Source organism: Flammeovirgaceae bacterium, assembly GCA_015180985.1.
GTDB lineage: Bacteria > Bacteroidota > Bacteroidia > Cytophagales > Cyclobacteriaceae > UBA2336.
In genome coordinates, this window is the sequence record CP054185.1 from 3,197,082 (window position 1) to 3,254,752 (window position 57,671).

Annotated in this window: 52 protein-coding genes (2 of these 52 cut by a window edge); 19 read left to right on the forward strand and 33 right to left on the reverse strand. The window is 46.7% G+C overall.

Annotated elements, in window-relative coordinates; all coding sequences use genetic code 11:
- The 4 genes in view from HRU69_14630 to HRU69_14645 are tightly spaced (at most 19 nt apart) and all read left to right on the forward strand, a layout consistent with a single transcriptional unit that may run on beyond the window.
- Window positions 1-86, forward strand: the 3' portion of a protein-coding gene (locus HRU69_14630; GenBank protein QOI98641.1) for a putative metal-dependent hydrolase. The gene continues 442 nt to the left of window position 1, outside the view; the window shows 86 of its 528 coding nt (coding positions 443-528); the start codon falls outside the window, past its left edge; it ends in the stop codon at window positions 84-86.
- Between the two features lie 18 nt (window positions 87-104).
- Window positions 105-461: a four helix bundle protein gene (locus HRU69_14635; GenBank protein QOI98642.1), complete on the forward strand. Its 357-nt coding sequence runs from the start codon at window positions 105-107 to the stop codon at window positions 459-461.
- Window positions 462-480: 19 nt separating this feature from the next.
- Complete coding sequence (locus HRU69_14640) at window positions 481-1,419, forward strand: alpha/beta fold hydrolase (GenBank protein ID QOI98643.1); 939 nt, start codon at window positions 481-483, stop codon at window positions 1,417-1,419.
- A complete protein-coding gene (locus tag HRU69_14645) occupies window positions 1,412-2,107 on the forward strand; it encodes an SOS response-associated peptidase (GenBank protein ID QOI98644.1) in 696 nt (231 codons plus the stop codon). The genes HRU69_14640 and HRU69_14645 overlap by 8 nt, the downstream gene beginning before the upstream one ends.
- A gap of 5 nt (window positions 2,108-2,112) precedes the next feature.
- Here the strand turns inward: HRU69_14645 and HRU69_14650 are convergent, their stop codons facing one another.
- The 4 genes from HRU69_14650 to HRU69_14665 form a co-directional block, all read right to left on the reverse strand.
- Window positions 2,113-3,042 carry a hypothetical protein gene (locus tag HRU69_14650; protein QOI98645.1) on the reverse strand — a complete coding sequence of 310 codons (930 nt, stop codon included), beginning with the start codon at window positions 3,040-3,042 and terminating at the stop codon, window positions 2,113-2,115.
- 126 nt (window positions 3,043-3,168) lie between these two features.
- Window positions 3,169-3,405 (reverse strand): hypothetical protein, encoded by a 237-nt coding sequence (locus HRU69_14655; protein QOI98646.1) that lies wholly within the window; start codon window positions 3,403-3,405, stop codon window positions 3,169-3,171.
- Window positions 3,398-5,398 carry a (E)-4-hydroxy-3-methylbut-2-enyl-diphosphate synthase gene (ispG, locus tag HRU69_14660; protein ID QOI98944.1) on the reverse strand — a complete coding sequence of 667 codons (2,001 nt, stop codon included), beginning with the start codon at window positions 5,396-5,398 and terminating at the stop codon, window positions 3,398-3,400. Before ispG ends, HRU69_14655 begins: the two co-directional genes overlap by 8 nt.
- A 62-nt stretch (window positions 5,399-5,460) precedes the next feature.
- On the reverse strand, window positions 5,461-6,168 hold the full coding sequence (locus HRU69_14665) for an SDR family NAD(P)-dependent oxidoreductase (protein ID QOI98647.1): 708 nt from the start codon (window positions 6,166-6,168) through the stop codon (window positions 5,461-5,463).
- 49 nt (window positions 6,169-6,217) lie between these two features.
- On the opposite strand from HRU69_14665, the gene HRU69_14670 reads away from it, so the two are divergent.
- Both HRU69_14670 and HRU69_14675 read left to right on the forward strand, forming a co-directional pair.
- Window positions 6,218-6,955 (forward strand): ABC transporter permease, encoded by a 738-nt coding sequence (locus HRU69_14670; GenBank protein ID QOI98945.1) that lies wholly within the window; start codon window positions 6,218-6,220, stop codon window positions 6,953-6,955.
- Entirely contained in the window at window positions 6,952-7,710 is a 759-nt protein-coding gene (locus HRU69_14675) for an ATP-binding cassette domain-containing protein (GenBank protein ID QOI98648.1), read from the forward strand. The genes HRU69_14670 and HRU69_14675 overlap by 4 nt, the downstream gene beginning before the upstream one ends.
- Before the next feature lies 1 nt (window position 7,711).
- Here HRU69_14675 and HRU69_14680 read toward each other — a convergent pair whose 3' ends face one another.
- The 21 genes from HRU69_14680 to HRU69_14780 form a co-directional block, all read right to left on the reverse strand.
- A complete protein-coding gene (locus tag HRU69_14680; protein ID QOI98649.1) occupies window positions 7,712-11,326 on the reverse strand; it encodes a HAMP domain-containing histidine kinase in 3,615 nt (1,204 codons plus the stop codon).
- Between the two features lie 137 nt (window positions 11,327-11,463).
- Window positions 11,464-11,835 (reverse strand): DUF983 domain-containing protein, encoded by a 372-nt coding sequence (locus tag HRU69_14685; protein QOI98650.1) that lies wholly within the window; start codon window positions 11,833-11,835, stop codon window positions 11,464-11,466.
- Window positions 11,836-11,856: 21 nt separating this feature from the next.
- Window positions 11,857-13,164 (reverse strand): hypothetical protein, encoded by a 1,308-nt coding sequence (locus tag HRU69_14690; GenBank protein ID QOI98651.1) that lies wholly within the window; start codon window positions 13,162-13,164, stop codon window positions 11,857-11,859.
- 73 nt (window positions 13,165-13,237) lie between these two features.
- A complete protein-coding gene (locus tag HRU69_14695; GenBank protein QOI98652.1) occupies window positions 13,238-13,897 on the reverse strand; it encodes a hypothetical protein in 660 nt (219 codons plus the stop codon).
- Between the two features lie 937 nt (window positions 13,898-14,834).
- Window positions 14,835-15,620, reverse strand: coding sequence for a hypothetical protein (locus HRU69_14700; GenBank protein QOI98653.1), 786 nt, complete (start codon window positions 15,618-15,620; stop codon window positions 14,835-14,837).
- Window positions 15,621-15,875: 255 nt separating this feature from the next.
- Window positions 15,876-16,103 carry a hypothetical protein gene (locus tag HRU69_14705; GenBank protein ID QOI98654.1) on the reverse strand — a complete coding sequence of 76 codons (228 nt, stop codon included), beginning with the start codon at window positions 16,101-16,103 and terminating at the stop codon, window positions 15,876-15,878.
- Window positions 16,100-16,615, reverse strand: a complete 516-nt coding sequence (locus HRU69_14710) for a DUF420 domain-containing protein (protein QOI98655.1) — start codon at window positions 16,613-16,615, stop codon at window positions 16,100-16,102. The genes HRU69_14705 and HRU69_14710 overlap by 4 nt, the downstream gene beginning before the upstream one ends.
- 2 nt (window positions 16,616-16,617) lie before the next feature.
- Window positions 16,618-17,100, reverse strand: a complete 483-nt coding sequence (locus HRU69_14715) for a hypothetical protein (GenBank protein QOI98656.1) — start codon at window positions 17,098-17,100, stop codon at window positions 16,618-16,620.
- Between the two features lie 63 nt (window positions 17,101-17,163).
- Complete coding sequence (locus HRU69_14720) at window positions 17,164-17,499, reverse strand: cytochrome C oxidase subunit IV family protein (GenBank protein ID QOI98657.1); 336 nt, start codon at window positions 17,497-17,499, stop codon at window positions 17,164-17,166.
- A gap of 13 nt (window positions 17,500-17,512) precedes the next feature.
- Complete coding sequence (locus tag HRU69_14725) at window positions 17,513-18,265, reverse strand: cytochrome c oxidase subunit 3 (protein QOI98658.1); 753 nt, start codon at window positions 18,263-18,265, stop codon at window positions 17,513-17,515.
- Window positions 18,266-18,288: 23 nt separating this feature from the next.
- Window positions 18,289-18,882, reverse strand: coding sequence for a cytochrome c oxidase subunit 3 (locus HRU69_14730; protein ID QOI98659.1), 594 nt, complete (start codon window positions 18,880-18,882; stop codon window positions 18,289-18,291).
- Between the two features lie 24 nt (window positions 18,883-18,906).
- Entirely contained in the window at window positions 18,907-19,803 is an 897-nt protein-coding gene (gene cyoE / locus HRU69_14735; GenBank protein QOI98660.1) for a protoheme IX farnesyltransferase, read from the reverse strand.
- Window positions 19,800-20,822 carry a COX15/CtaA family protein gene (locus HRU69_14740; protein ID QOI98661.1) on the reverse strand — a complete coding sequence of 341 codons (1,023 nt, stop codon included), beginning with the start codon at window positions 20,820-20,822 and terminating at the stop codon, window positions 19,800-19,802. Before HRU69_14740 ends, cyoE begins: the two co-directional genes overlap by 4 nt.
- A 74-nt stretch (window positions 20,823-20,896) precedes the next feature.
- On the reverse strand, window positions 20,897-22,777 hold the full coding sequence (locus HRU69_14745; protein ID QOI98662.1) for a cbb3-type cytochrome c oxidase subunit I: 1,881 nt from the start codon (window positions 22,775-22,777) through the stop codon (window positions 20,897-20,899).
- Window positions 22,778-22,791: 14 nt separating this feature from the next.
- Window positions 22,792-23,880, reverse strand: coding sequence for a cytochrome c oxidase subunit II (locus HRU69_14750; protein ID QOI98663.1), 1,089 nt, complete (start codon window positions 23,878-23,880; stop codon window positions 22,792-22,794).
- Window positions 23,881-23,892: 12 nt separating this feature from the next.
- Entirely contained in the window at window positions 23,893-25,251 is a 1,359-nt protein-coding gene (locus HRU69_14755) for a quinol:cytochrome C oxidoreductase (GenBank protein QOI98664.1), read from the reverse strand.
- 19 nt (window positions 25,252-25,270) lie between these two features.
- Window positions 25,271-25,924: a cytochrome c gene (locus HRU69_14760; GenBank protein QOI98665.1), complete on the reverse strand. Its 654-nt coding sequence runs from the start codon at window positions 25,922-25,924 to the stop codon at window positions 25,271-25,273.
- 1 nt (window position 25,925) lies between these two features.
- A complete protein-coding gene (locus HRU69_14765) occupies window positions 25,926-26,456 on the reverse strand; it encodes a DUF3341 domain-containing protein (protein ID QOI98666.1) in 531 nt (176 codons plus the stop codon).
- A 2-nt stretch (window positions 26,457-26,458) separates the two neighbouring features.
- On the reverse strand, window positions 26,459-27,829 hold the full coding sequence (gene nrfD, locus HRU69_14770; GenBank protein QOI98667.1) for a polysulfide reductase NrfD: 1,371 nt from the start codon (window positions 27,827-27,829) through the stop codon (window positions 26,459-26,461).
- Window positions 27,830-27,856: 27 nt separating this feature from the next.
- A complete protein-coding gene (locus HRU69_14775) occupies window positions 27,857-30,946 on the reverse strand; it encodes a TAT-variant-translocated molybdopterin oxidoreductase (GenBank protein QOI98668.1) in 3,090 nt (1,029 codons plus the stop codon).
- 41 nt (window positions 30,947-30,987) lie between these two features.
- Window positions 30,988-32,244 (reverse strand): c-type cytochrome, encoded by a 1,257-nt coding sequence (locus HRU69_14780; GenBank protein QOI98669.1) that lies wholly within the window; start codon window positions 32,242-32,244, stop codon window positions 30,988-30,990.
- 207 nt (window positions 32,245-32,451) lie between these two features.
- Here HRU69_14780 and HRU69_14785 point away from each other — a divergent pair, with 207 nt between their 5' ends.
- The 3 genes from HRU69_14785 (at window position 32,452) to HRU69_14795 (ending at window position 35,519) form a co-directional block, all read left to right on the forward strand.
- Complete coding sequence (locus HRU69_14785; protein ID QOI98670.1) at window positions 32,452-32,640, forward strand: hypothetical protein; 189 nt, start codon at window positions 32,452-32,454, stop codon at window positions 32,638-32,640.
- A 6-nt stretch (window positions 32,641-32,646) separates the two neighbouring features.
- Complete coding sequence (locus tag HRU69_14790) at window positions 32,647-33,021, forward strand: hypothetical protein (GenBank protein ID QOI98671.1); 375 nt, start codon at window positions 32,647-32,649, stop codon at window positions 33,019-33,021.
- A 95-nt stretch (window positions 33,022-33,116) separates the two neighbouring features.
- Window positions 33,117-35,519: an ABC transporter permease gene (locus HRU69_14795; GenBank protein QOI98672.1), complete on the forward strand. Its 2,403-nt coding sequence runs from the start codon at window positions 33,117-33,119 to the stop codon at window positions 35,517-35,519.
- On the opposite strand, the gene HRU69_14800 is transcribed toward HRU69_14795, so the two are convergent.
- Window positions 35,506-36,255, reverse strand: a complete 750-nt coding sequence (locus tag HRU69_14800; protein ID QOI98946.1) for a TIGR02757 family protein — start codon at window positions 36,253-36,255, stop codon at window positions 35,506-35,508. The genes HRU69_14795 and HRU69_14800 overlap by 14 nt on opposite strands.
- Window positions 36,256-36,379: 124 nt before the next feature.
- Between HRU69_14800 and HRU69_14805 the strand changes: the two genes are divergently transcribed.
- The 5 genes from HRU69_14805 (at window position 36,380) to HRU69_14825 (ending at window position 44,617) form a co-directional block, all read left to right on the forward strand.
- Window positions 36,380-38,074, forward strand: a complete 1,695-nt coding sequence (locus tag HRU69_14805; protein QOI98673.1) for a Na/Pi cotransporter family protein — start codon at window positions 36,380-36,382, stop codon at window positions 38,072-38,074.
- Between the two features lie 71 nt (window positions 38,075-38,145).
- The gene (locus tag HRU69_14810) at window positions 38,146-39,840 is read left to right on the forward strand and encodes an NAD(P)H-dependent oxidoreductase subunit E (GenBank protein ID QOI98674.1); all 1,695 of its coding nucleotides are present in this window, start codon (window positions 38,146-38,148) and stop codon (window positions 39,838-39,840) included.
- A 33-nt stretch (window positions 39,841-39,873) separates the two neighbouring features.
- Window positions 39,874-40,254 carry a GxxExxY protein gene (locus HRU69_14815; GenBank protein ID QOI98675.1) on the forward strand — a complete coding sequence of 127 codons (381 nt, stop codon included), beginning with the start codon at window positions 39,874-39,876 and terminating at the stop codon, window positions 40,252-40,254.
- An 80-nt stretch (window positions 40,255-40,334) separates the two neighbouring features.
- Window positions 40,335-43,118, forward strand: a complete 2,784-nt coding sequence (fdhF, locus tag HRU69_14820) for a formate dehydrogenase subunit alpha (protein ID QOI98676.1) — start codon at window positions 40,335-40,337, stop codon at window positions 43,116-43,118.
- Between the two features lie 113 nt (window positions 43,119-43,231).
- On the forward strand, window positions 43,232-44,617 hold the full coding sequence (locus tag HRU69_14825) for a serine hydrolase (protein ID QOI98677.1): 1,386 nt from the start codon (window positions 43,232-43,234) through the stop codon (window positions 44,615-44,617).
- Between the two features lie 44 nt (window positions 44,618-44,661).
- Here the strand turns inward: HRU69_14825 and HRU69_14830 are convergent, their stop codons facing one another.
- The 5 genes from HRU69_14830 to fdhD form a co-directional block, all read right to left on the reverse strand.
- The gene (locus HRU69_14830; protein QOI98678.1) at window positions 44,662-46,095 is read right to left on the reverse strand and encodes a hypothetical protein; all 1,434 of its coding nucleotides are present in this window, start codon (window positions 46,093-46,095) and stop codon (window positions 44,662-44,664) included.
- A 122-nt stretch (window positions 46,096-46,217) separates the two neighbouring features.
- Entirely contained in the window at window positions 46,218-47,858 is a 1,641-nt protein-coding gene (locus HRU69_14835; GenBank protein QOI98679.1) for a DUF885 family protein, read from the reverse strand.
- A 14-nt stretch (window positions 47,859-47,872) separates the two neighbouring features.
- The gene (locus tag HRU69_14840) at window positions 47,873-48,754 is read right to left on the reverse strand and encodes a hypothetical protein (protein QOI98680.1); all 882 of its coding nucleotides are present in this window, start codon (window positions 48,752-48,754) and stop codon (window positions 47,873-47,875) included.
- Window positions 48,755-48,759: 5 nt separating this feature from the next.
- Window positions 48,760-50,061, reverse strand: coding sequence for an amino acid permease (locus HRU69_14845; GenBank protein ID QOI98681.1), 1,302 nt, complete (start codon window positions 50,059-50,061; stop codon window positions 48,760-48,762).
- On the reverse strand, window positions 50,058-50,891 hold the full coding sequence (gene fdhD, locus HRU69_14850; protein ID QOI98947.1) for a formate dehydrogenase accessory sulfurtransferase FdhD: 834 nt from the start codon (window positions 50,889-50,891) through the stop codon (window positions 50,058-50,060). Before fdhD ends, HRU69_14845 begins: the two co-directional genes overlap by 4 nt.
- 66 nt (window positions 50,892-50,957) lie before the next feature.
- Between fdhD and HRU69_14855 the strand changes: the two genes are divergently transcribed.
- On the forward strand, window positions 50,958-51,134 hold the full coding sequence (locus HRU69_14855; GenBank protein QOI98682.1) for a hypothetical protein: 177 nt from the start codon (window positions 50,958-50,960) through the stop codon (window positions 51,132-51,134).
- Window positions 51,135-51,155: 21 nt separating this feature from the next.
- Here HRU69_14855 and HRU69_14860 read toward each other — a convergent pair whose 3' ends face one another.
- Complete coding sequence (locus tag HRU69_14860; protein QOI98683.1) at window positions 51,156-52,832, reverse strand: formate--tetrahydrofolate ligase; 1,677 nt, start codon at window positions 52,830-52,832, stop codon at window positions 51,156-51,158.
- A gap of 46 nt (window positions 52,833-52,878) precedes the next feature.
- Here HRU69_14860 and HRU69_14865 point away from each other — a divergent pair, with 46 nt between their 5' ends.
- From HRU69_14865 to HRU69_14880, 4 genes are all read left to right on the forward strand, one after another.
- Entirely contained in the window at window positions 52,879-53,589 is a 711-nt protein-coding gene (locus HRU69_14865; protein QOI98684.1) for a methyltransferase, read from the forward strand.
- Between the two features lie 75 nt (window positions 53,590-53,664).
- Complete coding sequence (locus HRU69_14870; GenBank protein QOI98685.1) at window positions 53,665-55,896, forward strand: carbohydrate binding family 9 domain-containing protein; 2,232 nt, start codon at window positions 53,665-53,667, stop codon at window positions 55,894-55,896.
- 113 nt (window positions 55,897-56,009) lie between these two features.
- Entirely contained in the window at window positions 56,010-56,585 is a 576-nt protein-coding gene (locus tag HRU69_14875) for a YceI family protein (GenBank protein QOI98948.1), read from the forward strand.
- A 40-nt stretch (window positions 56,586-56,625) separates the two neighbouring features.
- The gene (locus HRU69_14880; GenBank protein QOI98686.1) at window positions 56,626-57,072 is read left to right on the forward strand and encodes a MarR family transcriptional regulator; all 447 of its coding nucleotides are present in this window, start codon (window positions 56,626-56,628) and stop codon (window positions 57,070-57,072) included.
- Here HRU69_14880 and HRU69_14885 read toward each other — a convergent pair.
- A protein-coding gene (locus HRU69_14885) for a M3 family oligoendopeptidase (protein ID QOI98687.1) crosses the window boundary here: on the reverse strand, window positions 57,069-57,671 show its final stretch. 1,122 nt of this gene lie beyond the right edge of the window; 603 of the gene's 1,725 nt are visible here — the last part of the coding sequence; its start codon lies beyond the right edge, outside the window; its stop codon occupies window positions 57,069-57,071. The two genes, HRU69_14880 and HRU69_14885, sit on opposite strands and share 4 nt — an antisense overlap.

Here is a 57,671-nt window from a genome sequence, read left to right on the forward strand (position 1 = left end):
GACTGGATCGCCTCATAGCTTTATACGCATGGCATGGCGAACACCATTTGGCGCATCTTGCATTGATTTTAGATCGAAGATTGTAGATTTTAGATTTTAGATTGATGAATTCAGGGATTCTGAAACAGCGCACCAAACGTTTTGCACTTGATGTAACTGAATTTTGCATGGATTTAAAACCTACATTGTCAATTTTAGCTTATTCAAAGCAACTAATACGAAGTTCCAGTTCGGTAGGTGCCAATTACCGGGCTGCCTGTCGTGCAAAATCACGCGCTGACTTTATTAACAAATTGAAAATTGTGGAAGAAGAGGCAGATGAATCGATCTACTTTATTGAGCTAATCATAGAACTTGAGCCGGATTCGAAAACGAAAGGTGAGATGCTACTGAAAGAAGGTAATGAATTACTTGCCATCATCGTAGCTTCAATCAACACATCACGTAAGCAAAAGGGATAACACAATCTAAAATCTACAATTGAATTACTCACCCCCCATCTTCCTCTTTAACGGTCACCTGGAAACCATCTACCCGGCCTTGCTCCGAAAAGTAACCTTGCAGCCTTACCACCGCGAACGGATTACCACACCCGACAATGACTTTCTGGATTTGGACTGGCTGAAACAGGGTTCGGAAAAGCTGGTCATTATTTCACATGGGCTGGAAGGGAATACCCACCGGGCCTACATAAAAGGAATGGCCCGCGCCCTTTTTCTCAATGGCTTTGATGTTTTAGCCTGGAACTACCGCGGCTGCAGCGAAGAAATGAACCGCCAACTTCGGTTTTACCACAGCGGGGCCACCGATGACCTGGCTGTAGTAATCAATCATGCAGTTAAACAACAGTACAAAGCAATAAACCTGGTGGGCTTTAGTCTGGGCGGAAACCTGACCCTGAAATACCTGGGTGAACCCCGCAAGCACCCGGATGTACTCAGGAAAGCCATCGTATTCTCCGTACCGTTAGACCTGCACACCAGTTGCCTGAAGATATCGCAACCTTCCAACTGGATTTATGCCAACCGTTTCCTGGTAAGCCTGAAAGAAAAGGTACAACGCAAAGCCAGGATGATGCCGGAACTGGATAGTAAAGGATTAGGAAAAATAAAAAGCCTGATGGAATTTGATGACGTTATTACGGGGCCGCTCCATGGATTCAGCAATGCACTCGACTACTATGCGCAATGCAGTTCAATAAAATTTGTAAACGGTATCAACCACCCTGTGCTTATTATTAACGCAAAGAATGATCCCTTTTTAAGTAAGGAGTGTTATCCGGTTAATGAATTAGAGCATCATAGTAAGGTTAAATTTATCGCCCCGCAACGCGGAGGGCACGTGGGCTTCGCAGAATTTAATTCAAATGGCTTATATTGGAGCGAACGGCAAGCCATTGCCTTTTTAACACATGATTGAACGCTATAGCATATCCGTACAGGCAGCTGACCTCCGCCAACGATTTGCTGCCGATGTACCCGATTTTTACAAACCCCGTTACAATGCCGGCCCAACCCAGCTCTTGCCGGTAATAACAAATACTTCGCCTCAGGGACTCTCGGTGTTCTATTGGGGCCGGCCGCCCAAAGCCGCAGGCAACAAACCCCTGAGCGAACGCATCATAAATCTGAAACTCGAAAACCTGCTTGACAAACCGGTATTGCAAAAGGCTTTGTTTAAAACCCGGTGCATCATACCGGCCGATGGTTTCTATGCCTGGAGAAAAATTGGCAAGAAATCCATTGTGCCTCACCGGTTTGTAACTGATCAACCGCTTTTCTCCATGGCCGGATTTTGGGAGGAATTTGAAGATGAAGATGGGAGCATGCTCCATACCTTTACCCTCATTACAACGGCAGCCAACAAACTGGTAGCAGCCGTTACCGACCGGATGCCGGTTATCCTTACGCCCGAAAGTGAAAAAATCTGGTTAAGCAGAGAGGCCGGTGAAATTGTTTTACTAAGCCAGCTGGCAACCTACCCGGCTGACGCCATGAATCATTATACCGTGTCACCGCGTATTCTTGACAGCCGCATTGATGCGCCCTCCTTGATTATTCCCACACCTCCGGCCGACCAGCACGGAAACTTAACTTTGTTTGATTAGGCGTACTAAAACCCATCGCCCTCCTCCTCTTTTTTGGCAGGAGGCTTCTGTTCAGTTTTTGCTTTAGGGGGTTTTTCTTTTTTGCTGAAGAGACCCTTCTTTTTCTTAACAGGCGCTGTGGTATTTACATCGGCTTGTTGTACACTGTCGGGTCGTGGATTATCCAAATCGGTAAAATCCAGGTTATACTGATCTTCTTCAGAAACCGCTTTGGCGGGTTGTACTTCTTCAGTAGCTGCCTTCTTTTTCTTCTTACCAAAAAGGTTCGAGAAGAATCCGGCTATGCCTTTCTTTTCTTTTGTTGTTTTTCCGGCAGCCTTTTGTGTTTCGGCCACCTGCTCCTGCGCCAGGCGTACATCAGGCAGCACCAATACTTCGCGTAAGTACCACATGTAATTATCCTGTTCGGTGTTGAAGCCGATATTTTTAATATAATAGTTGGGTTTTTCCGGAATATACTTTCCCGCAACCGGATCATATTTCAGACTATCCGGAAAATTGTATTTCAGCACGCGTACTTCGCGATCTTTGCTGATAACGTATACCTCGGGCTCGGCCGATACACTATCAGCCGCTTGCGTATCAACAATAAAGGTGCTGTCAATTACCGAGCGGGCCGCTTTTTCAAGATCATCCTTTGAAATTTCCGCGTCCATGGTTAGTGAATCGGGCACAACCGGCTTTACCGGTTTAGCCGGTACCGTTTTAATCTGATTCAGTTTCTTCTTGTACGATATTGGTTCGGCTACCAGGTATTTGTTTTTACTGGCCGTTAGGATTTTAGGAGTAGAGTCTTCATTGAAGTAGCTGAACTTCTTGCGTAGTTCATTTTTGTCGTAGATGTACGCACTCTGGTAAGCAGGGCAAACCATCTTTTGGGTGCACGACCCCAAAAGCATGGATAAAGCAACTACGACAACAAAAAACCTGGCCATGATAGCGCTAAACAAACAAAATTAAGGAATTTAAGCAGAAGTAATCCCCGGCTGGCCTTAATTGTAACCAATTGATTATCAAATTTTTTAATGTATTAGCCTAACTTATCACTTTTATTGAATACATCAGTACCCAAAGAAATAACGCTTTAAAATTACCAGCAGGCATATGAGGAACATGATTATGGCGATTTTATTAATGGTATGCATGGCCCGGATATTGAAGCCGCCCGGCCGGGAAGGGTCTTTTTTGCGGAAGAAATAACCCAGCACCTCGCCTACCTGGAAAAACTCACGCAGGCGGCTGCGGCTGCTTTGTTCACCTGCCCTCTTCTCCTGAACATTCGGTTCTGTTTCACTCATTAGTTAACTGTTCAATAGTTTCCGGATTAATCCAATTGCCGTCTTCCTTTATCAGGTTAATCAATTCATCAACAGCCTGGGCCGAAGGTACATTTCGTTTTACTACTTCCTTACCCCGATACAACGTGATACGTGCCGGTCCGGAACCAACATAACCATAGTCGGCATCGGCCATTTCACCCGGGCCATTAACGATACAACCCATTATACCGATCTTAACACCTTTCAGGTGATCGGTGCGTTTGCGGATCATAGCCGTGGTACTCTGCAGGTCGAATAACGTGCGGCCACACGATGGACAGGAAATATATTCCGTTTTCGACATACGGTTGCGCGTAGCTTGCAGAATTCCGAAAGCCGTTTTATTACATACATCGGTTTGACGTAAATACAATTCTTTATCGGATGATCCGGCAAGGGATAACATCAGTCCATCGCCAAAGCCGTCTATAAACAATCCGCCTGCATCGGTGGCGCTGTAAATACGAAATTGATCAGGCTCTATTTCAGGATATGCCCGCTGAATAATGATCGGGATATCAATATTCCTTTCTGCCAATTCAAAAAATATTCTCCGCAGTTCAGCCATGGCGTGATTGTTATTTGAATAAATAACGCCTACAGCCGTTTTATCTTCACGAACCTTCTCCAAAAAGATTTCATTCAAGTCACCAATTGAAAAACAGACAAAGTTCATTCGGGCATGTTGTTCTTTTTGATTTAAATATTCCGTTACGGTTAACAACGGAAATTTGTTCTCCTTATCATCAGCGGTACGCCACACTTCATAATCGCGTATTTCCTTCAGGCCGTTAGGCAACATAAAAGAAATTGGATTTTTACCTGTGTACACATAATCAGCCCCCTGGTCGTTCATCTTCCACTTATCCGGCTCCGGCAGGTAGAAGTGGCCAATGCAACGCAAGTCTTTATAATCGGTTACCGGCAGGGCGCTGAGATCAGCCACGACCCGTGGTACATGATGAGGGCCACCCATGTTTTCAACCTCACGGGTTACCCTGCGCGAATAACTGAACGGATCAATCGGGCTATCGGCAATTTCAGGGATCAGTTGGTGATTTGTCCGGCTCACGTACCGATCCACCATTATCTTCGCTACAGGCGCTTCAAATTCCGGCTCCTCGGTTAAGGAAACGCGCACGGTATCGCCCAATCCGTCTTCAAGCAGCGTACCAATACCTACGGCCGACTTAATGCGGCCGTCTTCGCCTTCGCCTGCTTCGGTAACACCCAGGTGCAACGGGTAAGGCTTAAACCCTTCTTCATCAAGTTTATTCACCAGCAACCTATAGGCCTGCACCATTACCTGCGGGTTGCTGGCCTTCATAGACAGCACGATGTTGTAATAATTCAGGTCTTCGCAAATGCGCAGAAACTCCAGGGCCGACTCAACCATGCCCAGCGGAGTATCGCCATAGCGACTCATGATCCGGTCACTCAGCGAGCCGTGGTTGGTGCCAATGCGCATGGCGGTGCCGTATTCTTTACAGATTTTTACCAGCGGGGCAAATTTCTCGCGAATGCGATCCAATTCGGCCTGGTAGGCAGCCTCGGTATAATCAATCGTTTCGAATCGCTTTTTATCGGCATAATTACCCGGATTGATCCGTACTTTTTCTACAATGCGTGCGGCCAGTTCAGCCGCATTGGGTGTGAAATGTATATCCGCAATCAAAGGCACCTGGCAACCTCTGCGCTTTAACTCGTTTTTTATTTCCTGCAGGTTCTGGGCCTCTTTAATACTAGGTGCTGTAATGCGTACATATTCGCAACCTGCGTTAACCATGCGGATAACCTGTTCAACTGAACCTATTGTATCCATCGTATCTACCGTAGTCATTGACTGGATGCGAATGGGATTATCCGCACCGAGCGGTACATCACCAATCTTTACCTCGATGGTCTTTCTGCGGCTATAACGTACCAGGCTGTTGCAATACTGGCGGGTGGCGGCTACGATGGGGTTCACAATCAAAGATTTACTGCAAAGTTAACCGTTATGAGGCTGATTTGTTTTGAACCGGGGCAACTAAATCAGATATCGCCCAATTGGGGCCGGATGAGGATTTCTTCCACCACACTGCGGGTGCTCAGCGACCAGGCCGCGTAAATCATTTCAGCCACATCTTCTACTTTCATAAAGCGCTCATCAGGCAGGTTTACGCCATCCCAACTTGCGGTTTTTGTGGCGCCCGGTAGTACCGCAGTTACACGGATGTTGTCAGCCTTCACTTCTTCGCGCAGGCATTTGGAAAAACCCAATAAGGCAAATTTGGTTATCGCATACGACCCACCATTGGCGTACGCTTTGATGCTGGCAATGGAACAGATGTTAAAAATATGACCCGCTTTATTTTTCTTCATAGCAGGCACAATACCGCGGGTTGTATGATACGCACTATAAAGGTTGGCATTTACCATGCTTTCAAGCGTTCCTTCCGGTTCGGTAGTTATAGAACCCGGCACAAAATAGCCCGCATTGTTAACCAGTACATCTACCGGGCGGTTAAGCCCAAGGACAAAATCCGTAAAAGATTTAACCTGAGCCCTGTCCGATAAATCAGCAACGGTTGTAAACACGTGCTTGTCTTTGTGGGTACTTTCAAGTTGTTGTTTAAGGGATTCCAGTTCGCCTGGCTTTCGTGCACAGGTAGCCGCATCAAAATCATGAGCCATAAATTTCTCGATCACGGCACGCCCGATACCTTTCGTTCCCCCGGTAACCACCACTAACTTTTTCATGTAAAACGGATTCGTATTTTTGGCTATCTTTAGCAAGATAGAGAATTCAATGAAAGAAGTCGGGCGGTACTTTATTTTTTTAGGCAACCTGCTGGTAAACCGCGAATCGTTTAAAACCCATTACAAACTTGTTATTGATGAGTGTGTACTGATCGGACTGGACTCCATATTCCTTTTTGTTTTAGTATCGTCCTTCATGGGGGCGGTATCAACCGTGCAAACGGCCTTTAACCTGGTGGCTCCTTACATACCCCGATACGTAATTTCGCAGGTTGTTCGTGAAATGACTGTACTGGAACTGGCCCCTACCGTTATGGCCATTATTTATGCCGGTAAGGTCGGGTCGAGCATGGCCGGTAACCTGGGTACGATGCGGATAACCGAGCAAATTGATGCCTTGGAAGTAATGGGTATCAACTCGGTAAACTACCTGGTGTTGCCTAAAATCACGGCTTCCATCCTTATGTTCCCTATGCTGGTTATTGTTTCGGGGGTCTGCGCCTTGTTGGGTGGTTATGCAGTCGGGTTACTTACCGGAATACTTTCACCAACGGAATATATTTACGGTATACGGTACGCGTTCAACCCTTTTACCATAACGTTTGCGTTGATAAAATCCATCGCATTCGGATTTCTGGTATCCTCCATCTCGTCATTTAAAGGCTATTATACCACAGGCGGTGCGCTTGAAGTTGGTATTTCAAGCACCAAGGCTGTAACCACCAGTGTTATTGCCATCCTCCTCGCAGACTATTTACTGGCTCAACTCCTTCTTTCCCCGGCATGATAGAAATACAGAACATTACCAAAACGTTTGGCGACCGGAAAGTACTGCACGGCATCAGCGGGGTATTTGAAAAAGGTAAGCCCAATTTGATCATTGGATCCTCCGGCACCGGCAAAAGTGTGCTGTTAAAATGTATTGTTGAACTGGTAATGCCTGATGAAGGAAAGGTTTTTTTCGATAACCGTAATTTCACCGACAGCGACCGCTCAAAGAAAATCGAAATCAGGCGCGAAATCGGCATGCTCTTTCAGGGCGGGGCATTGTTCGACTCAAAGAATGTGGAAGAAAACGTTCGTTTCCCGCTCGATATGCTGGCCAATATGCCCCGCGATGAAAAGCAGGATCGGGTAAACCTGGTGCTGAACCGGGTGGGATTAAAAGGGGCCAACAAAAAAATGCCTTCTGAATTGAGTGGCGGTATGCGCAAGCGCGTGGGTATTGCCCGTGCCATTGTTAACAACCCGCGTTACCTGTTCTGCGATGAACCCAATTCAGGCCTCGACCCACAGACTTCGATTCTTATAGATGAACTTATCCGCGATTTAACAGAAGACTATGACACCACCACCATTGTGGTTACACACGATATGAACTCGGTGCTTGGTATTGGCGAAAACATCATGTTCATTTACCAGGGCCACAAATTGTGGGAAGGCAGCAAAACCGATATCACGCACAGCGGGGTTAAAGAACTCGATGACTTTGTGTTTGCCAATAAGGTGATGATTGCCCTTAAAGAATCCGGCAAAGGCTAAGTCAGTTTTTCGGAAGAACGATATAAAACCGGGTTCCCCTCCCTACTTCCGACTCGAACCATATTTTACCTCCCATCTGCTCAATGCTTTGCCGCACGATGGCTAGCCCTAAGCCTGAACCGGATTGTTTGGTACTGAAGTGAGGAAGAAAAATTTTATCGCGAATGGACACGTCAACGCCTGCTCCGTTATCCGCCACCGTTATACGATAAGAACCATTTTCTTCTTCCAGTTGAACAGTAACAGCAACTTTCTCATCAGGCCTTTCGGCCTGAAGCGCGTTTAAAATCAGGTTGGAAACAGCCCTTCCCAGCAACTGCCTGTCGGCCCGGCCAACCGCCTTCACTAAACGGGTTTCAAAATGCACAGTACCGGTTTGTTGATGTAAAGCACATGTCTCTTTCAGTAGTACAACCAAATCAACCGGTACCAACACCGGTTCAGGCATTTTGGCGAATGTACTGAATGAGGCAGCTATGCCGTCCAGCGTATCAATCTGCGCAAGCAGTAAAGCAATGGAAGCTTTCATTCTATCGGAAAGTTCGTTTTCACGGGTCCGCTCCAGTTGCTGCAGAGTGAGCTTCATGGGTGTAAGCGGATTTTTAATTTCGTGGGCAACCTGCTGGGCAATTTCACGCCAGGTTCGTTCGCGTTGTGTGCGCTCCAGCTGCACTTTGCTTTCACTAAGCTTAATCAACATCTGGTTGTATTCCCGCACCAGTAAACCGATTTCATCTGTTGAAAGCCAGTTGATAGGCTGATTCGATTCCGTTAAAGATACCCGCCCGATTTGCCGGGTTATCATCCTCAAGGGCCGGGTTAGCCAGGACGAGGCCAAAAAAGATACCACCAGCAAAACAAGAAACAGCACCGTAAAGATGATGAGGATATTTGCCAAAATGGTGATCAACATGGCCTCCAGTGCATCCTGCGACTGAAAATACGGTATTGCCACAATGCCCTGCAGTTTCCCCGTTGCCGCATTTAACATACCCGCATAAGCTACATAGTAACGTAACCGGCCGACTTGCTCCTGTAAAACAAATGCGCCTTCTCCGCTGGTAATTCGGTCGTAAGCCTGCGGAGGTATAACCGGAGCGAGCAACTGGTATTCAAAGATCAAGGGCTGCGTGGAGGCCATCAGGTAACCGGCCGGGTTATACAAATTGGCATCGAGGTTTGCCAGTTTTAGCTGCTGGATAAACCGGTTCTCCAGTTCGATAGCTTCTGAACCGGAAGCCTGCGCGGCAAGTGCTTCAACAATGTTTCGTGATTTGGAAAGATACTCGGCATTCAGTTGTTCCTGGGCCGACCGGCTGGTGAGCCCCAGTGTAACCAGGCTTACGGTAATAAGTGGCATAAAAAATGAAAAATTAAGTATTAACTGAATCCGTTCGGTAAAGGAGAACTGCCGTCCGCGCAACAGGTTATTTAAACCGGTGCTCAGTAAAAACAACAGCAACAGGGCCAGGCCGCAAATGAGCAAAAAAGAAAAGTCAGCCAGACGATAGATTAAAGAAGGAACTTTTTTTGAAACGACAGCCACCCTGCCCTCCGAATCTTCAGCCGCAACGTGGCGAAATCCATTAAGAACTAACCCTTCATTAAATAAAGCCGGATTGCCCAAACCATCAAACCGGTTGTAATTATAGGCCCCCGAACCAAACAACACCTGCTGCTTGTGGAAGACGGCATAACTATAATCATGCACGCGGAACGAACGCTGGAAGCGGTTATCCACCAGCAATTCAGGATAAACATTCTCCGGAATGACCTTACGAAGCGACAGGCTAATCGCAACAAAGCCTACAGTGAACTCGCTCCGGCTAATACGGATTAAAGAAATATAGCGGATACCCGTTTCGGCCTGGCCGGAGTTGATGAAGTAAATATTCGGATACTCCGTTTTCGCAGCCCCGGCATCGAACCGGCCAAGCCATGTAGAGAAATTTTCTATCATTGGCTCATCCAACGGATCGCCATTGCCGCTGAACAATTTTATATCAACAACATACTTATTGAAGTATCCGGGAAGGAATACCTGCCGGATTTTCTGCTTCACGGCTTCTTTGCTGCTGAAAGGGCCGCTTAACCGGGCCTGGATAAAAGCATCCGTTTCGATTTTTTTTGATGCTTCATCTAGAAGATACTCGCCAAAATTATCGCGCTCCAATAAAAAATCGGATGCAAACTGCAACTGGTTTCTCACCTGATCTTTAGTGCCAAACCGGGCCACCGCACTAAACGTTACCGCAGCAAAGGCAAGCACCGCGATAAGGAAATATCCGAATGTGGCATACCTTACCTGCAACAGGGAATGATCAAACCGCCAACCGGTAACAACGGCCAGGTAAACAAGTGCCACCAGCAAAGGAGTAAGGTAATATTGCCCGCTTAACTCATTAACAAAAATAAAAACAACTATACCATTAAGCAGGTAACTGAAAAAATGCCAAAGCGGCTTTGAACCTCCAAGAAGGCGGATAAAGACATGTACAAACATGAAAGCGCTTAGCCAGGAAAGCAGCACACATATCAACGCACTCCACCTTAACAAACCGAACGATATAGATTCAGAAACAGCCAATGTAATTGCTGAGTTGTTATAGATAGTTTGAGTGACTACAAACGGATAAAGAAATCCAAACACGATGGCTGTTGCACTGAATGCCTTAATGAGCACACGATAGCCTGGCCTGCCTAATACGGTATGAAGTCCTTCGAACCGTGAATAACTCAAAAACAAATAGAGGCACAGGACAAAAACACAAGCCGAATTAAACAACAGGTCACCCAGGTTTGGGTTAAACCCCGAAGACGCAAAGTATTTCGGATCAAACAGCGGAGAAGAAACATACCGGGCAGGAAACTGTACATAGAGCATCACAAACCGGATGCATAGAAGGCCTGCCGTCAATAACAAAAAACCCTTGCCCGGCTTATTATTGTTGTTACCTGCAAAGCGGATGAGTACTGCACAGTATAAAACTATACCAAGCAGTAAGGCGCCTACTGCAGCCTGGTGACCTGCCCTGAAAACCTGGCCGGCTATGGCAACATTAAAAAGAGGGTATCCTTTTACCGTAACAGGCGCGCCCGTTTGCGAAGACGGATCATACAACTCAACGGTATGCCCGCTAAAAACTGCTTTGTTTTGCCATGGCACCAGGTACTCATTCTGTATCCGGTACTTTTTCTGCAACGGTATTACCGCAGCCAAAATATGGTCATCACCAACTGCATACCGCTTGCATAAAAACTCACCTGCACCAACTTTAAAATAATGAAGTGGCAGCCCATCGGTAAGCACCCGTACGGGCGGCCAGTACAAACTGCTCGTCCAGCGTACAATTTCATTGTCCCTGATTAAGAAAAAATCCTGGTTGGTGAGTTTAGTAGTTATCAAAGCATCCGGATTAGCATTTAATTGTGCGGCAACGGCATTAACTTCATGGTCGGTTGCAACTAAAAGCTGCTCAAGGTTGCGTTGAATGATACTGGCAATTTGTGCTGAATCAGGACCCGGTTGATTGATTAGCACGAGGCCCAGCACAAAACTGACGGAAAGCAGAACAAGCAGTACGCGGTTTATTTTGTCCTTCAGAAATTCACGCATCCTTAAAGTTAAGAAATTAACTTTTGAGTAAGTGTATTGGTGTTGAGGCCCGGGCTTGTTTGCAAGAGGTCCTTCACCTCGCTAAGCGTGGCTCAGGACATCAATGTAATTTAATTGTTTGGGCAAAAGTCTCCACGCTATGCGCCCGGATCATACCGGATGCCGCCAAACAGGTACAAGTAAACAATACGCGAGTACCGGTAGTTAAAAGGGATTAACAACACCATGATGGTGATCACCGTTGTGATGTACACCCAGGGCGATGGATCACCCAACACGTAAAGCAGCACACCCACAGTTACAATAGCAGCCACGGTAAACGCATAACTAACATACATCGCGCCCTGGTAAAAGCCGGGTTCTGGCTCCAGCAGTACCCCGCAATGCGGGCAGGTGTGGTTCATCACCTGAAATTTTAAGAGGTTGGAGGCCGGGTACATAAACAACTTACCCTGCCTGCAGCGGGGGCAGCGGCCGTTAAAAATAGCCATAATAAGAAGTGTACCCATTTTGCTGATTTAAGCCTGAACTTATCGTTGAAAATACGGCTTGCTTTTTAGCAGGGCAAGTTCGCTTAATTGAACACCAACACGGATACTCCACGGACTTACAAAAAATTGGTCAGTTGGCTCAAATAAGAAGTTATATGAGACCATTATAGTCATTTCAATCTTCGGATGAATCAGAACCTGTCGGCCTACACCCAGCAATAGGCTTTGCTCCCAATTTTTTGTACCATCCTCTCCTGAAGCTACTCGGTAAGTTGTATTTCGTGCAAATTCAGTGTAGAGGTAAAAGTTACTGAGTACGTCAAAGCTTACAAAACTTTTATACCCCCACATGTCGGCCGAAAAATCAGGGGTTAACGGATTACTAAATGTTTTCCTGTAATTCAAGCCCATTCCGGCAATCCAGCGGGTGGTAAACCGGTAGCCAATGGCCGGAGAAAAATCAATGGAAACAGGCTTGATACTCAATACCTGAAAGTTTGCCGCAATGTAAAGTCGTTCAGCAAATGATTTACCGGTAAGGGAGGCACGTTTGCGGGCAGTACGCAGGTCGTTGCTGTTGGGCACCACCGCATACTTCTTCATCAGTACATTCAACCTTTTCTGAACACTTTCTATAATCTCAGGATGATCAACGAGGTAATTTGTTGCCAATTCTTCGGCCATCTTCCGTGCCTGGTCTTTTATGTAGGCCGAATCGCCAACCTGTCGTGCCTTATCGGAATACCCCTTCCATGGCTTATCATTCCGGGTAAACACAGTAATTTCATCCAATGCTTTTAATTCTTTCAAGTTTAGAAAACGGCTGTGCACTTCATTGCTCAGGTTTTTCCGGGCAATGGAAATCAGAGAATCTTTTTTAAGGTACGCGCGGTAGTGTTCTCTGTAACTGGTTAGCCGTACAGCAGAAGCCTGGATGGAATCATTAACCCTGCCGCGAACATGTGCTGCTATTTCATTGTTAACCGAATCGGTAACTGCTGCCACCCGGCCGGAGTCAAGCAGCAGCTCGTACTCCGATATCAGCATATTCTGTTTTAATACACCCAACTCATCTTCATTCTCGCGCCAGGCATGCATCAGGCTGTCGGCCTGCAACTGCCATCGTCTTTCAAATGCTTTTCTGTTTTTAAGGCTGTCTTGTGCATAAAGTTTTTTATACTTCTTCAGTTTTTCCTTTGCTGATTCTGCCTTTTCAATTTTTTGAATGTGTTTTGCAGAAAGCACCTGGCTATCCGGTACCACCTGCCCGTGAACCTTTCTATCACCGAAAATAAGAAGAGCGGTTACAGTTATTATTCTAATGCATGCTTTATACGGCTGCAGCATAACTTACAACTTATACGTCAGGCCAAATCCAATATCCAGGATACTTACCGCGGTTTCAATAACCGTATCGCCCTCATTGCTGGCTATGTAGCCTATCCTGCTCCACCAAACCTTCCAATGCACAGTATGTGTGGCTTTGGTGTGCATAAAAGCCCAGGTTCAAAAAAAGATCAAGGCGGCCTGAAAGGCGATACCGGGCCGATGATTTCAGAGTGTAGGTAAATTCAATAACCGGATCGGCAACATACAGCAATTCAAAAAATGAATCTCCATGATATTTATAAAACGTTCTGGGATACGACACGCTGGTTGCACCGCCAAGGACAGCTACCTGTAAGGTAATTTTATCCCTTTCCATCACATCATAAAAGGGGCCGGCCATAAAACTGTACAACTGATAGGGCACGGTGGTTGCGCTGAAACTCGGAATTAATTCCGGTGGAGCAAACAGGCTCAGGGAGTGCGCTGCTTCGCGCGGCAAGCGGCTGTATCTAAGCGCTACCATACCACCCCAGCGGGGTTTAATATAGCGCGCTGCCTCTAATATAACATGGTAACCCGTAACAGCAAGACCGTCCCAGTCTCCCCATTCAACATCCTCACCGCCAAACTTACCTACCGGAAAGGCCGGGCCGACACTTAGGGATAAGCGTGTTTTAAGCGAATCCTGAGCGAAGGCCCAATTGGTGAAGCATATGCAACCAACGACCAGTAAAAGCAATTTTAAGTTCATTTTACTTCCTTTTTAGTTTCCGCAAAGCCTCTCGTATAAGGAGAGATGCTGCGCTATGCCTCACGAAATCCAATACCCCTGCAAGGCCAATACTCCTAGCTCAAAGTTGCATCACAGGACACTCTGCGGTGAAAGAAAGAAGTATTGAACTAGAACATTGAATCAATCTCTCTTCGTATCTGCTCGGCCTCTCCAGGCTTTAAATATAAATTCACGGTGTCATTCTCAAGAATAGTAATTTTACTCAAGTTATAGTAAATTTTATTACGATAAACTTTCTTAGCAAAGAGAACAGCTGCGTTCAACGAATCCGGCACAATGAATTTGTACAATCCAGACTTCACTCTTACTCCAGAAATATGTGAATTAACCCATTACCTAAGCAAGGCCAATAAGATTTCCTGCTATTTTCTTCTGGAGCGTTTTTTAATAGCAGGCAAATTCCAATTCCCTCTGAATTCCTGTGGTGTTTCCACCAAAATATCATTTCCACGAATGCACGCTTCTATTGCGATACGATACTCCACTCTTCTATAAATTCTAATATCCGTTTTCATGCTATCGAACATACTTATAAACTCATATCCTTCAATGCAGGCTTTAATCTCTGACGCGACTGAGTCCAACGGAACACTTGTCCGATGGATTAGATATATAAGCGATCGTATTTTAACTGGTACATATTCATATACAACACCCTTAGTGGTTGTTATCGAAACTATACCATTCTTCAAACTCCAATGGCCGCCTTGCCGGGGAGGTGACTTCCAGTTTTCGGCTATGCTCTTCAGCCACACAACCGAATCGTGATTCAGATAAAAATGATGTGACTCAAATTCTGATATCCGTTTGCTGAAGTATCGCTCTTGTAGAAGGCTGTCATTTGATAGGAGCCCAACAACCATAATTATCGCATATTGACCCAGCATCGCTGAACTTATTTTATGTTATAAGGAATCAAAACTCTCTCGAAATACCGTTCGTCATGTGCTAAAGATCTGCTATTAAAGAGGTAGTAGTCGATCCAGGAATGAGCCCTGCCAGCAATCCTTGAGAAAATTCCATGAAGCGACTCATGAAAAAACGAAGACTCATCATCACGTTTTAACCAAGAAATAAATGAGGCCCCATTCTGATTCAAGCCACCTTCAGCCCTGCTAATCATCCTTGATACAGTACCTGTTCTTGAAGGGTCATGAATCAGTTCTTTTGTATCTATAATGATCTTTCCTCCCCAAAAACTCTCATCTGTTTCTATAAATCTGTGTGACAGAGTCAATCTATCAAATTCGTAATCAGCCCTGCCATAAATTACATCAATAAAGCCACGAGCATAACTGAAGAGTGTAGCAATATTGGGTGCCTGGGCTAGTATATCCCATGAAAATTTGCCGTTCCTTAAGGGAATAACCAAATCGCCAACGGCAATATCTAGTCTGGAAAAAGGCTCTTCTCCCATTATCACATTTGATAGTGTCGATTTCATAGTAGTGGCTAATGCTATATAAGTAATGTTAATAATGCCATCTGTTATTTTTAAACCTCCATGTTTGTAAAGATAGTTGGCAAGCTCAAGTCCAATAACGCCCAAACCATAGCCAATCGCAGATTCAACAGCACCTCGTGCAGTTGCCCGAAGAAACTCACGGGTATTCCAGTCAGCTCCGGCTCTAGCAGCATTCCAAAAGTAATTTCCTGCCCCAATAAATGCCCCGGCTGCCATGTGCCTTCCTAGTGCACCAAGTTGTTTCTGTCGACTACAATGATTACAGAAAGCATTTAGGTAAGGCATGGTATACTGTTGAAGCACAAGTAGTAGTAGTAGTAGTAGTAGTAGTAGTAGTAGTAGTAGTTATGAATATATTAGAAAACCCTACCGAAGAGTTTTCGGTATGTAAGGTCTTCCAAGAACTTTAAGTAATTACAATTGAATAGAAAAAGAAATACCCGGAAACCTACTTTTAATCGCTTTAAAACTTCAGGCAATCCGTCTCCTGCTGTTCTTGTACCACAAATACCCCAGCACCATTACAGCCAGGTATGGCAGGCTGAGCAAATAGAGGATGCCTGTATTGATGCCGGCTGCTATGCCTACATTGCCGTTGCTGATGTTGTTCTCCAGTGTACTGCGGCACATGGCGCACTGGCTAAAGGCGTTAACGGAGTGGATAAGTCCAAAAAAAATCAACAATACCTGGCGTTTCATGGGTAATACGGACGAATCATCAAATATACAATAACACCGGTTACAGCCACATACAGCCAAACCGGAAAGGTATAGCGCGCCAGCTTTTTGTGCGCTTCAAACCGGCCGCTTATGGCCCGCACGTACGTAAAAAGCACCAGCGGAATTACCCCCACCGAAAGCAGAATGTGCGAAATCAGAATAAAAAAGTAAACATAGCGCAGCGTGCCTTCCCCTCCGTAGGGTGTGGATTCGCTGGTCATGTGGTACAGCACGTACATTACCAGGAACGATGCCGAGAGAAGGATGTTTATTTTCATCAACCGTTCATGGGCTTTCCGGTGGCCGTTTTTTATCAGCACCACCGCAGTAACCAGCAACACAGCCGTTATCCCGTTAATGGTGGCGTAGATGGGCGGCAGAAACGAAAAATCGTAGCCGGGAATTTTTACCCGGAACAGCAAGGCCACAGCCAATGGCACCACTATCGAAACTGCTATAATCAGCCTGTGGTAAGGTTCAGCTTTCTGCATGGTTAATACTTTTTAAGAATAATAGCCGCTTCTGTTAACAGCCGGTCAACATCTTCGCGGGTGTTGAAGTAATGTCCGCGGATACGTCTGTCCTGATCAACAAGAACCAACGGCTTTTGTTCAGCGATAAATAAATAACATCGCGCAAGGCTGTCGCGAACAGTCATAACTTTTACCAAAGTAATTTCATTCGCAGCAAACGATTCCTTAACCCGCATTAGTTGCTGATCCTCCCGTATGAAAGCGTAAAGAATAAGCGGGGTTGAGCCAAAGCCACCCAGGGAGTCGAGGATAGCATCCGGAACCCGGTACGGTTCCGGCCCAAAAGGTGGGCAACCTGGGGCTTGCACGGGGGGTCCATCCTGGTAAAGGGGTGCAACTTCAAACTCATTTTTTCCAAACTTTTTTAAAAAGAAAAAAACAAACCCCGGAATAACAAACGCCAGTACCAGCACAATGTATTTCAAAAATTTTCTACTCAGCATTTGCCCGTTTAAACAAAAGAGGCTTAAGTTTCCTTAAGCCTCATCGAAAATATTTTCAACTAATTAAGGTCTTACGTCTGAGATGGACATTCCCTCGTACACAAAGGCTACCAGCATCCACACCACAAACACCATTGGTATAAGAATAGACCAGAGCAGCACTTTTACCTCATAACGCAGGTGCATAAACTCGCCTACAATGTAGGCGGCTTTCACAATCGTCATTAAGATAAACGTCCATACCCGCAGGTCTTTCATTTCGTGCGGTACGCCAAATGCCACACCAAATTCAAGTAGCGTAACCAGCCCGAGAATACCGGCCACCGTCCATAGTTTTTTAATCTTGGCGGTATCCGGAGGAAGAACCGTTACCTGGGGTGCATCTTCAACATGTGCCATAGGTTAAATCAGTTTAAACGAGATAGAAAAATGTAAATACAAATACCCAAACCAGGTCAACGAAGTGCCAGTACAGACCCACCTTCTCCACCATTTCATAGTGCCCACGCCTGTCGTACACCCCGGTTACTGTATTATAAAACACGAGGAAATTCAACAGCACCCCGCTGAACACGTGAAAGCCGTGAAAACCGGTGATGAAAAAGAAGAAGGCCGCAAAATCAGGAGGGCCGTATTGATTCATGCGCAGGTTGGCGCCAAAAAAGGTTGTTCCTTCGGCTACCGCGCTGCCTTCGTGTGTTCCGTGAATGAAGTGTGTCCACTCCCAGGCCTGGCAGCTTAAAAAGGTAAGTCCTCCGATAATGGTCCAGAGCATCCATTTTTCAACAGCTCTTCTATCCATGCGGTGTCCGGCCTCTACGGCAAGCACCATAGTAACCGAACTCATAATGAGGATGAACGTCATCAACCCCACAAATACGAGCGGGGCATTAACGTTGTGAAAGAACGGGATAGAAGCAAAAACCTTTTCGGGTATGGGCCAGTAAGCCTGTGAGAATTTAAAGGCCTCCACAGCACCTTCGTACGCATGGTGCGATGAGCGGACAAGGCCGTAGGTAATCAGTAAAGCAGAAAACGTAAAGGCATCCGAGAGCAGGAAGAACCACATCATCAGTTTGCCGTAGCTGGCGTTCATCGGTGAAACTCCGCCATCCCATACGCTCTTTCCGGGTGCCGGTACCGTTACGGTTGAAGGATTTGCCATGAGGTAAAAGTAAGGTTTTCGGTTTAAGGATTAAGTTTAAGAAATACGAACAAATATAGCCAAAGAATACCCAAAAAATGCCAGTAGGTGCTGCACATTTCCAGCCGGGTAAGATTTTTTGAGTGTACTTTAAATTTATAGGAATCAGCCAGCACTACCCCCAGAAAAACCAGTCCGCTTACCAGGTGCAGGCCATGAACGGCAGTAAGCACATAGATGAAGGAATGTGAAACATTACTGCCTGAAAAATACTGGTTGAGCTTTATCATTTCGCCATAGGCCAAAAGTTGACCGACCAGGAAGCCGATGCCCAGCAGCATGGTAAGTCCGATGCCCAGTTTAACCAGTTTCAGGTTATCGTGCCGGGCGGCCCGGGAAGCCCCTATCAATGCTATACTGCTGGCTAAAATTATGACTGTATTGATCGCCATTTGCTGCGGCATGATGATTTCGGCCCAGCCGGTATCGGCCCGTTTTACCAGGTATGCGCTGGTCCATGCACCGAACAGCATGAGCACACTAACCATGAACAACCACAAGGCAAACTTTTTGGGGTTCATGGAAAGCGGCTGCTTCGCCTCTTCAACAATTTTCAACTCTTTAATATGCGAATCCATATCCATATTCCTAATTTCCCTCCATTACACTTTATCCAACAAGTAGGCTACCTGAACAATAGGTAAATACAAGAACGATCCAAACATGATGCGTCTGGCGCTTTGCCTGCTTCCGTCTTTCATCAATGAAAACGTCTGTGCCAGGAACAACACTCCGCACACCGTTGCTACTATGGCCGAATCAATGCCGGTAATTCCGAACTTGGCCGGCAACAATCCAAGTGGCAACAGAAACAGGGTGTAAATCATAATTTGTATGGCGGTATTCAAATCTTTGCTGCCGCCAAACGGAAGGAGTTTGAATCCGGCTTTTTTATAATCCTCATCGGCAAGCCAGGCAATGGCCCAGAAGTGCGGGAACTGCCAGATGAACTGAATGCTGAAGATAATCAATGCTTCATGCGCTATATTGCCGGTAGCAGCGGTCCACCCCAACAGCGGAGGAAGCGCACCCGGAATGGCTCCTACAAAAACAGCAATTGAGCCTACCCGCTTCAGCGGAGTGTACACAAAACTATACAACACCATGGAAAGAAACGAAAGAAGTGTTGTAATAGGGTTGGTATAAACAAACAGAATTGAAATGCTAATAACAAAACAAACCAATGCAAACACAGCTGCTTCCTTCACGCTTACACGTTCCGTTGGAAGTGGCCGGTTCATCGTGCGCATCATCAGTTTATCGTAATCACGCTCAAGAATCATGTTCACTGCGATGGATGAGCCTGAAAGTAAAAATCCACCGATGAAAACCATCAGCAGTTTAGACCAATCCACTACCGGTGAGGCAAGCATAAAACCGAATGCACATGAAAAAGCAACAAGTAATGAAAGCCTGAATTTGAGCAACTCCCAGAAGGCGTATACTTTGGCCAATATCCAGGCTAATCCTGTAAGGCTGTCAATCGATCGGGCAATCATACACTATAGTTTAACATCACGCGCCTTGGTTTGTTCAGGCAGAGCAACAACTGAAATTGCACTCCAAAACTCACAGTTGCAAGCAACAGGTGAACAGGCTGAAGAAAGGCAGGCACAGAAAACCAGGCCATTCCGGCACCGCTCAAAAATGTTCCCAAAATTAGCAGGAATACCGTAGCTGTAAAACCTTTCAGCGACTCATATTTTCGAGATTTAAATACAAAAACAGCACTGACAATCAGTACAATCCATGAAAACGACCGGTGGATAATAAAGTCAAAGCCAAGTTGCGAAACCCAGAGACTGCGGTCAGCCACGGCAGTTGCTACCCGATCAAGCGCTTCCCGAACCTGGGTGCCCAAAATAATCTGCACCAGTAACAACCCCATTGCAGCGAAAAGCCAGCCGGAAAGACCGGATGGATAACCCACGGGTTTTGAATCCTGGGTGAAAGAGCCCAGGTAAATGAGCAGGCATACAATAAGCAATGCCAGCAGCATGTGAAGCGTGATCGTCCAGGGAGTAAGGTTGGTTGAAACTACAACAGATCCAATCCAACCCTGAAATACAACCAACACCAAGGTGATAACGGCAATGGCGGGAATAATTTTTTTTTCCTTCCTAAACTTCAGCGAAGCAAGCACAACCGCAATAATTAACAGCCCGATGGTTACACCAACCAGTCGGTTTACATATTCGATCCAGGTTTTTACCGGGTTAAAGTCGGCTTCTTCTTTTATTGACTCATCTGCCAGAATTGCTTCAGCGGTATCAGTAAAGCCAAGCGCACTAAGGTATTTTGCAAAGCGCCTGTTTTTCTGGTCGCGGTAATCTGAATAAATCTGCTTGTAATCCGGGGGCAACTCGCTTACCGATGCTGGCGGTACCCAGCTTCCAAAGCATTTGGGCCAGTCGGGGCAGCCCATACCCGACCCCGTACTTCGCACAATGCCACCCACCAGAATCAAAAAATAGACAGCAACCAGTGTACTAAAAACAAGCTTTCGAAATGCGTGCATGTGCTGTTAAAAAGATAACGGTCAATCTTCTTAAATCAATACCGACTAAGAAGATTGACCGACTATGAAAAATTTTAATGCTTTCCTTCTACCACAATAGCGCCATGGCCATTTCCTTCCAGCTTAATCAATTCATTTTCATGCGGTAGGTTCGACTCCGGAGTTTCAGAGAACGGTATGGTTTGCGGAATGAAATCTTCCTTTGAACCGGGCTTGCTGTAGTCGTACGGCCAGCGGTACACAGCCGGAATTTCACCCGGCCAGTTGCCATGCTTGGGAAAGCGCGGTGTAGTCCACTCCAGTGTAGTGGCATTCCATGGGTTAGCCGGAGCCAGGCGACCGCGGAAAATACTGTAGAAGAAGTTGAAGAGGAAAATGAATTGAGCAGCCAGCGTTAACACAGCCGCCACACTTACCAGTGTATTCAAATCCGTAAAGCCTGAAAACGTTTCGAAGTTGGTGAACGAATAATACCTGCGCGGGAACCCGGCAATACCGATGTAGTGCATGGGGAAGAACACCAGGTAAACGCCAATAAAGGTTACCCAGAAATGGATATACCCCAGCCGGTCGTCCATCATGCGGCCAAACATTTTCGGGAACCAGTGATAGATACCCGCCAACATTCCAAAGAAAGAAGCGCTGCCCATTACCAGGTGGAAGTGCGCTACAACAAAGTACGTATCGTGTAACTGAATATCTACAGCCGAATTGCCGAGAAAAATTCCGGTGATACCACCCGTTAAAAAGAAGGAAACCAAACCAATCGAAAACAACATGGCCGGTGTAAACCGGAGGTTGCCTTTCCACAGGGTGGTAACGTAGTTGAAAATTTTTACTGCCGAAGGCACCGCAATAATCAGCGTAAGCAACATAAAGATGGAGCCGAGGAAGGGGTTCATGCCGGTTACGAACATGTGGTGCGCCCATACAATAAACGAAAGAATGGCGATAAACAGCATCGAACCAATCATGGCTTTGTAACCGAAAATCGGTTTGCGTGAATTGGTAGCAATAATCTCCGAGGTGATACCAAGTGCAGGCAATAACACAATATACACTTCGGGGTGACCGAGGAACCAGAATAAATGCTGGAACAGAATCGGACTGCCGCCCATGTTCGGCAGGGCCTCCCCTCCGATATAGATGTCGGACAGGAAGAAACTGGTACCCAGGCTGCGATCAAAAATCAGCAGCAGGGCAGCCGCAAACAATACCGGGAAAGACAACAACCCGATGATGGCCGTAAAAAAGAAGGCCCAGATAGTAAGCGGCAACCGGGTAAACGACATACCCCGTGTACGCATGTTAATAACGGTGGTGATGTAGTTAATGCCTCCAAGCAAGGTGCTTACAATGAACAGCGCCATGGATACCAGCCAGAGTGTCATACCAAGACCTGAGCCCTGAATAGCCTGCGGGAGTGCGCTTAACGGAGGATAGATGGTCCATCCGCCACCTGCGGGACCTGTGCTGATAAACAGGGAGATGAACATGATAACGCTCGACAGGAAAAAGAACCAGTACGAGAGCATGTTCATAAATCCGGAGGCCATGTCGCGGGCACCGATCTGTAATGGGATGAGGAAATTTGAAAACGTACCGCTCAAACCTGCAGTTAATACAAAAAACACCATGATGGTGCCATGCATCGTTACCAGTGCCAGGTAAAATTCCGGATCCAGCTTACCTTCTGGGGTTATCCAGCCGCCCAACACGGGCTTCAGCCAATCAAGGTTCATATCCGGGAAACCGAGTTGCAGGCGGAAGATTACAGACAGCGTTCCTCCGAGCAGCGCCCAGAAAATACCGGTTATTAAAAATTGCTTGGCAATAATCTTATGATCCTGGCTGAAGATATAATTCGTCCAGAAATTGCCTTCATGATGCTCATGCTCATCGCCATGTGCATCGTGGTGAACGTCTTGATGGGTGTGTATATGCGTTGTTGCCATGTTTAAAAAGTCAGTTAGTTAAAACCCCCTGCGGAAAACGCAGCTTTACTTTCCATTGATACTTTATCGATCAGCATACCGGCCTTAATCATGGCCGATTCCCTTAGGTTTGCAGGCACTTTATCCATGTAGCCTGGGTTTTGCTTCAGCCAGGTTTCCTGCTCCTGTTTCCATTTTTCAAAATCTTCCGGAGTATCTACAACCACAGGCATGCGCATAGAGAAATGGCCTTTTCCGCAAATCTCGGTACAGGCAAGTTCATAGTTAAACTCCGGGTTGCCGGTTTCTTCACGCATTTCTTTTGTGGTTTTGGTTGCCACAAACTTAAAGTGCGTAGGCATACCGGGTACGGCATCCATTTTCACACGGAAGTGGGGCAGAAATACGCTGTGGAGTACATCCTTCGCACGGATTTTCAGCAGCACTTCTTTGCCTTTTGGAAGGTGAAGTTCGAGCGATTTAAAGTCATCAAAACTTTTGTTATCGGTTAAATCCAAACCAAATTCGTTACCGAAATTATCAATCAACTTATAGTTAACGGTGCCTAATGTGTTGTCTTTACCCGGGTAGCGCACCGTCCAGGCAAATTGTTGGGCAACCAATTCCACTACCTCTGCTTCGGCCGAAGCTGGGCTGGTAATATCGTTCCATGCGCGCAAACCGGTAAAAATCAATACGGCCAGCACAATGGCAGGTATGATTGTCCAGGTAAGTTCCAGGTAGTGATTGTCCGGATAAAAGGTTGCTTTGCGCCCCTCTTTATATTGATAGGCATACACAAACACAATCATTACGATGAAGATAATTACAAATGCAGCCACAGAAACACCCATGGTTATCCAGAACAACGTATCGGTTACCACACCGTGTTCGGAAGCCACGGGCAGGTTGTAGGAATCAAAATGAGTGTATGAGTACCAGAAAAACGCTCCCAACCCCAACAGCATAAAAACCACAAACAAGGTGGCATGGATACCATTATTAGCACTTACCTCATCGGCCTTTTTACCTTTAGCAACTCCTACCAGGCTGCTGATGCGGAAGATGAGATACAGGATGGCCAGCGCCAGAATAACACCAACAACAATTATCAAAGACATCATACTACGTTCATTTTAAATATGGTGGTGAAGACTTTCTTCCAACATCGGATGATTTTTCCCAAACAGCGGCATTTTTGATAAACTGCTAAGAGTAATCCATAAAAAGGCGGCCAGGAAAATCAACGCCAGACCGATTTCCAGCAAACCAAGTCCGCCCTGTTCTTTCATTACACCCGGGGTAACCATGTTGTAGAAATCAAACCAGTGGCCGACAATTACAATCGGTGCAACGACTTTTAACATCGACATGTGCCGTTTGGCATCTCTCGTCATTAACAACAAAAACGGCAACAGAAAGTTTAAAATCAGGTTTGCAAAAAATATCCAGCTATACGGGCTGGTCGTCATGCGCTCAATAAAGTACACGGTTTCTTCGGGAATGTGTGCGTAATAGATAAGCAGGAACTGACCAAACCAGATGTACGTCCAGAAAACGGAAAATGCAAAAATAAATTTACCCAGATCGTGCAGGTGGTTGGCATTAACAATCTTCAGGTAGCCGGCTTCTTTAAGGTAAACAACAATCAATGTAATAAGTGCCAAACCCGTTACCCACCAGCTGGCAAACACATACCAGCCAAACATGGTGCTGAACCAGTGAGTGTCAATACTCATCACCCAATCCCAGGCAGCCACCGAAGAGCTTACCGCAAAAAACACCAGGAACCAGGCCGATATGCTGCGGTTCTTTGTCCAGTAGGTTGTACCTCCGTTAATATCTTCGGCCATCATATTCTTCTTAATCATGATGAAGAACCAGTACCACATGGCAAAAAAAATGATCATGCGGGCCAGAAAGAAGATGGGCATGCCACCCGCTTCACCGGGCCAGAAAAAGTAGGGCGCCTTGCCGGCTATAATTTCATCGAATGTAGCCGGATTGGCTTCATCATACAGATAACTGTGTGTCCAGTGGAAAATGTCGTGATGGGTAACAAACCAGAGAACAAGCGTTAACACACCGGCAATGGGCAACCAATGCCCCATGGCAAGCGGAATGCGCTTAACCCCGGCCGACCAGCCGGCTTGTGCGGCATATTGGATGCACACAAAAAACAATCCGATGATACCCAGGCCCACAAAATAAACATTGTTCATCCATAATGAGGTGTACAGGCGTTTCAGCCAGGGCGCGGTTTCATGGTGTTCAGCCTGTCCTTCGCCCGATGCCTCAGGGTTCAGGCTTGCTACCATCTGTTCTGTTTGCACAGATGAATGCCCACCGCTGTGCTGTTCGTCATGCCCGCCCGACATGGCAGCCCATAAGCCGATGACGAGCAGCAGCACACCTGCTGCCATTACAATAAGCAATTGCTTTTTTGCTCCGGGCTGGAAGGTATAGCGTTCTTCAGTTATTGTTGTATGACCCATTTTCTACCAGTTTCAAAGTTTACTTCTGCAATGTTTTTACGTAACGGGCTATCTTCCACCGATCTTCAGGACTAATCTGCGAGCCGTGCGGCATCATCAGGCCTTTGCCCATGGTAATCACATGAAAAATATGTCCTTCGGTAATGTTTTTATAGGCATCTCCTTTCAGGTTTGCCACACCGGCATAAAGGCCGCGCTCAACACCATCCACTACCGTACCGGTGGCTACTTTACCATCGGCTTCGCCTTTGGCACCGTGGCAGTGGTCGCAATAAATTTCATAGAGCACCTTGCCATCGGCCAGTATAGCTTTTTCATCACCGGTTAAGGGGCTGGGTATTTTTGCCGCCATTTCCAGGCTGTCTTTCGGGATATGATAAGGCATGTAGTTCCGGCTTACCGTATGAGGAGCCGGAAGACGCATATTCATGCGGTGCGGATTAAACTTGTTGGAATTGAAAAATTCGGCATGGCCGTCATCATACTCGATGGAGGTAAGCCAGCGACCGGCATCTTCGTCCGTAATCTGGCTGTAGGGCTCATAAGCCACCGAATGATACATATTGGGTGCATACTCCAGTCCGGGATTATCGCCCCCTGCTTTGCAACCCAACAACAGTACGGCAGTAGTTACTGCAAGTGCTGCGTGGCGTAACGTTTTCAGGATCGTCATATTACTCAAAGCTCTTTTCGTTTACTTCGGATGCTCCGCTTTCTTTTAAAATACGCTTTAATTCGTCTTTACTCTTCGAGGCGTTTACCGCCAGGTCAACGGCCATCACATGCTTATCATCTGTGCTGCGGATGTCGAACTGGCGCGGCCACTTGTACGGTTTCATGTCGCTTACAATCATAAATGTACCCACCATGCCCAGCGCAGAAAGCAACACAGTTAACTCAAAGGTAACCGGAATAAAGGGCGGCAGAGAAGCAAAGTTTTTACCCCCAATGATCATGGGCCAGTCGTAACCGAGCATCCAGATTTGCATAACCAGCGCCAAAATGGTGCCGGTCATACCAAACAGAAAGGCCGCAATAGGCAACCGGGTACGCTTATATCCAAGGGCCTCGTCAATACCGTGTACCGGAAAAGGCGAGTATACCTCCTGGATTTTCACTCCGCTGGAACGCACTTTCCGGATGGCCTCCAGCAGCACGTCCTCGTCATCGTAAATTCCAACTACAAAATGTTTATCGGCATCCATGCTTATTTCTTTTCAGAGGTTGATTTCAAAATACTTTTCACTTCGGCCATGTTGATAACAGGGAAGAATTTGGCAAACAAAAAGAACGCGGTGAAGAAAATACCAAACGTAAAGATGTACTGTCCCACATCATACATGGTCGGGTAAAACATTGTCCAGCTTGACGGAATGTAGTCGCGGTGGATGGAGGTTACGATAATCACAAACCGCTCAAACCACATCCCGATGTTTACAATAATGGAAAGAACAAAAGTGGCCACAATGCTGGTGCGGATTTTCTTAATCCAGAATAACTGGGGCGAAATCACATTACAGGTCATCATCGACCAGTATGCCCAGGCGTACGGGCCCTGCACGCGGTTATAGAAGGCGTACCCTTCATACGGAACACGCGAATACCAGGAGATGAAAAGCTCGGTGATGTACGCGATACCAACAATTGATCCGGTAATAATGATGATGATGTTCATCAACTCAATATGATACACCGTAATATATTGTTCGAGCTTAAACACCTTACGGGTTACCAGCAGCAGGGTTAATACCATGGCAAAGCCGGAGAAGATAGCACCGGCAACGAAGTAAGGCGGAAAGATGGTGGTGTGCCACCCTGGAATAACCGAGGTTGCAAAGTCGAACGATACAATGGTGTGAACCGAAAGCACCAGCGGTGTTGAAAGGCCCGCCAGGATGAGCGCCACCGATTCGTAACGCATCCAGGTTTTGGCTCCGCCCTGCCAGCCGAAACTCAGCGCGTTATAGGCCAGCGCACGGATTTTATTGCCTTGCACAACGGCCCTATCGCGAATTACGGCAAAGTCAGGAATAAGTCCCATGTACCAAAACACGAGTGATACCGTGAAGTATGTTGAGATGGCAAACACGTCCCACAGCAGGGGCGAGTTGAAGTTTACCCACAGCGAACCAAAGGTGTTGGGCAGCGGAAGTGCCCAGTAAAAGCCCAGCCACAAACGGCCCATGTGGAAGCCGGGGAAACTGGCTGCACAAATAACCGCGAAAATAGTCATCGCCTCAGCTGCCCGGTTGATGGACATACGCCAACGCTGACGGAACAACAGCAAGATGGCCGATATCAAGGTACCTGCGTGACCAATACCGACCCACCATACGAAGTTGGTGATATCCCACGCCCAACCTACGGTTTTGTTAAGGCCCCACACCCCGATGCCGTGCCACAGGAGCATCCAGCAGCAGTAGGCACCCCACGACAGCAAAGCCAACGAAACGCCAAAGGCCATCCACCACAGGCGGGTAGGTTTGCCTTCAACCTGGCGGCTGATGTCGTGCGAAACGTCCTTCAGGGTTTTGGTTCCGGTAATTAAGGGTTCGCGTATTGCTGAAACTACTTGCATGTGTTCTTTTCCGTTACTCGTTAATGATTATGCTTTTACTTCTTCTTTATTTCTCACTTTGGTCAGGTACCAGATGTTGGGTTTCACACCCACTTCTTCAAGCACCTGGTACGCTCTCGGGTTACCCGTTTTCTTATCGATACCATAAGGCCTGTTTTCATCGGCCGGGCTAATCTGCAGCAACTTGCTGATGCGGCTTTCCGGATCATTTACATCGCCAAATACAATGGCACCGGTTGAACACGCAGCCTGGCAGGCTGTAATTATTTCTCCATCCTTAAGGGGCCGCTTTTCTTTTTTGGCCTGCAGTTTTCCCTGCTGGATACGTTGTACGCAGAAAGAACATTTTTCCATTACCCCGCGCGAACGAACCGTTACGTCAGGATTGAGCACCATTTTACCCAGCGAAGTATTCATAGCCGGATTAACCTGTTCAAACTGCCGGTTGTCGTGATACTTGAACCAGTTGAACCGCCTTACTTTATACGGGCAGTTGTTGGCGCAATAACGTGTTCCGATACAACGGTTATACGTCATCTGGTTTAAACCTTCGGTGCTATGGGTGGTAGCAGCCACCGGGCACACCGTTTCGCACGGAGCATTGTTGCAATGCTGGCACAGCATGGGCTGAAATACCACTTCCGGATTTTCGGCCGCTTTTTCCAGGCCTTTCAGATCATGCACATCGGCATTGGTGCTGTAGTAGCGGTCAATACGCAGCCAGTGCATTTCCCTGCGGTTGATTACTTCCTGGCGACCCACCAGGTGTACGTTGTTCTCTACATTACAGGCCACCACACACGCACCACAACCAATACAGGTGTTCAGATCAATGGCCATGCCCCAGTGGTGGTTTTTGTAATCGTGGCCTTTCCACATTGAAAGCCTGCCCGGTTCCACTTTATGATTCGGATCCTTCCAGGTAGCCACTTTGGGCCGGTACCTGCCGGCACCCGCATCATTTTTAAATTCAGTAAGAACGGTTTCCTGAATAACCGTTGCCCGCTTCATGTAGGTTTGATTGGTTTGCGTGGTGGCAAGCCAATAGCGTTCATCCAGCATCTGCAGGGTTGCCCCGGTAGCAACAAACGACCATGACCCGTTAACAACCGCAGCAAACGGATATGCATTAACGCCAATACCATCAGCCACTTTGCCGGCACGGGTACGACCATACCCCAGGGGTATGCCGATAGTTCCGGGTGTTTGACCGGGCTGTACCAGCACCGGTAGTTTTACTGTTTTACCGTTTGCCGTAATGCTGGCGTATTTTGTTTTTGCTTCGGAGAAATTGATTTCTTTAGCATCGGCCGGTGATACGGTAACGTAGTGTTCCCACACGGCTTTGGTTATCGGGTCGGGCAGTTCCTGCAACAACGGATTGTTAGCCTGCGAGCCATTGCCTACCGTTCCGTTTTCATATACAAACAACTCGATACCACCTGATTTGACTGCTGCAATGGCGTTGGCTGCACCTTCTACATTTCCCGCAAACGATACACTTGCTGATTCTACAGGAAGTTCAAGCACGCCATCATACAGGCACTTATCCCACCAGGCCCGCAGGTTACCGCCCTTAAAGAACCAGGTCTTCCAGTTGCTTTTCAGAATTTCATAATAATCCACGTTGGTTTCGCCTGCCCAGATGAGCAAACTCTCCTGTGCGGCTCGGGTTTTAAATATCGGGCTGATGGCCGGCTGGGCTATACTAAAGTGATTTTTCTTCGGCTCAGCATCGTTCCATGCTTCCAGATAATGGTGATCGGGGGCAAGGTATTCACACTCAACACCGGTTTCGTCTTCTTTATAAGTAGTGGAGACTTTTAATCCGACCTTTTTAAGAGCGCCCGTCAGCTTTTCTCCCAGCGGGTGATCATACACCGGGTTGCAGTTATAGAAAATTACACCGGCTACATTACCCGCATCGGCATCATTGATGAAGTTGAGCATCGCCTCATCATTTCCCTGCCTGTAGTTAACCGGGATATGCGGCAGTATAGTTGAGCCGTAGTTGCCGAGCATATCGTTAATGGAATTAACCACCACCTGCACGGACTTGTTGTTTGAGCCTGCCACTACCAGCGATTTACCGCGGTTCTCCCAAAGTTCATCGGCTGCTTTGGCCAGGTACGGCTTGTCAATTCCACCGGTAACGCTGCTCCGGCCGGCCTTGGCGGCCAGTAAATTATACAGTTGCACTACCACGGCTCCCTCTTCCGAAGGTTTAATCTGAACGCGGTGGTCGGCATTGGCCCCGGTAAGCGTCATGCCTGCTTCGAAATGGTAATGGCGCGACATGTCGCGTTTCTCCTCACTCACTTCGCGGGTCTGGGCATACTGCTTGGTAAACTCAATGGGCGAGAGCCAGGTACACAAAAAGTCGGCCGCCACACTTACAATCACATTAGCTTTGCTGAAATCGTACGAGGGAATCATGGCTTTGCCAAACGATTCCTCATTGGCTTTCAGCATACCGTACATCGACACCTGGTCGTACTGAATATGCTCGGTGGTGGGGTATTTTGCTTTAAATTTTTCAATAACTGCTTTGGTGGAAGGGCTCAGCACCGTGTTGCTTACAATGGCAATCTTGCCGTTGCTTACTCGGATAGCGCCCAGTTTATCCATCACCATCTGGTCGAGTACCTCCCACGAGGCGCTTTTTGTTTCGCCTACACGGGGTCCGCGAAGGCGGGAATTATCGTATAACGAAAGTACAGATGCCTCTACCTGGGCACTGGTTCCTCCTTTGGTTACGCCTGAAAGTTTATTGCCATCAACTTTTATGGGCCGTCCCTCGCGCACCTTTACAACAATGCTGCAGTAATCGCCACCATTAGTATAGGTTGAGGCATAGTAGTTCGGCAAACTGGGGTCAACATCCAGCGGTTTGTCTACATACGGGATGGCTTTGCGAACAGGCGCTTCGCAGGCCGCCAGCGAAACCGCGGCCACACCAAAACCCATCATCTTTAAAAAGTCTCTGCGGCTGTGGCCCAGATCATCTTCCGGGGCGGGCGGTTGTCCGAACTCGTTATGCGCATGCTTAACAAATTCAGGCGCGTTGCTTAGTTCATCCAGTCCTTTCCAATATACCTTCGTAGCTTTTTCTTCCATTTGTATATAGCGAAGCGTTAAAAATGTAGAACTCTAAACAATTAATAATGGCACTTGGCACATTCAAGGCCGCCAATATCCTCCACTTTCATCGGCTGCTTGCTGGCCGCATTGTGCAGTTCAACCAGCTTATCGTAGTAGGCGTTACCTTTTGAATTTACATCGGTTTTCCGGTGGCAGTCAATGCACCAGCCCATCGTTAAAAGCGAGTATTGCTTAACCACATCCATAGTTTCGATAGGACCGTGGCAGGTTTGGCACTCTATGCCGCCAACCACTACATGCTGGGCATGGTTAAAATAGGCCAGGTCGGGGAGGTTATGAATGCGCACCCATTCGATGGGTTTTTGATTAGGGCCGTAGGTTTTTGTTTCGGGCTGCCAGTCGGCCGCAGCCCAAAGTTTCTGTATCTGAGGTGACTCTGTTTTTACTGCACTATGGCAGTTCATACAAATATTAACCGAAGGAATGGTGGCACTCTTTCCTTTAAGCGTACCCACGTGGCAATACTTGCAATCAATTTCGTAAGCACCGGCATGAAGTTTATGTGAAAAGGCAATAGGTTGCTTAGGGGCATAACCCTGTTGAATACCAATTGAGTATAAACCGTTGATTACTGCTTTAAAACCCAACGAGGCCACAATAAAGACAACCAGAAAAGCAAAACCAGGACTACGGGTAATGCTGCCAATGGTGATGGGCGAATGAACAATTTCGCGGTCTTCTTCACTTAATGTTTTTTGATACAAGAAGCGTTTCAGGGCCGACACCAGGAAACCAAGAATAACAACCAACAGAACCAGGATGATAACCATGCCGATAAGAATGGCATTGAGGTACGCAGCCGGTACCCCCTGACCCCCGCCATCAGTTGAAGTTGCCGGGGCGGTGGCAGCAACCGGTGGACCTTTTTTGGTTTCGTCCTGCACATAGGCCAAAATGGCCATAATCTGTTCGTCTTTCAGGCCGGTAAAGGCCGTCATTTGGGTTTTTCCGTAATCATTATAGAGTTTAACAGCATATTCATCGCCACTGGCGATTACAGCCGCTGAGTTGCGGATAAATGCCTTAATCCAATCAATGGAGGGAGCACGGTTGTAAACATTTTCAAGAGCCGGGCCCACCAGTTTCTGGTGTACGCGATGACAGGTTTTGCAATTGGCATTAAATAATGATTCGCCCTCGGCAATGATTGCCGCATCAGTTGGTATATCCTGAGCGGTGGTAGGCGATAAGGAAAAAACGAGAATGAGCGCAATGATGACTTTTGAAAATAGTGGCGGAAAGAATTTTATCATGATAGGTTTAGTATCCGTTTTACATCAAAGGTGCACAAATCTACTACCCGAAGGGGTTTTTTCAAATTTATTTTACCGTGCTGCTTCATTTATTTAAACCGGCTTTTTACGAAGTTCAGGGGCTGATAAAACCCGTGTAGTGTTACAGTAAACTACTTAAACAAAATTATTTAGAACTAATATAAACAGTTTCAAAAAACTTCGAAAATGACCCCGTTTGAATATGTTATTGTTTTGATTTCCATCATCCTCGGACTGGGGATTACAGTTATTCTTTCCGGGGTGGCCGGACTCATCAGGCAATGGCGGAAGATGGCTGTGTACTGGCCTTACCTGATTTGGGTTGTCTTAGTTTTTGTCATGCACATACATGAATGGTGGAACATGTATGCCTAGCGCACCATGCAAGATTGGGATTTACCCGCTTTCCTTTTTATTATCCTTTACCCAATACTGCTGTTCATTTTGGCAAACCTGCTGTTCCCCGCGCAGTGGCGTAAGAAGAATCTGGATATGAAAATTTATTACTTCCGGATGTATCCGAAATTTTTTCTTACGGCACTGGCACTCATTGCTACAGCAGTGGCCAGCGATTTGATTATAGCCGGACGACCCGTAAGGGAACAAGTACTTAAAGTTGTACTATTTATCATCTTGTTAATTATGTACGTAAGCAAACCTAAAAGTTCCTGGGCACATAGTGTACTTGCACTTTTTCTGCTTACGGTGATGATAGCCAGCCTGATATTGCTAAGCGATGAATTGGTGATCAGGTAAAGGGTACATTTTTTGTCAAAAAAGCCCTAAATATTACATACGGGTTACAAATTCTTAACACTTAAGTAGTTTCGTTAAAAACTACAGACCGAATCATGCTAAGCAATTACTGGACGATTGCTATCCGCTCTTTTTCGCGCCAGCGAAACAATGTGGTCATACTCTTTCTCGGTCTGGCTGCGGGTATCACCTGCTTTATTGTTACATTCTTGTTCTTTACCCACGAAACCGGTTACGATACCTTTCACACCAATGCCGATCGGATTTTCAGGGTCCAGCAGAACCGATATAATAAAAATGAGCTTACCAACAGTTCGGCCACATCCAATTTCGGTATTGGTGCAGATATGGCAACCGAGTTACCCGAAGTTGAGCGTTATGTTATGTTCTTAAAAAACATCTGCATTGTGGTTAAGGATGGGGAGGTGTTTAAATCCGAACAATCAGGTTACGCTACCGAAGATTTCTTCAAGGTATTTTCCGTCCGCCTGCTGAAAGGCAACGATTCGCTGGTACTTGCCCGACCCTTTACCATTGCCCTGTCCGAATCGTTCAGCCGGACCATCTTTAAAGAGGAAGACCCGATTGGCAAAACCTTAAGCTGGCGCGGGTACATTGATATAGAGGTTACCGGTGTTTTTGAAGACATGCCGGAAAAAAGCCACCAGGCTTTCGATGCCCTGTTCTCAATGGAAACGTATAAAAAGCGGGCAAGCAAGCTTGTGCTGGAAGAACCCTGGCGGTGGGATGGCTACTTTAATTATGTGATGCTGCACCGGCCTGACCAGTTGCAGGCGGTAATAGAAAAGTTACCCGACCTGATTGAACGAAAAACCGGTAACTGGCTGCGCGAAACCGATCAGAAACTTGAAATCAACTTTCAGCCGCTCCGCTCCATTCACCTCGAAAGCAATTTCAGCGATGAGTTTCGCCCAAATGGTAACAGGCAAACAGTTTATTTCCTCTTAACGGTTGGGTTGATGATGCTTATAATTGCGTGGGTGAATTATGTAAGCTTAGCCACCGTACGCTCAATAGACCGCGCCAAAGAAGTAGGCATCCGAAAAGTAGTAGGCAGCCTGCGCAGCCAGCTCATCGGCCAGTTTTTAATGGAAGCATTCGTAATTAACCTTGCTGCTTTTTTTATCGCCTGGTTAACGGTGTGGATGTTGCTGCCGCAATTTTCAGAATGGTTTCAGCGCGACCTCCGTCTCGACTTCAGGTTCAGCCCTCAACTGGTTGCAGGCGCCCTGGTGTTACTTGCCATCAGCACACTTGCATCCGGTTTATACCCGGCATTTGTTATCTCAGGCATTGCACCATCACAGATACTAAAAGGAAATTTCTCTTCCGGCAAACGCGGGCAACTGCTGCGCAAAACCATGGTACTTATTCCATTCACTATAACTATAGTACTTCTGATCAGCCTGTATGCCCTGCATCTTCAGCTTAAGCTGATGCGAGAAAAAGAACTGGGCTTTGCGCCTGCCGGCCTGTTTGTTATTCAAAACTCCACCTTGTTTGATTCAACCCAGAACAGGCGGATAGACGCGTTTAAGAAAGAGGCTGCACGCATTGCAGGGGTAACCGGTTTAACTACCCTCACGTCATTGCCTGGTGAATTTATTATCCCTTATGCCAACAGTGTACAGCGCATCGGAGCTGCCAAGGAAGATGTTAACCAGTACCGGTATTTTGAGGTTGACGAACACTTTGTTGAATTACTGGGCATAACCCTGGTTGCCGGAAACGGATTCGGACCAGCCGCGGTACCCTATAAGGAAGTTTTGGTTAATGAAACAGCCAGCCGGCTGCTTGGTTTTTCAACACCCGAAGATGCCGTGGATGAAAAAGCCTTTTTCCTGGATGATACCGTTATGATTCGCGGGGTTATTCGCGACTATCACCACGAGTCGCCCAAGAGCAAAATTCAACCCGTATTTTATGTTTTCCACAAGGGTCGGACGAACTATTATGTTATCCGGCTGGAAAGCGAATCGCCAGAAACACGAAAACAAATCGAACAGTTGTTTATAAATACATTTCCGGGCCAGGCGCCCGAATCGTTTATGCTGATGGATAAATACGATTCACAATATGCCAGCGATGAGCGTCTGGGAAAAATCATCACCACGTTCACCATTGTACTGCTCGTTATTACCTGCACGGGTTTATTCAGCCTGGCTTCATTTACGGCCAAATTCCGGATGAAAGAAATCGGCATCCGTAAAGTGATGGGTGCTTCAGCAAGCGATGCAGCCTTTCTGCTGGTAAAAGAATACCTGGTAATTGTACTTATAGCGCTGGCTGCAGGTATCCCGATTGCTTTGAAAGTACTTGATGAATGGCTTACCTCGTTTACGGAGCGTATCGAAATAACGTGGTTTATTGTGGCAATACCTTCCCTCCTTGTTCTGCTTATTGCACTGGCCACCATCCTGTGGCAAACGGTGAAATCGGCCCGGGCCAACCCGGTAACTGTGCTTAAATACGAGTAGATTTTTCTTCTAGTCCGATACCAAACAAAGCAAAGTCGTATTTCACCGGATCGATTGGATCAAACATTTTTAGTGTTTCGGTAAGTTCAAGTACGGTTTGCCAGTCGGTTTGCTTTCGTTTAATCAATTTAAATTTTCGGGCTACCCGCTCAACGTGCACATCCAGCGGACAAACCAACTGGGCCGGCCTGATTTTTTTCCAGATGCCGAAATCAACACCGCGATTATCGCTGCGCACCATCCAGCGTAAGTACATGGCCAGTCGCTTGCAGGTTGATTTCCTTTCGGGAGTGGCTACATGTTTTCTGGTGCGGGGAGGAAAATCCGGCAGGCTGAAAAAAAGATTATGAAAATGAATCAGCCCCACTTCAACGGAGGGTTCAGCCGGCTCCACACAAAAGGCATCTTCCAGCGATTGGTGTTTGGAGTAATACCACCGTAAAAAAGCAATAAAGTAAAGGGCATCGGTAGTATTAAATGTACGGTGCCGGAAATCAAGAAACGGTTTCAGATCGTTTTCCCGATGGTGGAGAATAAACCGGTACGGATCGTTATCCATCCATCCGAGCAACCTGCGGCAGTTATTAATAATGGTAACCCGTTGCCCCCAGGCGAGCGTGGCTGCAAATAGTCCTGCTATTTCAATATCCTGTTTTTTTATGAATTGATGCGGAATGATTATCGGATCGTTTTCAATAAACCCGGGCTGATTATACTGAATAACCTTAGCCTCCAACAAAAACTTTATTTCTTCACCCGACTGTCGTCTTGTTTTCAAAGCCGCTGTAATAAAGCAGCAAGTAATGACAAAGATCACAGTAGCGAAAGTGCAAAACCATTAAATTACAAAGCCTGATTTTATGGACACCCATTTAAAGATCATTGAACTGCTGGCCGGCATCGGTATCTTCCTGTTCGGCATGTTCCAGCTCGAGGATTCCCTCAGGCAATTGTCGGGCAGTACATTCCGCAAACTTATCCGCAGGTTTACAAGTAACTGGTTCCGCAGTGTACTCAGCGGCACGGTGGCTACTGCGGTATTACAAAGCAGTTCGGCCGTATCGTTAATGGTGCTGGCGTTTGCAGGCGCAGGAATTCTGGGTATGGAGAGCGCCATCGGTATCATCATCGGCTCAAACCTGGGAACCACACTTACCAGTTGGATTGTGGCCACAATGGGTTTTAAACTCAAGATTGAAATTCTGGCGTTACCGTTTATCGGCCTGGGTGGTTTGGGCCTGATTGTTTTCGGTAAATCAACCCGTGCTACCAACATCAGCAAATTTCTGGTGGGTTTTGGGTTTTTGTTCATGGGACTTGATTACATGAAAACCAGCATTGACGGACTGGCACAACGTTATGACCCGAGCGAATTAAGTCACTACCCCGGAGCAGTATTCATCCTGATTGGCCTTGTGCTTACCATCCTGGTACAGTCCAGTTCGGCCGCCATGGCTATTATCCTGAGTTCTCTTTATTCCGGTGTCATCACGTTTCAACTGGCTGCCTATATGGTAATCGGTATCAACATAGGTACAACCGTTACCATTATCATCGGTTCAGCAGGAACGCAAACCATCAAGAAACAAATTGCTTTAAGTCACTTGCTGTTCAATGTGATAACCGCCCTGCTGACCATTTTATTATTTCCATTGCTGATCAACTTTATCCAAAAAGTTATTCATCTTGAAAATGATCCGGTAACGGGCATTGCACTGTTTCATACCTTATTTAACCTGATAGGCGTAACATTTTTCTTACCATGGATTGGCCGGTTTACCAAATTGATTGTGCGCCTGGTTCCGGAAAAGAAAATTACCCTAACCAAATGCCTGCATACACTGAAACCTGATATACCCGAAGCGGGTATTGCAGCACTCAAAATCGAAATCCGGCATTTGGTAGTTGAGGTGCTCCGCTACCACCTGCGGTTGCTGAAACTTACGCGCAGAGAACCGTTTCAATCGTTTCTCAAGAAAGAAGATAACATCCGGTTTGCCGAAAGTTCACTCGATGACTTATACCAGGGGATTAAACTTCTTGAAGCCGAGATTTACACGTTTGCCTCAGGCTTGCAGATGCACGAACTTCGTGATGCCGAAGCCCGCGAACTGAATAAACTGTTGCACGCCACACGCAATGCGGTGGCATCGGCCAAAATTGTTAAAGACATCCGGCACAACCTGCAGGAAGCAGAAAACTCAGGCAATGAAGAAGTAGAAAAACTGTACAAGTTCCTTAAAGACAAATGGGCGTCAGTTCACGAAGAGTTCATCTCCTTGCTGGAGGAAAAAGATACCGGCACAAACATTGGCGCCATCCACACCCTTACCGGTAGAAACAAAGAGGAGGATATAGCCTTTACCCAACTGCTTACCGCTGCCATTGCTTCACAGAAACTGCTACCAACCGATATCCCTACCCAAGTAGCCATCAACCGGGCGTTTAACATGTCGGTACGGCAGATGATCCATGCCCTGCGCGATTTGCTGTTTACCGAAAAAGAGGCTGAGATTGTTGAAAAATTAAGCGAAACAACAGCCCCGAAAGCATAGCAGCCGCACATCCGAAAGCACAGGCAAAAGACTAAAAATAGTGGTATCTTCAACGTTGATTTTGTGATGCTATGTCGAAGAACTTAAGCTACCTGGCCGGAAGAAAGGGCGTTGCCAAAACCCTGTTTGAAGAACTGGGCATTGCCGCTACCGAAACGGGCACACCTCCGGTTGAAAAAATGGAGGAACTGCGAAAAGAATTCCTGGTGGGTAAAGCCAATGTGTACGGCACCGCTACCTTCTACGATTTTTTAAAACCCGAAAACCAGGGTAAAAAAGTGTACGTGTGCAACGGCAGTGCCTGCCTTTGTGCCGGAACTCAGCCTTCCTTAAAAGAAAAACTCCAACAACATTTTAAAGAAGAAGAAATTGGCGAAATGTGCTGCCTGGGAAGATGTCATGAGAATTCCGCTTTTCATATTGCCGGGAAGAATTATTCAGGAAAAGCAATCGATTCCATTAATGAAATAAAAAAGAACAAAACGGTAGTAGCCGATAAGTACACCATCGCTTCCAAAGGCACTGCTGTTCTTACACAAAAATTTCCGGGCCTTGAGGCTTATTATCATATCCTAAAAGACTGTTTAAAAAAACCTGTTACTCAATTACATAACGAATTAAAAACTTCGGGTTTACGGGGTCGGGGGGGTGCCGGTTTTCCGATGGCCATAAAACTGGAGAGTTGCCGAAATACCGAAGCGGACCAGCGCTTTATTGTTTGCAATGCCGATGAGGGCGACCCCGGTGCCTACTCCGACCGCTATCTGCTGGAACATCAGCCCCATTCGGTATTGATGGGCATGATCATCGCAGGTTACTTAGCTGATGCATCGGTTGGTGTATTGTACATACGGGCAGAATACCCTGAGTCCATTGAAGTCATTGAAAGTGCAATACGGGAGCTTAATGAACACAATTTTATAGGAGAAAATATTTTTGGGTCAGGCTTCTCATTCCGGTTTAAAGTTATCAAAGCACAAGGTGCCTACATCTGTGGAGAAGAGACAGCCTTGCTATCCTCCATCGAAGGTCAGCGGCCCGAAGTGCGGGTACGCCCGCCCTACCCCGCCCAGCAAGGTTTGTTTAATCTACCCACTGTTGTTAACAATGTTGAAACGCTTGCCAATCTTCCTTTCATTATGCAACACGGAGGCAAAGCGTTTGCTTCAATTGGCACACCCAAATCAACCGGTACAAAACTGATTTCACTGGATGGCTACTTTAACAAGCCCGGCATCTATGAAGTGGATATGGGTACTCCCCTGCGTATTGTGGTGAATGAATTAGGCGGTGGTTTTCGTAAGCCCGTTAAAGCCATGCACATTGGAGGACCGTTGGGCGGATTGGTACCCGTTTCAAAAATCAATGACCTCACCATCGACTTCGAATCGTTTTCCAGAGAAGGTTTTCTGCTGGGGCATGCTTCCATCGTTTGCATCCCGGAAGACTTTCCACTCCTATTATATATTGAGCATCTGTTTGAGTTTACCGCCCACGAAAGTTGCGGCAAATGCTTCCCCTGCCGGCTGGGCTCTACCCGAGGCAAGGAGATGCTCCAAAAAGCACGTACCAGCGATTATAAAATCAATCGTGCGTTGCTGGATGATTTGTTGGAAACCCTGGAAATCGGTTCGTTGTGCATGCTCGGTGGCGGCTTGCCGTTACCGGTAAAAAATGCCTTGCAGTATTTTGAAGATGAATTGAGTATCTATTTTACGGAATATAACCACGAAGGGCACAAAGAAATTTTACACAAAGGACACTAAGCCGTGACATTCTTAATGGTTAAATAGATTGGAATGACAGAAAATGAAATAGCAAATAAAGTAATCGGATTGGCAATAGATGTCCATAAAGTCCTTGGGCCTGGTTTACTGGAAAGTGCCTATAAAGAAAGTTTATACTATAAGATCCGAAAGGATGGTTTTTATGTTGAGAAAGAAAAAGCAATGCCGCTGATTTTCGATGAGGTTAAGCTCGAATGTGGTTATCGAATCGATATTGATGTTGAAAACAAGCTTGTAATTGAAACGAAGAGTGTTGATGCTTTAAACGATATTCATTTGGCACAAACATTAACCTACCTTAAATTAGCAAATTATAAACTTGGTCTGCTAATAAATTTTAATGTAGTGTTACTAAAAGAAGGAATTAAACGAATAATTAATGGCCATTTGTAAACCACAAAGAAACTGCACACTAAGTCTTTGTGCCCTTTGTGTACACCTTTGAGCTCTTTGTGGTTAAAAAAACAGTTGATATGGAAGCGGTGAAGACAACATCAACGGTAAACATCCACACCAACGGTAATGGTGCGGAGAAAATTAAACTGGCGTTCATTAACGGCAAACCTTATGAGATAAAAGAAGGCGAAACAATATTGTCGTTTGTGCGCAGGAGTTTAGGTAATCGCATCCCTACACTCTGCGATGCGCCTAACCTTGAACCGTTCGGTTCATGCCGGGTTTGCAGCGTGGAAGTTGCCCTGCAACCAAACGGCAATACAAAAACCGTTGCCTCCTGCCATACACCGGTTACTGCAAATTCCTTCATCTACACCGATACTGAAAAAATCACAAGACTACGCAAAAACATCATCGAACTGGTGCTTACCGATCACCCGCTCGACTGCCTGACCTGCGAAGTAAATAACAACTGCGAACTGCAAACAGTAGCCGCACAAGTTGGCGTTCGCACCGTGCGTTACCCGGAAGGTAAAACCCATCTCGATCGCAAGAAGGATTTGAGTCACCCCTACATGACCTCCGATCTTTCCAAGTGTATCAACTGCTTCCGCTGTGTACGCGCCTGCGATGAAGTGCAGGGCGAAATGGTACTAAGCATGGCCGGCCGCGGATTTGACAGCCGCATTATAAAAAGCTTTGACGATAACTTCCTGAACTCCGACTGTGTAAGCTGTGGTGCGTGCGCACAGGCTTGTCCTACCTCAGCCATTTCGGATGTGTTTGAATCGAAAAGCATTAACGTGCAGAAAAAAGTACGCACGGTATGCACCTATTGTGGCGTGGGTTGCAACCTGGAAGTGGCCGTTAACGATGATAAAATCAAATCCATACAAGCACCCTACGATGCCGAGGTAAACCAGGGGCATACGTGTTTGAAAGGGAGATTTGCATTTTCCTTCTACAATCATCCGGACCGGTTACGTACACCCCTCATCCGTAAAAACGGTGAGCTTCAGCCGGCCTCCTGGGATGAAGCCTATGATTTCATCGCAGAAAAACTTACGCATATTAAAAACACCTATGGGCCCGATTACATCGCAGGCATTTCATCTGCGCGCTGTACGAATGAAGAGAATTACCTGATGCAGAAATTTATCCGGGTAGTTATCGGCACCAACAACATCGACAGTTGTGCACGGGTGTGTCACTCGCCTACTGCCTTGGGCATGCAACGCAGTTTTGGAACAGGTGCAGCCACCAACTCCATTGAAGATTTAAAATATACCGACTGCATTCTGGTAATTGGCGCCAATCCCACCGATGGCCATCCCGTAACAGGCGCCAAGTTCAAGCAGTTTGCCATGAAGGGCAAAACCACGATTGTAATTGACCCGCGCAGAACCGAACTGGCCCGCTACGCCACCTATCACCTGCCGCTTCGCCCGGGCACCAATGTGGCTATACTCAACATGATGTTGTACTACATCATCACCGAAGGGCTGGAGGACAAGCAATTTATTGAATCGCGAACAGAAGGCTATGACGATTTCAAAAAGCAAATACTGAACGTAAACATCGATGAACTGGAGAACATCACCGGTGTTGATAAAAACCTGGTACACGATGCCACGCTGGCTTATGCCAAAGCTAAAGCAGCCATGGCCTTCCATGGATTAGGCGTTACCGAACATTCTTACGGAACGTATGCCATCATGCTCATTACCGATCTGGCCATGATCACCGGCAACATTGGCCGCAGGGGTGTTGGCGTGAACCCTTTACGCGGACAAAATAACGTTCAGGGCGCTGCCGATATGGGCTGCCAGCCGCACCAGGGTGCCGGGTATTTTGATGTTACCCATCCGGAGTATCATAAAATGTATGAAGACTTTTATGGCGTTAAACTCCCCAACCACATCGGCTATAAAATTCCGCAGATGTACACCGCTTCGCTGGATAACAAACTGAAAGCGCTGTGGCTGATGGGCGAAGATTTGGTGCAGACCGACCCGAATACCAACAAAGTAATGGCTGCGTTGAAAAAACTGGACTTACTGGTCGTGCAGGAACTGTTCATGACCGAAACCGCCAAGATTGCCACAGTAGTGTTGCCCGGAGCGTCATTCCTTGAAAAAAGCGGAACGTTTACCAACGGAGAACGAAGAATACAACGCGTAAATAAAGTGGTAGAGCCGATTGAAGGCACGAAGGCTGACGGACAGATTGTGGTGGACATCATGAACCGGATGGGGTATCCGCAACCCGATTATGATCCGGATACAGTATTGAAAGAAATCTCCCGAATTGTTCCGTTCTTTAAGGGTGTAAAATGGAATGAACTTGGCGAAAACGGAAAACAATGGCCGGTAAAAGAAGACGGCACCGATACCAAAATCCTGCACACCGAAACGTTCAAGCGCGGCAAAGGCAAGTTTCATTATTTCGATTTTAAGGAAAGTCGGGAAATTATTAACAACGGAAAAGAATACCCCTACATCATCACGACCAACCGTGAACTGGAGCATTACAATGCCGGCACGATGACGCGCAGGACAAAAAACGTTGAACTGCTCACCGAAGATGTATTGTTGATCAACCCGGCCGATGCCGAAAAACATTTCATTAAGGAAGGCGACATGGTTTGTGTCGAGTCGGCAAGGGGCAAGGTAGATTTGAAAGCCCGTATAACCGATGAAGTGAAGCCCGGCATACTGAGTTCTACGTTCCATTTTCCGGAAATCGGGTTGAATGTAATCGGCTCAGACGAACACGACAGCGAAGCCATGTGCCCGGAATACAAAGTGATTGCGGTGAACATCCGCAAGAGCAAGGGGATCAGAAAAGCTGTGCATAGTTAAAAATCCAAAACCACAGAGCACACAAAGGTTACACACAGAGCACAAAGTTTTGTTTGTTCTTTGTGAACTTTGTGCCTTCTTCGTGTACTTTGCGGTTCATTAAATCCGCCCTTATGCGTAAACTCATTCTTCGCTTCTTGCTCATCACCATTATTGCCGCACTAACCTATGGAATTTACTATGCCTGGCTTGCCTTCCCGATCATCACCGGTTACGGGGCGAAAATTCTTTGTTCCTGCACCATGCTGGTCGGACGCAGCGAGACCGATGTTATCAGCAATGAACTGGGCTCCGGATTATTAACACTCGGTTCCTACAAAGCCAATTATTCCGACTCCTCCGCTACTGCCACCGTTTTTGGGTTAGCCAAACGCAAAGCCATTTACCGGAAGGGTTTAGGCTGTACACTCGTTAACGAAATCAGCGAAGATGAATTGCGCAAACAATCCTGGCAGGTGGCCATTCCTCCACGCACCAATCAGGATACCATCCCCTGGCCTGCCGGAAATCTACTGCCCGATTACCTTGACCTTACTGCTTACGACATTAACAAAATACAGAAAGCAATAAATGAGGCATTCGAAGAACCCGGTGAAGAAAAGAACAGGCGCACAAGGGCTATTGTAGTTGTGCATGACGGGAAGATAATTGCCGAAAAATATGCCAACGGATTTACAAGTAAAACCAGACAAATGGGTTGGAGTATGACAAAAAGTTTAACCAATGGTATCATCGGCTTACTGGTAAGGGAACAAAAAATTTCACTGAACGACCACCCGCCCATTAAGGCCTGGCAGCAGGATGAACGTGCAACCATAACGCTTCACCACCTGATGCAAGCCAGCAGCGGCCTGGAGTGGCAGGAGGTTTATTCAGGGCCAAGCACCGCCACCACCATGTTATTCAAAAAGCGTGATGCCGGCAATTACGCGGCTGCATTTCCGTTGAAAAACACACCCGGTGAAGTCTTTTATTATTCCAGCGGCACCACCAACATTATATCACGGATTTCCCGGCAACTGATTGGCGATAACGAATACCATAGCTATCCTTATCATCATCTGTTTCATAAAATAGGCATGCATTCGCTCGTGATCGAACCCGATCCGGGTGGAACATTTGTCGGCTCCTCCTTTTCATACGCCACAGCCCGCGATTGGGCACGGTTTGGTCTGCTTTATCTGAATGACGGTTATTGGATGGGCAATCGTATTCTTCCGGAAGGTTGGGTGGAATACACGGCCACACCCGCTAAAGGTGCAAAGCGCGGAGAATATGGCGCACAGTTCTGGCTGAATGCGGGCAGCCCTGACGACAAAAGTAAACGCGATTTCTCTGATGTGCCTGAGGATATGTTTTATTGTTCCGGTTATGAAGACCAATATGTTTTCATCATCCCCTCAAAAAATCTGGTGGTAGTCAGGTTGGGTTTAACCACCGGCAATGGAATTGATTACAATCAGTTTTTGAAGAACATCATTTCATCATTACCTGAATAAATTCAGAACAAGGTGAGTTAGCCCATCGAATCGGTAATATTATGTCATGGTGCCAGTCTCTTTACAATTTTATCAATGTTCGAAGTCCTCTCCTTTTTAACTTTTTCAACTAAAGTACGATCAAGTTTTGTCTTCACTTTCTGGTACACTTCTGCAGCATCCGTAAATGGTTCCTTTTGAATTACGGGAGCCGTACCAAATCCACCCATATTCAATACCTGGGCAAGGATATCCTGCTTGGTAGAGCCCGGGCCGCCTATATACTCAGTGACCATCATCGAAGCACGAAAATCAAGTTGTGCAGCATAGTCACCGGATGATTCTTGAGTTACCCGAATTTGCGGATCAAGTGTGTACGCAAACACAACTTTATATTTCGTTGACCAGTAATCATTTATTTTTGATGGAGTACCTAAAACTTTTATTTCACGATAAGGTATTTGGTTGATGTCGATCAATTCAAAGTTGGTAACTCCATACGCAGCATTTAACTCAGCCACCAGTTGTTCGCCTGCTTCAAGCAAAGACTCATCCATATATTCGCCCGGTACGCTAACATAGGCGGTTAATGCAACGGTTCCTGTCTGAGGCGGGGTTGGATTTACCCGCACAGGCTTTAGGTCCAATACCACACCAACTTTATTGCCATCAGCAATGATGCGGTTCATCTTACTTCCAAAACTTTCCTTCTTGACCGGAACGTTATCCTTGGCAGATGCCAATTCAGGAGAAACCGTTGTACTTCTTCCTTCAAAGACATTCTCCTGCAGCGCTTTTTGCTGGACCATCGCTGACTGTGGATTAGAAGTAGTTGCAGAAACCGAAACTGCACTGCCACTTACAGTCATAACAGTTCCTCCTTCAGGAACTTTAACACCCAACTCAACCGGCAGGTAAATTATTTTTCCGGGGTTTATCTTCTCGCTCCAGGTATTATACTCATCTACAACATTTAAATACTGAAGCACACCGTATCCTTTCTCCCCCACTTTAGCAGCCAGTTCAGTATTATCACTCACGAACGGAGTCATTTTCTTTTTATAGCCAAGCATCAGTTCACTTTGAATAAGCTGATCCTTCCCCTTGCGAATAACTGAACCAACTGTAATGACAGTACTCAGGTTTCCTTTTGAATCAGAGGTCAGGTAGTCATACACTTCAATTGCTCCCTGTCGTTGCAGAATTACCCAATGTAACCCAATTGGGTTTGCCCGGTAAACCCATGTTTTACCGTCAATACTGAAGGCCTCCAGGGTTGCCTTGTTAACCGGTCCGTTTGCCGTCTTTAAAGGTGCAGACGGGAGCTTCAAAATATCAGGGTGGTCGTAAACGATGTCGGTCTTAATAAGTTGACCATCTTTTGTCAGTATCATACCCGGAATTTCTTTGTTGAAATTGCCTGTATTGAAATACGATGACTGAGCTTTTGCTGATAAGCAAAATAAAACTAAGGCGAAAAGAACAAGGTTGGTCTTCATGGTAAAGCGGGTTACTGTTACCAGACAAAATCACCAATTTATTGAAAACCTGTGCCTTGTATTTTGCGAACAGCCCGATTTAATTTGCCGATGACCAACCCGGTTTTACAAGAATCCAACTCCTAACGCAAAGCGTTGTTTACCTCACTCTTATCACCCGTCATTTCCCAATGTACAAGCGATGTTGGAATACAGCCAATGGCATTAATCCGATCAAAAAAATCCTTCACCCGAAACGCTTCATTTTGTTTCTCCTTAATTCTTGCATATTCGGCCATAACCTCTTCGAGCAGGTACTTGCCGGTGATGTAGCTTGTTCCATAACCCGGCTGGCGCAAATACAAATGTTGTTCAAAAATCAATAGTTCCTTTTCTGTTTTCATCCAGCCGCGCGGGGTGTATTCAGAGTGTATCCCACCGGCTTCTTCCATAGTCATTTCGTTGGCGTGTGCGTAGAGCGAGCCCAGCCCACGGGCCGCCCGCTGGGCAATCATAATGTAAACAATCTCGCGAACCCGTGGATCATCGTTGTATAAGCCGGCCTGCATAAACATTTCTTCCACGGCTGTGGCTGTACCTTCGTTGCGCGAGTCGAAAATATTGTACAATAACGGAACCCTGCGGATTTCACTTTCATGCAGCTCCTGGTCCATGCGGGCCAGTTCAAACCAGTGATAGAAATGTGAATAAAGCGGCCGTGGATCAATATGCATCCCGATAACAAAAAAATTTCGCTTCTCGGCCGGCACAAACCGGCCCAGGTGTGCCCGCAAGGCTGGCTCGAAGTACTCTTTAACAGTTACGATTTCATCTTTATCTAAAAAATTTAAAAGACTTTTAGCCGACCGTTCGGCCAGTGCATTAAACGCTTCAGGCGTATCGGCTGCTTTGAGTTCAGGCAGGTGGCGGTTCCGGTGTTCTTCCAGTTTCAGGGCCGTCCAGGCGCGGGCCAGTTCGCGCTTCAACAGCATTACTTCATCTTCCCAGGTTAGCGGCACCAGATGCACATAGCGTTGGTACCACGTGTAATTATCCTTGCCGATACCGGATGGACCTGTTTTAGAGGCTGATTGCTTTTCCAGCCAGTCGGCAAAGTCGGCTGTAGCAGTGATGGCATCTTCAATGGCAGTAACCAGATCGTTGTGAAGTCGTACTTCGGGATAATCCAATACCTCAGCCAGGTTTGCCTGTTGTGTTTTAATATCGCGGATGCCGGCACTCCACAAATCGCGGGCGTTACCCGTCAGGTTAATTTTTGCCTGCTGACAGAGGGGCGGTATCACCCGCAGTTCGTTAATCAATTTTTCTTTGCTCTCAGCCGTCAGCGGGAAAGTATATGTCCATAACTCCACGATGGCGGAATGCGTGGGGCCTTCATGGGCCGGTACATCACTGCGATCCATCCACAACGTTTTATAATAGGCCGGGTCGCGTTCCCACGGGCGTAATACGCGGTGGTCAAAATCCAACCCGTTCATTTCGGCATAAACGATATACCAATCCACCTGGTGTTTTACGGGCCACCCGGTAGTATCAAATGCATGCAGCCTTTGTTGCCATTGCTTTAATTCGGTATGCTGCTTCTTCATGGCGCGTACCGAATAATCCGGAACGCCATTTACCGTTAGCGGCTTCTGGAACTTGCGCCATTCCTTAAAAAAAGCTACCAAGTGATCATACGTAGTTAGTTTTTCCTGTACAGGTTTTTCTGGTGAACACTGAGCCAGCAAAAGCCATACAACAATAAGCGGAACATGCTTCATAGCCGAAGTATTAATTATAAGATTTCTCGTAACAAAGGCCGGGTAAGGCAGGTCGGGCCACCTCCGCCCTTTACACTAATTTCATTTCCCTCGTATTCATGTACGTGGCAACCTTCAGCCTCCAGTCGCTGCCGCGTAACAGGATTACCCGCTACCATAATGCATTCGCGTGGTGCGATGGCCAACACGTTGCAACCCATGGAGTTCCACTCGCTATCGGGGACTTCAATGAATGTGTATCCGCGATCAAGCAACCCGTTTCGGAATGCGATAGGCATTAAAGGCGAATACACAACAGCCAGGGTTTTATCAACCGGACTGAATACAGACATGAGGTGAAACACATCGGAAGGGCCTTTGTAGTGAGGCATGTGTGCTACCCAAACGGTAATGCCAAACGGTTCCAGCAATTGTTTCAACTGCCGGATACCTTCTTCGTTGGTACGGTAGGTATGGCCGACAGCCAACGTGGTTTTATCAACCCAGGCAACATCTCCGCCCTCAACCGTTCCGGGTGCCTGAATGACTCCGAGTATCGGAATATTCAAACGTTCAAACTCCCGTTGTTCTGCTGCCGGCTCGGGTAGCCTGGCAGGTTTACCCATGTTGCAGATAACCATGCCATAATCTGTGGCAATGGCCGCATCCCTGCAATAAATTGAGTCTATCGTAACGGCCGCATCATCCGGCAAAAAATAAAGATGGGCTCCTGATGCTGCTATCAGGTTTTCAAAGTTCCTGTATTCGGCAACGGCTTTTGCCAGGTCGGGCTTCGATAAAAAGTTTAATGCTTTCCACTGCTCATTTACCTGCGTTTCATTTACAAAAGCCTGTTCGGGGCGTTTTAAAAACACCGAGCGCAAGTGGCCATACTCTGAATGATGGGTGACTGTCATTACTATTAAGTTCTCTTCATCTGCATGTGGGCATAAAACGGAAGGCCCAGCATCAGCAACACAAATCCCCAATACACCGTTTCCTCACCCGAACCGATTACCGCCCACATGGAATAACCAAAAGCAAGCAGGGCAATCACGTAACGGTTACCGTTCAGCTTGGTTATTCCCCGAAGCCGGTTCTCCATAATCACAAAGGAAACAACGGAAAACAGGAAAGCAATGAGCGAAGTAAGCGTTGAAAGAAGGATGATAAACTTATACGTATCGGCCAGGCTGCGACTAAAGTTCATGCTCATCATAATCGAAACCAGAATACTGGAAACAATAAGCCCTGCTACCGGAGTACGGTATTTATTTTCGATGGCAAACAACCTGGGAAAGAGCCGGTCGCGTGCAGCAGCAAAAGGCATCTGCCCTTGTATCAGTATCCAGCCGTTGAGTGCACCAAAAGTTGAAATCACTGCCCCGCCTGCTACCAGCAGCCGGCCGCTTTCGCCAAACACCGATGCGGCTGCATCAGCAAAGGGCGCTGCGGAGGCATGCAATGCAGCCGGTGGAATGAGTCCCATCACAGCCACCGTGCTGGCAATGTAGATTACGGTGGTAAGCAAAGTGCCGATGATGGTTGCTTTTGATATGGTAGTCTCCGGGTTCTTTACACTTTCCGATGGAATGGTTGCACATTCCAGTCCAAGAAAAGCAAACAAGGTAAGCGTGGTGACGCTGGTGATGGCTGACATGTCAGATTGAGTGCTGACGTTGAATGGAAAAAAATTATCGGATTTCAGAAATATAAGGCCCACAATCGTAATCACAACAAGGGGGGCCAGTTTTAAGATGGTAGTAACTACCTGAACAATGCCAGCGGCTTTTACTCCCCGCGTATTGATATAGGTTAACAGCCAAATGGCAGCAAGCCCGGTGATAACGGCCAGTGCCGGATTGTGATCGAGGGCAGGAATAAAAGCACTGAGATAACTAACAAACGCCACAGCGATGGCGGCATTGGTACACCACACCGAAATCCAGTACCCCCACGCAACGAGAAAAGCCGCAAACGGACCAAGGCCATCGCGTGTATAGGCGTAGGGACCACCTGTAGCCTGCGGGTTTATTTTGCTAAGCCAACTGAACACCAGTGCCAGACACATAGCGCCCGCCCCTGAAATAAGCCACCCGATGATGCTGATGCCTCCATAAATGCCAAGCGTTGCCGGCAACATGAACAAAGCCGAGGCAATCATGTTACCCATCACCAGCGAAGTGCTGGTCCATAACCCGATTTGTTTTGGCGCTTTCGTCATGACAGCCGTTCAGGAACAGAATAACAATTAAACCGATTATCCCGCACAAAACCCAACAGCGTAATTCCACAATCGGCAGCAAGCTGCACCGCCAGGCTGGAAGGTGCCCCTACTGCGGACAAAACCGGGATGCCCGCCATGGCGGCCTTTTGAACAAGTTCAAAACTTGCGCGACCGCTAACTAATAATATTGAATTGGTTAACGGAATTTCGTTCTTTACCAACATCGCTCCAATTACTTTATCCAGTGCATTGTGCCGGCCTACATCTTCACGAATCACTACCAGTTTGCCCTCTTGTGTAAACAATCCCGAAGCATGCAGGCCCCCCGTGTATTCGAAAACCTGTTGCGCCTTGCGAAGCGCTTCAGGCAATTGATGAATTACTTCGGGGTTCACCGTCCAGGAGACAGGAACAGCCGAACAATGCTGTGCAACCGCCTCAATGGACGACTTGCCGCACACCCCGCAACTGGAGGTGGTGTAAAAATTCCGCTGGAGCTTTTGAAAGTCAATGGTAACATCCGGTTTCAGTTCTACACGGACCACATTTTCCTTTTCCTCCTGCCGGCCAGCATCCCCGCAATGTTTTATGCTTTCAATTTCCTGATAGGATCTGATTATTCCCTCGGTAAACAAGAAACCTATCGCCAACTCAAAATCATGGCCGGGTGTGCGCATGGTTACCGATAGGCTTTTCTGCTTACGGTCAGTTGGTGAACCGAAACCTAACCGTATTTCAAGGGGTTCTTCAACTGCTAAAATATCCGGGGCAGTTTCACGTGAGTTAGTCGTAACCTTGAAAATTTGAGCTGGGTGTACGTGAGCCATCATATCTTCAATCGAAAGTTAGCGGATTACCGAGTAAACAATACTCATTATTTAGTAAATTTGATTATGAAAGTGCGGAAACTAACAATTGAACAGGATCAGCAAGAAAAAGAAGAATACTTTCGCAGCCTCTCCGGTGAAGAACGGTTGAAAATGATGCGGATTTTAAACGACCGCCTGCGCAAGCCCGGCATCAACTACGAACTCCGAAACAAAAAAATAAGAGTGACCCGATTGCCGTGAGCATCTTAAACGGAAATCAATTTACGACAACCCGCTAATCCTTCCTTCATTGTCAATATCCATCGCCAGGGCAGCCGGCACATTGGGCAGGCCGGGCATGCGCAGAATATCACCTGTTATCGGAATTACAAACCCGGCCCCTGCGGCTACCTCTATTTCCCGAACGGTAATGATAAAATCTTTGGGCCGGCCCAGTTTCTTTGCGTCATCCGAAAAACTGTTTTGTGTTTTGGCAATACACACGGGTACACCGTTCAGCCCGATGCGGTCGATGCGCTTCAGGTTTTGTTTTGCCTTCGGCAGAAACTCCACATCTTTTGCTCCGTAAATTTTCACGGCCACTGTTCTTACCTTTTCTTCAATCGATGCTTTCCAATCGTACACCGGCCAGTATTTACCATGGAAGCTATCGGCCGCCTCGGTAATTTTTTTAGCCAGGTCAACCATGCCGGCACCACCCTTCTCCCATCCTTCCGATAAGGCGATATCAATACCCAACGCTTCGCATTTACCAATTACCCATTTTATTTCCTCATCCGTATCCGAAACAAACTTGTTGAGCGAAATCACTGCGGGCACTCCGAATATCTTGGTGTTTTCGATGTGCTTTTCAAGATTAACAAAACCCGCTTCGAGCGCTTTCAGGTTAGGCTTGGTTAATTCTTCGCGGGGTACGCCCCCGTGATACTTTAACGCGCGGATGGTTGCCACCAGCACCATGGCATGCGGAGAAAAGCCTCCGTAACCACACACAATATCAATAAACTTTTCAGCGCCCAGGTCGGAACCGAAGCCGGCCTCGGTAACCACGTAATCGGAGAGGCTCATGCCCATGCGTGTAGCGATGATGGAGTTGGCGCCCTGTGCAATGTTGCCAAACGGGCCGCCATGAATGATGGCCGGGTTGCCTTCAAGAGTTTGTACCAGGTTGGGTTTAATGGCATCCTTTAACAAAAGTGCCACCGAACCCTGCGCCTTCAGGTCGCGTGCGAAAACAGCTTTACCACCGTAGGTGTCGCCAACGTAAATATTTCCAATCTTTTCTTTTAAGTCATTCATATCCTTTGCCAGGCAAAGGATGGCCATGATTTCGGAAGCGGCCGTAATGTTAAAACCGGTTTCGCGGATCATCCCGCCATTTTTTCCGCCCAGGCCTGTAATCAGGTTACGCAACGCCCTGTCGTTCATATCCATCACCCGTTTCCATTCAACCGTACGGGGATCAATTTTTAATCCGCCATCGGGTTTTTGAATGTCGTTGTCAATCAGTGCGGCCAGCAGGTTGTTGGCCTTTTCAACGGCAGCAAAATCACCGGTAAAGTGCAGGTTGATGTCTTCCATCGGCACCACCTGGGAGTAACCTCCGCCTGCAGCACCGCCTTTCATCCCAAATACCGGCCCGAGTGAAGGCTCGCGCAATACCACCGTGGTTTTCTTACCGATTTTATTCATGCCTTCGCACAGCCCGATGGATGTAGTGGTTTTACCCTCTCCGGCAGGCGTGGGTGTCATGGCTGTTACCAGGATGAGTTTGCTCTTCTTAAAGCCGTTTTCATTGAAGAGTTTCAGCGGAAGTTTTGCTTTGTAGTTGCCGTATAATTCAAGGTCGCTTTCGGCAATCGAAAGCCGGCCGGCAATTTCTGTTATGGGTTTGAGGCGTGCAGCCTGCGCAATTTCCAGATCAGATTTAAATGCCATAGATAATGAAGGTTAAACTTTTAAAGTTAATGTAATTTTAATGCCGATGAATGACTATTTCCAGTTCAGGCAATTTCGTGTAAGCCACAGGCGCAGCAGCATGAAGGTGGGCACCGATGCGGTTTTGCTTGGCGCTTGGGCTGATGTTTCAGGCATAAACACGGTATTGGACGCAGGCACCGGTACCGGTGTAATTGCTTTGATGCTTGCCCAGCGAACAGCCGGCCAGGTAAAAATTGATGCCGTGGAAATTGACCACCAGGCTGCCTCGGATGCATATGAAAATTTTTCTGTCTCACCTTGGACCGATTCGATGCACCTGTTCCATACACCGCTTCAACATTTCATTCCCCGTCAAAAGTATGATCTGATCATCAGCAACCCGCCCTTTTTTGTTAACAGCCTCAAACCGCCCGATGCTTCCCGCAAAGTTGCCCGTCATACCGATTCAATGAAATTTGATGATTTGATTGCCCTGGCAATAAAATACCTTCAAAGACCAACCGGCCGGCTTGCTATTATTCTTCCACCGGCTGAAGGCGCCCTCTTTACCCGGTTGGCTGCAGCCAATGGCTTATTCCTCAACCGCGAGTGTACCTTCCGGACACGTACACATAAACCCCCGGAACGGAAGCTGATGGAATTCTCATTTATACATACCGATTTACAGACCGAAGTACTTTGTTTGTATGAACACAGCGATGTTTGGTCGGCACCTTATAAAGAGTTAACGGCACCCTTCTACCTTAAAGGCTAAAAATTCCGCTTATCTAAATTAAGTTTGGCATGCTTGGCATGTCCGGCTAATTTTGAGGTTTACCATCACACCATTGTGGCTGTCCGAATACTGTTTGTAATACTACTTGCCGTACTGGCCCATTCGGCATTACCCCAGCAGCTCTTTATTAAAAAAGCAAAAGGGTCAATTGAAATAGACGGGGTTATGAATGAACCCGACTGGCTGGAGGCTGAAGTGGCCGATAAATTTATGCAGTTTTTTCCAAGCGATACCTCCCAGGCCGTTAGCCAGACCGAAGTACGAATGACATACGATGATCGCTTCATCTACATTATTGCGCGCATGGAAAACCTGGCCGCTAAACGTCAGTACATTACCCCATCCCTGCGCAGGGATTTCCGGGGCGAAGGCAATGACGGCATTACCGTGGTGCTTGACCCGTTCAGCGACCGTACCAATGGTTTTATGTTTGGGGTAAACCCATTTGGTGTTCAGCGTGAGGGCCTTATTGCCAATGGAGGCTCGCGGCCAACCGACCTATCGCTTATTTGGGATAATAAATGGTATTCAGAAGCAAAAATTTATGAAGGGTACTGGATTGCTGAGATGGCCATACCGTTTAAGTCCATCCGCTTTAAAGAAGGACTATCCTCCTGGAACATCAATTTTTACCGCATTGACAGCGAGAAGGCCGAACGCTCCACCTGGTCGCCCATACCGCGCAACTTCGACATAGTTACTATGGCCTTTAACCGTCAATTAGTGTGGGATGAACCCCTAACTAAAACAGGAACCAATATTTCCGTTATTCCATATACCCTAACCGGGGGAACAAAAAATTTTACCGAAGGAACTCCGGCTGATACCCAACAGGAGTTTGGCTTTGATGCCAAAGTGGGGATAAGTTCGGCAATGAACCTTGATTTAACGGTTAATCCCGATTTCTCGCAGGTAGAAGTAGATGCCCAGGTTACCAACCTGGATCGATTTGAAATATTTTTTCCTGAGCAACGGCAGTTCTTCCTTGAAAATGCTGACCTGTTTGCCGATTTCGGTGTGGAAGGAACCCGGCCTTTTTTCTCACGAAGAATTGGTGTAGTCCGTGATGAAGCCACCGGTCAAAATCTACAAAACAGGATTTACGGTGGTTTTCGCTTAAGCGGAAAAATTGACAACAACTGGCGGGCCGGTTTAATGGATATCCAAACCGCTGAAGACAATCAGGTGAATGTGCCCTCTACCAACTTTCTGGTTGCATCGTTGCAGCGAAAAGTCTTTACCCGGTCTAACATCGGAATGATTCTGATAAACAAACAAGCCTTTCAGGATTCCATCCACGGTGAGTTTACGACAAGCCCGGAAAAATACAGCCGGCTTTTAGGCCTTGATTACAACCTGGCCAGCAAAAATAACGTTTGGAACGGTAAACTTTTTTATCATCGTTCATTCGACCAGCATAAACTCGATTCGGCATTCGCCTACGGAGGATTTATCAATTACAGCACGTTAACCTGGTCTATTAACCTATTTGCCCGAAGTGTTGGCGCAAATTATAATCCGGAAGTAGGTTTTGTTCGGAGAAAGGACATTCAGCAGGTTGCTTATACCCAATGGTACAATATCTACCCCAAAACGGGAGGCATCCAAAGCCATGGGCCGGGATTCGATTTTGATGTGCTCGGAAATCAGGTTTATGGCCTGCTGGATTGGGATATAAACCTGATGTACCGTATACGGTATAAAAATACAGCCAACTGGAATGTTCGGCTACGAAGAGAATATACCTACTTATTCAGCGACTTCGATCCCAGCGGAACAAATGGCATAAAATTGCCTGCAGGCACCGATTATTACCAGGATGTGATTGTTGGTAACTATAACTCCGATGCCCGAAAAGCTTTTTTTACTAACCTCTCGGGCCGGGTGGGCGAATACTTCAATGGCCACCGATTTAACATTGGCGGCTCGGCTACTTACCGGTACATACCCTGGGGTTTTGCCTCACTCAACTTTTCCTACAACCGAATCCGATTGCCTGAGCCCTACAGCGATGCCGACCTGTTGTTGATTGGCCCGCGTATTGACCTCACCTTCACCCGCAGCCTCTTCTTTACCACCTTTATTCAATACAATAATCAAATCAACAACCTGAATATCAACTCCAGGCTGCAGTGGCGCTTCAGGCCGGTGTCCGACATCTTTCTGGTATACACCGACAATTATGTAACCGAAACCTTTACCGATACCGATGGCCGGTATTATGTAAAAGGCGACCCACGGCTCCGGGGCGTAGTGCTAAAAATCAGCTATTGGCTGAATATCTGAATTTTTTCTAACTGATAATCAATCGTTTACAAAAAGAAAAATAGATGTTTAAACATTTATTTTAGTTCCGGTGTTATACTTGCATGTCACAAACAGAAACAACTAAAACAATGATGAAAAAACTACACTTTATTCTGGCCGCGTTGCTGCTGAGCGGCAGCGTACTGGCTCAAACCACCTGGAACATCGACAAGGTCCATTCCAAAATCGGGTTCAGCGTGGTGCACATGGTCGTATCCGAAACGGAAGGCGTGTTTAAGGATTATTCTGCAACCGTAGTAAGCAAGAGCGATGATTTCAATGGTGCCGAAGTTACCTTCTCGGCAAAAGTAGCTTCCATTAACACCGAAAACGAAAGGCGCGATAACCACCTGAAGTCACCTGACTTCTTCGATGCGGAGAAGTTTCCTGAAATCACCTTCAAGGGTAACCTGGTAAAAGAAGGAAGCAAATACAAGCTGAAGGGTGACTTTACTATGAAAGGTGTTACCAAGAAGGTAGAATTTGATGTGGTTTATGGCGGCACCATCAATACCGGGCGCGGAACAAAAGCCGGTTTTAAAGTTACCGGAACAATCAACCGCCAGGAGTATGGCGTAAGCTGGGCCAACAAACTGGCCGGTGGCGAAATGGTAGTAAGCGATGATGTAACCCTGGTTATTAAAGTAGAACTGGATAAGCAAGCTTAATTAAAAAGGCCGGGGGTAAGTCCCGGCCTTTTTATTTTCAATGAAAATCGAAGAGGAAATAAAGCAATCAAAATTTGTAAGCCCGCACCAAAAGGCAGTGCTGAATCTTCTTTTTACAGCAAGCTGGTTACAGGCCCGCCATCAACAGTTTTTTAAATCCTTCGGCATTACCACCCAACAGTTTAACATCCTCCGCATCCTGAAAGGGCAGCATCCAAAAAGCCTGTCGGCCAAAGAAATTAAAAGCCGCATGCTCGATCAGAATTCGGATGTGTCGCGTATGCTGGGCCGGATGTTGGCTAAAAAACTTATTCAAAAGCAAACCTGCCCTGCCGATAAGCGGGCTACCGATGTTTTTATAACTGAAAAAGGAATAGAGTTGCTTAACCGCGTCAATAAGTTTCAACACGATCTTGATTCGACACTTCAACTATCGGAATCGGAGGCAACAGCACTGAGCAATTTACTGGATAAAAGCAGGGGTTAACGTAACCGCCTTAATTCATCCTTAACAAAAGCTATCAATTCACTGATGTACCCTGCGCTGAAATCAAACCGGATGCCGGCAGCATGATAGATTGCGGGTATACTTTTTAAATTACCCAGTTTCAATGCATCCATATAACCGGCAAGTCCGGCTTGCGGATTTTTACGGTAATTGCGCCACACGGCAATTGCGCCAAGCTGGGCCATGCCGTACTCAATATAATAAAATGGCACCTCGTACAGGTGAAGTTGTTTCTGCCACAAATAATCGCGGCTCACCTCGTGCCCCTGCCAATCCGTTACCGAATCGGTAAACGACCTAAAGATGGTATTCCAACTTTCTTTCCGTGCAGTTTCGGTATGATTCGGATTTTCATAAATCCAGTGTTGAAACTTATCGATGGTTGCTACCCACGGCAAGGTTTCGATGATGTCTTCCAGGTGTTCGCGTTTAGCCCGTTTTAATTCGTCCGGGTCAGAAAAAAATACATCCCAGTGATCCATCGAAATCAGTTCCATCGACATGGAGGCCAGTTCGGCCACTTCCGATGGGGTAGATTTAAAGTCAGTTAATTCCAGGTTGCGCGTTAAAAAGTTATG

Coding starts and splice junctions, on each gene's coding strand:
- HRU69_14840 (QOI98680.1), bottom strand. CDS start 48,754: ATGACAGTCACCCATCATTCAGAGTATGGCCACTTGCGCTCGGTGTTT.
- cyoE (QOI98660.1), bottom strand. CDS start 19,803: ATGATTGCCCGATCGATTGACAGCCTTACAGGATTAGCCTGGATATTG.
- HRU69_14685 (QOI98650.1), bottom strand. CDS start 11,835: ATGGGTACACTTCTTATTATGGCTATTTTTAACGGCCGCTGCCCCCGC.
- HRU69_14805 (QOI98673.1), top strand. CDS start 36,380: ATGGACACCCATTTAAAGATCATTGAACTGCTGGCCGGCATCGGTATC.
- fdhD (QOI98947.1), bottom strand. CDS start 50,891: ATGGCTCACGTACACCCAGCTCAAATTTTCAAGGTTACGACTAACTCA.
- HRU69_14750 (QOI98663.1), bottom strand. CDS start 23,880: ATGATGTCTTTGATAATTGTTGTTGGTGTTATTCTGGCGCTGGCCATC.
- HRU69_14655 (QOI98646.1), bottom strand. CDS start 3,405: ATGAGTGAAACAGAACCGAATGTTCAGGAGAAGAGGGCAGGTGAACAA.
- HRU69_14695 (QOI98652.1), bottom strand. CDS start 13,897: ATGAACTTAAAATTGCTTTTACTGGTCGTTGGTTGCATATGCTTCACC.
- HRU69_14780 (QOI98669.1), bottom strand. CDS start 32,244: ATGATAAAATTCTTTCCGCCACTATTTTCAAAAGTCATCATTGCGCTC.
- HRU69_14790 (QOI98671.1), top strand. CDS start 32,647: ATGCAAGATTGGGATTTACCCGCTTTCCTTTTTATTATCCTTTACCCA.
- HRU69_14720 (QOI98657.1), bottom strand. CDS start 17,499: ATGGCACATGTTGAAGATGCACCCCAGGTAACGGTTCTTCCTCCGGAT.
- HRU69_14705 (QOI98654.1), bottom strand. CDS start 16,103: ATGAAACGCCAGGTATTGTTGATTTTTTTTGGACTTATCCACTCCGTT.
- HRU69_14675 (QOI98648.1), top strand. CDS start 6,952: ATGATAGAAATACAGAACATTACCAAAACGTTTGGCGACCGGAAAGTA.
- HRU69_14645 (QOI98644.1), top strand. CDS start 1,412: ATGATTGAACGCTATAGCATATCCGTACAGGCAGCTGACCTCCGCCAA.
- HRU69_14830 (QOI98678.1), bottom strand. CDS start 46,095: ATGAAGACCAACCTTGTTCTTTTCGCCTTAGTTTTATTTTGCTTATCA.
- HRU69_14815 (QOI98675.1), top strand. CDS start 39,874: ATGACAGAAAATGAAATAGCAAATAAAGTAATCGGATTGGCAATAGAT.
- fdhF (QOI98676.1), top strand. CDS start 40,335: ATGGAAGCGGTGAAGACAACATCAACGGTAAACATCCACACCAACGGT.
- HRU69_14690 (QOI98651.1), bottom strand. CDS start 13,164: ATGCTGCAGCCGTATAAAGCATGCATTAGAATAATAACTGTAACCGCT.
- HRU69_14670 (QOI98945.1), top strand. CDS start 6,218: ATGAAAGAAGTCGGGCGGTACTTTATTTTTTTAGGCAACCTGCTGGTA.
- HRU69_14755 (QOI98664.1), bottom strand. CDS start 25,251: ATGGGTCATACAACAATAACTGAAGAACGCTATACCTTCCAGCCCGGA.
- HRU69_14760 (QOI98665.1), bottom strand. CDS start 25,924: ATGACGATCCTGAAAACGTTACGCCACGCAGCACTTGCAGTAACTACT.
- HRU69_14775 (QOI98668.1), bottom strand. CDS start 30,946: ATGGAAGAAAAAGCTACGAAGGTATATTGGAAAGGACTGGATGAACTA.
- HRU69_14795 (QOI98672.1), top strand. CDS start 33,117: ATGCTAAGCAATTACTGGACGATTGCTATCCGCTCTTTTTCGCGCCAG.
- HRU69_14860 (QOI98683.1), bottom strand. CDS start 52,832: ATGGCATTTAAATCTGATCTGGAAATTGCGCAGGCTGCACGCCTCAAA.
- HRU69_14835 (QOI98679.1), bottom strand. CDS start 47,858: ATGAAGCATGTTCCGCTTATTGTTGTATGGCTTTTGCTGGCTCAGTGT.
- HRU69_14825 (QOI98677.1), top strand. CDS start 43,232: ATGCGTAAACTCATTCTTCGCTTCTTGCTCATCACCATTATTGCCGCA.
- HRU69_14845 (QOI98681.1), bottom strand. CDS start 50,061: ATGACGAAAGCGCCAAAACAAATCGGGTTATGGACCAGCACTTCGCTG.
- HRU69_14865 (QOI98684.1), top strand. CDS start 52,879: ATGAATGACTATTTCCAGTTCAGGCAATTTCGTGTAAGCCACAGGCGC.
- HRU69_14650 (QOI98645.1), bottom strand. CDS start 3,042: ATGGCCAGGTTTTTTGTTGTCGTAGTTGCTTTATCCATGCTTTTGGGG.
- HRU69_14785 (QOI98670.1), top strand. CDS start 32,452: ATGACCCCGTTTGAATATGTTATTGTTTTGATTTCCATCATCCTCGGA.
- HRU69_14855 (QOI98682.1), top strand. CDS start 50,958: ATGAAAGTGCGGAAACTAACAATTGAACAGGATCAGCAAGAAAAAGAA.
- nrfD (QOI98667.1), bottom strand. CDS start 27,829: ATGCAAGTAGTTTCAGCAATACGCGAACCCTTAATTACCGGAACCAAA.
- HRU69_14875 (QOI98948.1), top strand. CDS start 56,010: ATGAAAAAACTACACTTTATTCTGGCCGCGTTGCTGCTGAGCGGCAGC.
- HRU69_14635 (QOI98642.1), top strand. CDS start 105: ATGAATTCAGGGATTCTGAAACAGCGCACCAAACGTTTTGCACTTGAT.
- HRU69_14710 (QOI98655.1), bottom strand. CDS start 16,615: ATGCAGAAAGCTGAACCTTACCACAGGCTGATTATAGCAGTTTCGATA.
- HRU69_14880 (QOI98686.1), top strand. CDS start 56,626: ATGAAAATCGAAGAGGAAATAAAGCAATCAAAATTTGTAAGCCCGCAC.
- HRU69_14745 (QOI98662.1), bottom strand. CDS start 22,777: ATGGCAACAACGCATATACACACCCATCAAGACGTTCACCACGATGCA.
- HRU69_14680 (QOI98649.1), bottom strand. CDS start 11,326: ATGCGTGAATTTCTGAAGGACAAAATAAACCGCGTACTGCTTGTTCTG.
- HRU69_14810 (QOI98674.1), top strand. CDS start 38,146: ATGTCGAAGAACTTAAGCTACCTGGCCGGAAGAAAGGGCGTTGCCAAA.
- HRU69_14715 (QOI98656.1), bottom strand. CDS start 17,100: ATGCTGAGTAGAAAATTTTTGAAATACATTGTGCTGGTACTGGCGTTT.
- HRU69_14700 (QOI98653.1), bottom strand. CDS start 15,620: ATGGCAGCCGGGGCATTTATTGGGGCAGGAAATTACTTTTGGAATGCT.
- HRU69_14740 (QOI98661.1), bottom strand. CDS start 20,822: ATGCACGCATTTCGAAAGCTTGTTTTTAGTACACTGGTTGCTGTCTAT.
- HRU69_14730 (QOI98659.1), bottom strand. CDS start 18,882: ATGGATTCGCATATTAAAGAGTTGAAAATTGTTGAAGAGGCGAAGCAG.
- HRU69_14765 (QOI98666.1), bottom strand. CDS start 26,456: ATGGATGCCGATAAACATTTTGTAGTTGGAATTTACGATGACGAGGAC.
- HRU69_14665 (QOI98647.1), bottom strand. CDS start 6,168: ATGAAAAAGTTAGTGGTGGTTACCGGGGGAACGAAAGGTATCGGGCGT.
- HRU69_14725 (QOI98658.1), bottom strand. CDS start 18,265: ATGGCAAATCCTTCAACCGTAACGGTACCGGCACCCGGAAAGAGCGTA.